This is a genomic window from uncultured Alistipes sp. (genome assembly GCF_910580175.1).
Taxonomy (GTDB): Bacteria; Bacteroidota; Bacteroidia; order Bacteroidales; family Rikenellaceae; genus Alistipes.
Genome location: NZ_CAJTXD010000003.1, coordinates 288,358 through 337,564, shown reverse-complemented (window position 1 = coordinate 337,564; position 49,207 = coordinate 288,358). Strand labels below are relative to the sequence as shown.

Below are 49,207 nucleotides of genomic sequence, written 5' to 3'. Positions count from 1 at the left end.
TTTCAGGGGTCAAATCAACCTTGGCCGCAGGGGTCATCCGCGCCTGGGTTTTCCAGTCGGCGCGGACGACAATGCTGCCATCCTGGCGCAAAGCTCCTATTTCAACCCAGGCAAAAACGAATGATTCATCATACAAAACAACATGCAAAAAAAATAAGGAGCTGAAAATCAACTCCTTATTGTGCCCAGGACAAGACTCGAACTTGCACGAACTAAACGTTCACTACCCCCTCAAAGTAGCGTGTCTACCAATTTCACCACCTGGGCGACACATACCGAAACTTACGATTCGGGAGCACAAATATAGCGCATAAATTTCAAACCGCCAAATTTTTCGCTCGGGAAGACAGAAATTTATCCGCATCCGCCACCGGCCCGATCGATGATCCTACACAGAGCACCCGACACCCCGCAATCGACCCGCCACCCAGAAATGAGGAAACAAAGGAAACGTCAACAAAGAAGCAAAAAAGTAACGATAAGATAAAAAACAAGAAAAGGCGGCAACCAAAAGAACAAAAACAAATATAAGCACGGCAACAGAGACAAAAAAAAGCAACAAAAAACGGGGTGGGCAACGGAGCAAACAGAGTAAACGGAGATAAAAGAACGAAAAGCAGGAAATGCCAACGACAGAACAAAAACCAGAAATAATATAGCAACGAGAGAACTAAAAAAATAGGATAATACAACAACGGGCGGTAGGACAAAAAAACAGAAAAGGCAACAACAAAAAAGACAGAAAACAGAGAAACCAAACAACGAAAACAGAAAGACAACAGGAGTGGGCTGCATCAAAGGAAGCAAGAAGCAAGAAACGGGTGCAGGAAAATGAAGAGACAGAAAACAGAGAAAATAGCAACGACTGGAGCACCAACACCACCGACAGAAAACAAACAGGAAGCGACAAAAACGACGGAAACAGAAAGGGCCGCAAGGAGAAGCGGCGAAAAACAACAAGCAGAAAAACCTCAAAAAAAGACAAGCAGGAGGCAACGAAAAAGTAGCATTAACGAACTGCGGAGTCCTGCTTCTCGCAGGACTCCGCAGTTCGCTCCGTTTCTCTTTATCGGATCGTCATTTCGTCGAGCAGATACCCCGCTCCGCCGATGCGGTCGATGACCATCAGCACGTAGCGGATGTCGACCGCGATGTTGCGGCAGATCGTCGGATCGAATTCAATGTCGCTCATCGTCGAGCGCCACGTGCGGTCGAAGTTGATGCCTATGAGTTCGCCGCGCCCGTTGAGAATCGGAGAGCCGGAGTTGCCGCCCGTAGTATGGTTGGTCGCCAGGAAACACACCGGCACCGTGCGACGGCCGTCGATCTCCACGCCCCAGCGGCCATATTCTTTCGACGCATGGAGGTCGCGCAGCGCCTGGGGGATGTCATAGTCGTAGATCGCAGGATTGTCCTTGGCAATGATGCCGTCGATGGTCGTCAGCGGCTTGTGATACTCGCCGTCAGCATATTCGTAGCCCGCCACCGAGCCGTAGGCCACGCGCAGCGTGAGGTTGGCATCGGGAAACATGGCACCTTCGCGTTTTTCGGCCGCAGCCCAGCGACGCAATCCCTCGACATAGCGGGCATAGAGTTCGTTCATGCGGGCACTATTGAAGTTGCGCAGCGACGAGGTGCCCAATTCGTCGACGATTCGGGCGTAAAGCGCCGCGATTCCCTTTTTCAGTGCCGTCAGTTCTTCTGCTTTCGGATCGTCGACCGTCAGTGCGAAGATATGATCGGCATAGGCCGCAGGAGTTTCGTATTTTTCGACTCCGGCCTCGAATTCGGCAAACGGCTTCAGCATTGTGGCACGAGCCGCATACTCCTCGAATGCCTGGCGATAAAGAGCTTGTTCAACAGGCCGGCTTTTGGCAAAAATCGGGTCGGCTTTTTCTTCGTCGGCAAACCCATAGCGGAGCGTGAGCAGCGTCTCGGCCAGCAGTTCACGCGTATAATAATAAGGCAGTGCCCGCGCGAACTCGTTCTTCAGCTCTTGCAACACTTCGCCGTCCCCCGTCGCTTCGACGAAACGTTTTTCTGTCTCCTGTTTCTTTTCGCAGGTTCCCAGTCGTTCGATTCCCAGCACTTCGCCCTGCCATTTCTTCCAGGCGTTGGCGATCGAGGCGTGTTTGGCCGCATAATGGATGCGCAGTGCCGGATCGGACGCCTGCCCCTCCGAAATGATATGGAGCCGGCCTGTACGGATGGCGATCTTCATCGGGTCGGAGACTTCGGCAATGTACTTTACCACATCGGAAAGAATATACTGCTGCGTGTTGCCCGGGAAACCGTAGATCATCGTGAAGTCGCCCTCGCCGACTCCGCGCGTCGAAATCGTGAAATGACGGCGCGGCCGGTAGGGCACATTGTCGGGCGAATAGGCCGCCGGCTTGTTGTCGGCACCTGCATAAATGCGGAACACCGAGAAATCGCCCGTATGGCGGGGCCATATCCAATTATCGGTGTCGCCGCCGAACTTGCCGATCGACGAGGGCGGGGCCGCCACCAGGCGTACGTCGTCGAACTGCTCGTAGAGGAACAGAAACTGCTGGTTGCCATAGTACATCTGTTCGACCGCGGCCTTGTAGCCGGCGCCCTCGGCTTCGGCCTTGCGCACGATCTCTTCGGCCGTTTCGCCGGCCGCCATGCGGTCGGTAACATCCTCCATGCGGACGAGGAACTTCACATTGAGGTTCTTGTTGGGCAGTTCTTCAGCCCGCGAACGCGCCCAGAATCCGTGAGTCAGGTAATCGTTTTCGACCGACGAGTGGCTTTGAATGGCGTCATAGCCGCAGTGGTGGTTGGTCAGCAGCAAGCCTTCGGGCGAAACCAGCTCGCCCGTACAACCGCCGTCGAAAAGCACCACAGCGTCTTTCATCGACGCTTTGTTGATCGAATAGATGTCTTCGGCCGTGAGCCGGAAGCCTTTGGCGCGCATGTCGCCGATGCGGTGCGAAATGAGGCTCGGAAGCCACATGCCTCCGTCGGCCAGAGCCGGGAGGACAAGCAATAGCGAAAAAAGGGTCAGTAAGATGCGTTTCATAGATCGATGAATTTTTCGAGTTCGACATATACGCGCTGAACGGGCAGTCCCATCACATTGTAGAACGAGCCGTCGATGCGCTCGATGGCCGCATAGCCGATCCACTCCTGGATGCCGTACGACCCGGCCTTGTCGTAGGGACAGTGAGTGTCGAGGTAGTAGGCGATCTCCTCGTCGGAGAGCGCGCGGAACCACACCTCCGAACGGGCCGCAAACGCATGCTGCCGGGCAGGCGTGCGGAACGCGACGCCCGACACCACGGTATGCTGGCGTCCGGAGAGGCTGCGCAGCATGGCGAAAGCGTCGTCGCGGTCGCGAGGTTTGCCCAGGACGCGTCCGTCGAGCACGACGACCGTATCGGCCGTCATCAGGATGTCGTTGGATTCGAGCGGCCAGGGGCAGGCGTCGCTTTTGAGCCGCGAAAGGTAGAGCGGCACCTCCTCGGCCGGAAGGTCGTCGGGATAGGTCTCCTCGCAATCGTATTTGGGCGCCAACTCGTAAGGCAGGCCACAGCCGGTCATCAACTCCCGGCGCCGCGGCGACTGCGAAGCCAATAAAAGGCGGTAAGAACGAAGTTTCTGATGAAGCAACATATAATGGTAGAGTTTCAGGTTATTCTGCGGTATTCACTCGCCCGGGCCGGCTGCGGGGGTCGCATCTTCGATGCGAGCCGGCCTCGGACGGCAAGGCCGAAAGCCTTGCAAAATCCTTGTCTTTCAGTGTGAATTATGTTCCTTCTATTTGATATCGAAATTCAGCAATTCGCGGCCTTCGAGCGTCGCCACAAGACGATCGCCCGGCACCACAGGGCCTACGCCCGCCGGCGTGCCGGTGTAGATCATGTCGCCCATGCGCAGGGTCGTATACTGCGACACCGCCGCGATGATGCGGTCGACCGTGAAAAGCATGTCGCCCGTGCAACCGCGCTGGCGTATTTCGCCGTTGACGGCCAATTCGAACCGCAGATTCTGCACGTCGCCGCCCAGGTCGGCCAGCGGCAGAAACTCAGGCGAGAGCGCCGCCGAACGGTCGAAGGCCTTGGCCGGCTCCCACGGCAGTCCTTGAGCGATCGCCTCGCGCTGGAGGTCGCGGGCCGTGAAGTCGACACCGAGACCCACCTCATTGTAGTAGCGATAGGCGAACCGCTCGGCGATCGAACGCCCTACCCGGTCGATGCGCACCACCAGTTCGCATTCGTAGTGCACCTCCTGCGAAAACGCCGGGATGTAGAACGGGTCGTTGTTGCGCAATAGTGCCGTGTCGGGTTTCAGAAACCAGACCGGCTCGGCAGCAGCGCCGGCAGGACTTTCCGCAACGCCGGCACCCATCGTCAGCCCGGCATCCCGATGCAGTTCCTCGGCATGCGCCGCGTAATTTCTTCCTATGCAGATGATTTTCATGGTCACATATTATGGTTGAACGTCTCCACACGTGCGACGATGGCAATGACTCCGGCAAACAGAATAACCATCCGCAACACGACGATCGTCGTTTCCGCTACGCTGGCCTCGGCGAGCGCCCAGCTCCCGAGGCCTATCGACAAGGCAAGCGCCAACAATCCGCCGCCGGCCGTACGCCGCACCCGCTTCATTTCGATGTTGCGGCGTTCTTCGTCCGAATAATGGCGAAAAGTCGAAATCCATTGCGGCCGGACATAAACGACGAGCGCACAAACCAACAAAATGGCAGACATGATAACGGATTCGGTCATCGCGCTTCGGACTTTTCGCTTTTTCTACTGTTTATCGTTCAGTTCCTCCACCATCCGGCGGGCAAAACGCTCGCTGGCACCCGGACCTCCGATGACGGCGCGCAACTCCTCGAAGTCGGCCAGCATCCGGTCGCGCTTCGCACCCCCGGCAACGATGGCGCGCAGTTCGCGCTCGGCCCGGTCGACCGAAAGATCCGATTGGATGATCTCCGTTACCGCTTCTCGTCCCAAGTTGAGGTTGACGAGCGACACCCAGGGCACTTTCAACACATAGGGCTGGAGCTTGACCTGAAACCACAGCGTACGGTAGACCACCACTTCGGGCACTCCCAGCAGGGCGGTTTCGAGCGTCGCCGTGCCGGAGGTTACCACCGCCGCTTCGGCCGCATGGAGCGCCTCGTAGGTCTCGTTGCACACATAGCGCAGGCTGCTGCCGGCCATGTAGCGATCGTAGAGCGACTTTTCGAGCCACGGCACACCCGTGACGACGAACTGCCGATCAGGAAAACGCTCCGCCAGCCGTGCCATGAGCGGCAGGTTGTCGCGGATTTCGGCCCGGCGGCTGCCGGCGACCAGTGCCACGATGGGGCGTTCGTCCAACCCATGCTTGCGGCGGAACTCCTCGGGCGTGGGGAGCGTGCTGCGTCTCTCTTCGAGCGCATCGACCAGCGGATTGCCCTCGAACAGCGGCTCGATGCCCTTGCGGGGAAAATAGTCGCGTTCGAACGGAAAGATGATGAAAAGCCGGTCGACATACTTGCGGATCGCCTTGACACGCCATTCGCGCCAGGCCCACACCTTGGGGGCTATGTAGTAGAACGTGCGGATGCCGTGCTCCTTGGCCCAGCGGGCCATCTTCATGTTGAAGCCGGGATAGTCGACCAGAATCAGCACATCGGGAGCGAACGCCGCGACATCGGCCTGGCATTGGCGCATCTGGCGCTTGATCGTGCGGAGGTTGCGCAGCACCTGCACGATACCGAAGAACGAGGTTTCGCGGTAGTGCTTCCGCAGGTTTTCACGCCCGCCCGCCGCGGCCATCCGGTCGCCGCCCCAAAAGCGGAAGCGGGCCTCGGGATCGGCTTTTTTCAGCCCCTCGATCAGGTTGGCGCCGTGCAGATCGCCCGACGGCTCGCCGGCAAGAAGAAAATAGTTCATTATGCTTTACTTTTCGTTCTCCAAAAGATCCGGACGCAATGTTTTCGTCCGCTCGTAGGCCTGTTCGTCCTGCCAGCGGGCGATTTCGGCGAAGTTGCCCGACAACAGCACGTCGGGCACGCGCCACCCGCGGAATTCGGCCGGACGCGTATAAACCGGCGGGGCCAACAAGTTGTCTTGAAACGAATCGGTAAGGGCCGAAGCTTCGTCGCCGATGGCCCCGGGGATGATCCGCACCACCGAATCGGCGATGATGCAGGCCGCCAGTTCGCCGCCCGTGAGCACGTAGTCGCCGATCGAAATCTCGCGCGTGACGAGGTGTTCACGAATGCGATGGTCGATGCCTTTGTAATGGCCGCAAAGGATGATGATGTTTTCGAGAGTCGAGAGCCGGTTGGCCTCGTGCTGGTCGTAACGCCTGCCGTCGGGCGAGGTGTAGATGATTTCATCGTAGCGGCGTTCGCCTTGCAGTTTCTCCACCAGCTCGAACACCGGTTCGCACTTCATGACCATGCCCGCCTCGCCGCCGAACGGGTAGTCGTCGGTGGTCTTGCGCTTGTCGTGGGCATAATCGTGGAGGTTGTGGACAACGATTTCGACCAGCCCCTTCTCCTGTGCACGCTTGAGAATCGACTCATGGAGCGGCGAGGTCAGCAATTCGGGAACTACGGTAAGAATGTCGATGCGCATGAAAAGCGAATTAAAAATTGAAAAATTTCAAGTCGGGGATTTTATAGGATCAACCTTTTTGCGGTCTGAAAATAATATCTTTGCCGTTGTCGTGCACAGGATCGAGGAGCACTTCGCGGCCCTGGTCGAGCGTGAAGCCGACATAGCCCATACCGCGGAACAACGCGATGATCGCAGGGCGGTTCTCCCCGCCCGTCTCGATCAGCACCACGGGGCGGAAGCGTTGCAGCAACGGCTGCATTTCGGTCATAACGATCCGTTCGTAGCCCTCGATGTCGCACTTCACGAAATCCAGCCGAGACAAGGTGCCGAACAGCTCGCTGCCCCGCCGCATGTCGGCCAGAAATTCCACATCGGATTCCATCCTCGCGTCGTTCACGAAGTTTTGGCCCGTTCCTAAATAACCGTTCGTATGCACCGAATCGTTACCCATGCAGATGGGTTTGTTCTCCGTGCCGAGCGCAAAAGGATAGATCTCCACGTTGCCGCACCGCCGCAGGTTGCGGCTCAGCACCTTCCGAATCGGAGCCACCGGCTCCACAGCATGCACGCACCCCGCAGCACCGGCCAGCCGCGAAATCGTCCGGGCGTAGTACCCCAGATTAGCGCCGATGTCGATGCACACGTCGCCCTCGTGCACCAGCTCGGACAGGTGGTAGACATACTCCATCGCCGGGGCGCGGCGGCCGATCCCCAGACGCTGGCAAACGAAAAACATGCGGCTCACAACCCGAAGATACCCTTCGAGCGGAAGCAGCCGCCAGAGAATTTTATGTATCAGCGCTTTCATCGTTCCAAGCATTCGCCCGGCCGGACGAATATCCGCACCAGGTCGATCATCACGGCATTGCACGCCGTCAAGAAATCCATGCACAGCCACCCGTCGACATCCGGCAAAGCAGCGAATCGTTTCATGAGACGGAGGATCACTCTTTGCAGTTCACTTCGTTGTTGAGCACCTCGACGACGAAAGGATTGTAGAGCGTCTCGTGGCCGAGGGTCGTCTCCGGCCCGTGACCAGGGAAGACCTGCACGTCGTCGCCCAGCGGCAGGAGCTTGTCGAGTATCGACCGCATGATCCACGAATAGTCGCCGCCCGGCAGGTCGGTGCGGCCGATGCTCTCGCGGAAAAGGGTGTCGCCCGTGAACAAGGTTTTGCGCTGCGGCTCGAAGAACGCCATGTGGCCCGGCGTATGGCCCGGCGTGGCGATGGCTTGCAGCATCGTGGTGCCGAAACGGACTTCGGGCGTCTCTTCCAGGTCGATGTCGATCGAGGGCATGGCGCCGATGCGCACCCCGAAGATCGAACCGCTCGTCTGCGCATTTTCCAACAAGAACCCGTCTTTCGACGAAAGCGCGAACGGCACGCCGTAGCGCTCCTTGAGGTGGCAGACGCCCAACGCATGGTCGAAATGGCCGTGGGTATTGAGCGCCAACACAGGCCGCAAACCGTGCTCGGCGATGAACCGGTCGAGGACGGCGTTTTCGCGCTCGTTGCTGTTGCCGGCATCGATTACCACGGCTTCGAGCGTGTCGTCCCACAAGATGTAGGTGTTCTCCTCGATGGGATTGAATGTAAGGGATGCTATTTTCATCGTAAAACCGAACTATTATACAACTTTTACGCGGCATCCGGCCCTTCCGGTATTCCCGAACCGTCCCGGACGGAGACGATACTGCTCCTCCAGCCGGAAACGATGTCGATCGTCCCAGACGAACTGCTGCCGAACCGCCGCATGGCGGTGCCGCAAAATTACCCTACGCAAAGATACAACAAGTTATCGACAATCCGCACCGGGAACCGCCCATATTATGCAACGGAGCCTGCATCCATACGGAATGCAGGCTTCGCTTCGGATAACCGGAAATCGTCAATCTTCGATTTCGATCAGGTTCATCTGGCGGTCGAACTTCAAGTCGAGACCGTTGCTCAACTCGACGTCGTAACCGCGGCGGTCGCGGTCGATGCCCTCGATCACGGCCTTGGGAAACTGCTTGACCACCTGCTCGCGGATCGCCTGGGGCACGATCGAAGCCGGCACAGCGCAATGCTTGCACTTCACCTCTTTCCACTCGCCGTTGCTGGCGAACTCCGCCGACGCACCGTCGGCAAAGACGACCTTGTAATCGTTGTCGAAAAGACCGTCATCGACCTTGGCATAGAGCACCTCGGACGACGCGAAATGCGTGCGGATGAACTTCTGAGCCGTGGCGGGCAATTCGTCGACCGCGATCGGCCGATCGGTCAAAACAGCAGCAGCGGCGATGCCTGCGGAAAACAAGGCCGCAACCAAGAGAAACAAATACTTTTTCATACGCTATCGTTTTAAGATTCGGAATCGCTTCTGCAAAATTGCGGCCTAAAAAAATGCGGGAGCCGTCTTCCGGCTCCCGCATCCGCACCGGAGGGACCGGCATCTATTTCTTGGCAGGCTCGACCTGGCAGGCTTTCGAACCGTCGTAAGCCCACTTCACGTAGATCGCACCCCACGTATAACCGCCGCCGAAAGCCGACAGAATGAGGTTGTCGCCCGGACGCAACTCCTTCTCGTAGTCGTAGAGACACGTCGGGATCGTAGCGGCCGTGGTGTTGCCGTTGCGGTCGATGTTGATCATGCACTTGTCGGCCGTGATGCCCATGCGGCGCGCCGTGGCGTCGATGATGCGCAAGTTGGCCTGATGAGGCACCAGGTAACGGATGTCGTCGCCCGTGAGGTTGTGGCGCTCCATCATCTCGACCGACACGTCGGCCATCTTCGACACGGCGGCCTTGAACACGGCCTGGCCGTCCCACGTGATGGTGTGCCAGTTGTTGGCCACGGTCTCGGCCGAAGCGGGGAAACGCGAACCGCCCGCCTTCATGTAGAGCTGCAACTCGCCCGAGCCGTCGGAACGCAGCATCGAATCGATGACGCCCAGCCCCTCGGTATTAGGCTCCAAAAGCACGGCAGCCGCGCCGTCGCCGAACAGGGGGCACGTCGAACGGTCGGTGTAGTCGATGATCGACGACATCTTGTCGGCACCCACGACGATCACTTTCTTGCCGCGGCCCGACTCGACGAAAGCCGCACCCGTCGTCAAAGCGAAGAGGAAGCCCGAGCAGGCGGCCGACACGTCGTAGGCGAACGCATTCTTGCATCCGGCCTGATCGGCGATCAGGTTGCCCGTCGAGGGGAAGAACATGTCAGGCGTGATCGTGGCGCAGATTACCGCGTCGATCTCCATCGGATCGACACCCGTCTTGTCCAGAAGGTTCATCACGGCGCGCGCACCCATATACGAAGTGCCGATGCCTTCGCCCTTGAGGATGTGGCGCGTCTTGATGCCCGTATGCGAAGTGATCCACTCGTCATTGGTATCGACCATGCGGCTCAACTCGTCGTTGGTCAGCAGGTAATCCGGCAGATATTGGCCGACACCCGTTATCGCTGCTGTTATCTTTCCCATTTTTTCGATTGCTTGATTTGAAGTTAATTGTTGAATGCACGCTGCAACTTGGCAGTTACCTGCGTGAGGATGCACCGCTCGGTCGTCAGAATCATGTTCTTGATGGCCAACGGCGAAGAACAGCCGTGCCCGATGACCACGGGAGCGTTGACTCCCAACACGGGCGTGCCGCCCACGTTTTCGTAGTTCATGGCGTCCCAGAAAGCGTTGCTGCCGCCGAGCGCCTTGTTGATGCGGTAGAGACCCTCGGCCATCTTCAGCACCGTGTTGCCCACGAAACCGTCGCAGACGATCACGTCGGCCACCTTGCCCGAAAAGATATGCGATCCCTCGACGTTGCCCACGAAGTTGATGCGGCTCTCGGCACGCAGCATCTCGTGCGCGGCCTTGACCTGGGCATTGCCCTTGGTCTCCTCCTCGCCGATATTGAGGATGGCGACGCGCGGCGCGGCGATGCCCAGCACCGACTCGGCGAAGATCGACCCGATCAACCCGTACTGCGCGAGCACCTCGGGCTTGCAGTCGACATTCAAACCGACGTCCAACAACATCGCCGGACGCCCCGAAGCCGTAGGAACGAGCGACGAAATGGTCGGCCGGATCACACCCTCGATGGGCTTGACGGCATACATCGACCCCACCATCATGGCGCCGGTCGAACCTGCCGACGCGAAACCGTCGACAGCCCCCTTGGCCAGATGGCCGAAGCCGACCGTGATGCTCGAATCGGCCTTGGCCTGGAACGCCTTGGCCGGATGGTCGCCCATCTCGATGACCTCGGTGGTGGCGACGATGTCGAACTTGTCGGCCGGGCAACCCTCGGCCTCAAGCACGGCACGGATGCGCACCTCGTCGCCGAAAAGGACGATACGGCTCTCGGCGCCGACGGCATCGAGCGCCATGACGGCGCCCTTGACGGCCGCTTCGGGAGCGAAATCGCCGCCCATAGCGTCTAACCCTATCTTCAGCATACTTTTTACGATATTAATTCCACTTCCGTGCTTCCGCAGCCGCAACAACGAACATACGCGGCCGCCCGAAGCATGCGCCCGAACGCCGCGCGCAACGAAGCACGCCAAAATCCGTAACTAAAAAAGAGCCTCTCCTTGCGGATATGCTCTTCCTGCCGTCCGATCGTTATTCGGCAGCCTTCTTCTCGATCGCCAACTTGCCGCGATAGAAACCGCACTCGGGGCAAACCCGGTGGTAGAGCGTGGCAGCGCCGCAATTCGAGCAGGTAACGACCGTCGGAACCGCAGCCTTGTAATGGGTTCTTCTCTTGTCGCGTCGCGTCGACGAGACTTTGTGTTTAGGATGTGCCATGTTACAATATAAATTATTAGTTCAACAAATTCATTTTATCCATTCGCCGCACCGGTGTTCTGCGAATCGGCCCAGCCTCGGCCGGAACACTCCGAACGCACGCCGCACCCCTTCTGCGGACCGGACAGCTACTTCTCTTCCGCTCCGGCTTCGCCGCTTTCCAGACGCTCCTTGAGCGCCGCGAGCTTTTCCCAGCCGGCTCCTTTCGGCTCCGCACTCCGCGATTCGATCTCGGCGAACTCCTCGCCCGAGACGATCCGGAAGCGGCGAAGCATTTCGGGATCGCACTCGCCCTCGGGATGTACCCGCTGGTAAGGCAACGACAAAACAATGCTTTCGTAAATATATTGCGCCAAATCGAGTTCGTCCTCGCCGGGCAACAACCACAGCACTTCGCCGTCGTACTCATGCACCTCGTCGGAGAACTTGACCAACAAACGCCCCTCGAACTCGATGGGTACGCAGCAATCCTCCAGACACCGGTCGCAAGCCACGACTACCCCGCCCCGAATGGCGACATCGGCAGTAAGCTGCGTCTCGGCCCGCGTCAGAACGACATGCGCGCGGCAATCTCCGTCCTTGATCTCCGTACTGCCGAAAGCCTCGAACAAAGCGCCGCCGACCTCGAAATCGAATTCGTGGGCGCCGTTTTTCAACCCTTTGTAAGCAATGGAATATCCTTTCGTTATATCCATCTGAACACAAATAGTGCGCAAAGTTACGAAAAAATAAGACATTTGCAAAGAAATCGCACGGATGTTTCGATTTACTTTTCCAGGAGTGCAAACCGCAAATTTGCGGTTGCGAATTATTTTGTACCTTTGCAAACATGACTTCCGAAGGATTCCGCATAGAGGTATCGAGCCGATTCGAGGGCTGGTGGCGCTACAACGCAGCGCTCATGTGCGGCTGTTTCGATGCCGCCGAAGAACGCATCGGCTTCGCCTCCGCCTCGTCGGACATCGCCGACGCAGGCGCGAATCTCAAGGAACCGCCGACCGGCACCGTGCCCGACCGCGCCGTCGTGCTGACCACCGAGCCGTGCGACCATCTGGTGCTCTACATCTACATCATCCCCCACACGCTGCCCACCGGGAACGACATCGACACGCCCCGTCCGTTCGACATCGACGTGGCCATCTCGTTCGGCGGCAAACGGATCAGCAAGACCGTATACAAGATCAACCAATGGTCGGGCGCCTCGATCGAAATGAGGGTGGAAAAGGGAAAATAGCCCCGAAAAAAGAAACACACCTCGCCGCCCCTCTGACCCAAGCCGCCGGCATGCCCCGCTCGAACCGCCGGTCCAAGCTACCAGCATTCTCCGCCCGATCCTTCCAGCATCGAGCATCCTTATATTACCCCGAGCTACCCGCGAACTGCAGGCTCAAATCACTTAACCGCTTATTCCAAGCCGCCAAACCGTCCGCCCAAACTGCCTAACCGTCTGCCCCCCCCAACTTTTAAATAAAAAGTCCGGAATCTTTCGAAGATTCCGGACTTTCCGTATAGGATCGAGGGGTCGACTACTTGTTGTTGTAAGCGGCCATCTTCTCGATGAGCATGAGCACCTTGTTCGAGTAGCCCCACTCGTTGTCGTACCACGAAACGACCTTCACGAAGGTGTCGGTCAGCGCGATACCGGCAGCCTTGTCGAAGATCGAGGTGCGGGCGTCGCCCAGGAAGTCGGACGAAACGACAGCCTCCTCGGTGTAACCCAGGATACCCTTCAGCTCGCCTTCCGACGCAGCCTTCATGGCGGCGCAGATCTCGTCGTACTTGGCCGGCTTGGCGAGGTTGACCGTCAGGTCGACAACCGATACGTCGAGGGTCGGAACACGCATCGACATACCCGTCAGCTTACCGTTCAGCTCGGGGATTACCTTGCCTACGGCCTTGGCGGCACCGGTCGACGAGGGGATGATGTTGCCCGAAGCGGCACGTCCGCCGCGCCAGTCCTTCATCGAGGGGCCGTCGACGGTCTTCTGCGTTGCGGTGGTCGAGTGTACGGTGGTCATCAGACCGTCGGTAATGCCGAACTTGTCGTGGAGCACCTTGGCAATGGGAGCCAGACAGTTCGTGGTGCACGAAGCGTTCGACACGATCTTCTGGCCAGCGTAGGTGTCGGTGTTGACGCCGCATACGAACATCGGCGTGTCGTCCTTCGAGGGAGCCGACATAACGACGTACTTGGCACCGGCAGCGATGTGGGCCTCGGCCTTCTCCTTGGTAAGGAACAGACCCGTCGACTCAACGACATACTCGGCGCCCACCTCGTTCCACTTCAGGTTGGCAGGATCTTTCTCGGCCGTCACGCGGATGGCCTTGCCGTTGACGATCAGCTGGCTCTTCTCGGCGTCGAAGTCCACCGTGCCCTGGAAACGGCCGTGCATCGTGTCGTACTTGAGCATGTAAGCCATGTAGTCCACGGGCACGAGGTCGTTGATACCCACAACCTCGATGTTGCTGTTCGTGCAAGCGGCACGGAACACCAGACGGCCGATGCGGCCGAAGCCGTTGATACCGATTTTGATAGTTGCCATAGTTTTCTTATTTTATAGGTTGAAAATCTTCATTTCACGCAGCTTTTCCCGCTTCGGCAAAGCCCGGCAAGTTCGGCCCGGACTTCGGCTTATTCGGGAAAAACTCCCTTCCGTTATTTTTTTCACAGCGCAAAAGTATATACTTTATATATTTTACGCAAATAAAAAATTAAGTTTTTTTAATAAGTCTCTTGCGGGGTGCTTCCGCAAGGGTAAAAACACCCGGCCGCGTAGCACGACAAGAGTGCCGCTGCTGGGCAGGAACCCGCCGGCCCCGGTTCATTACCAGCCCCTTATCTGGCCGCCTTGGCGCGCTTGGCCATGGCCGACGCGAAGACGAACGCATTCAGCTCGGGGTTGTCCGCATGGAGGATGTCGTCCTTGGTGCCCTCCCACCACTTGCGGCCTTCGTGGATGTATACAATTTTTTCGCCGATCTCCATTACCGAATTCATATCATGGGTGTTGACGATCGTCGTCATATTGTATTCGCAGGTAATTTCGTGGATCAGATTGTCGATAACGATCGAGGTCTGCGGATCGAGGCCCGAGTTAGGCTCGTCGCAGAAAAGATATTTCGGGTTGAGCACGATGGCCCGAGCAATGGCTACACGCTTGATCATGCCGCCCGACAACTCGGCCGGGTAAAGGTGATTGGCATTTTCGAGCCGCACGCGCTGGAGACAGAAGTTGACGCGCTCCAGCTTCTCGCTTTCGGACTGCTCGGTAAAGAGGTCGAGCGGCAGCTTGACGTTCTCCTCCACGGACGACGAATCGAGCAGCGCACCGCCCTGGAAGATCATGCCGATATCCTTGCGGATGGCCTTGCGCTCGCGGAACCCCAGGCCGGTAAAATTGACGTCATCGTACCACACCGCCCCCGAGTCGACCTCGTGAAGCCCCACCAGGCTTTTGAGCAGCACGGTCTTGCCCGATCCGCTCTTACCGATGATGAGGTTGGTCTTGCCGGTCTCGAACTCCACGGAAATGTCGTTGAGCACCGTGCGGCCGTCGAACGACTTGACAATATGTTCGGCACGTATCATATAAGCAATATCTGGGTAAGCATCAGGTTGAAGATCATGATGACCACCGACCCGATTACCACGGCGCGCGTCGATGCGGCACCCACCTCCAGCGAATTGCCCTTGGCGTAGTAGCCGAAGAACGACGAAATCGACGCGATGAGGAACGCGAAGACGGCCGTCTTGATGAGCGAATAAGTGATCGAATAGGGTTTGAAATCCATCAGCAGGCCGTCCACATAATCGGCCGGGATCATGATCCCCGTGAGGTAGGAAATAGCCCAGCCGCCGGCGATGCCGATCAGGATCGAAAGGATCGTCAGAAACGGAAAGAAGAACACGGCGGCGACGATCTTGGGCAGAATGAGATACGACGCCGAATTGACGCCCATGATCTCCAGCGCATCGATCTGCTCGGTAATGCGCATCGTACCGATCTCCGAAGCGATGCTCGACCCCACCTTGCCGGAGAGGATCAGCGCCACGACCGTGGAGGAGAACTCCAGGATCATGGTTTCGCGCGTGGCATAGCCCACCAGCGACCGCGGAATGAACGGCGATTCGAGGTTGATGCACATCTGCAACGTGATGACGGCGCCGATGAAGACCGAAATGATGGCCGTCAGGCCGATCGAGTCGACGCCCAGCGCCTCCATTTCATAGATGATGCGCCGGCGGTAGATCGCGCCTTTCTCGGGCCGGGAAAAGACCTTGCCCATCAAGATGAAATAGCGCCCTATCGGTGCAAAAAAACGAAACATAGGCACTCCGAATTCTCAATAGTCAGATTTTCATATTCTCGACCGGATTCATCGTTTCCCGGTCTCCTCGAACTCCACATAGTCGCCCACGTCGGACGCCACCCGCTTGCCAGGTGCGTCGGGCGTGCGATGCACCTTGACATCGCCCTCCCGGGAGGCGCGGCGCCCCCCGGAAAAGGGATCGGACGACATCCCGGAAAAAGGATCGTCCCCCGAACGGAACCCGCGGAACTGCTCCTCCATCTCCCGGCGCACCCGACGGATCCGCCAGCGGAGCAGAACGGCCAGAAGAACGGCCGCCAGCACAATGCCCATAAGCGCATACAAAATAAAGACCGCAATGCCTTTGACCAGCGCCGGCGCGAACAACGCCAGAACGAACAGCAGCAACACCATCAAGGGGTTGCGCTGCACGAACGCAGCCAGGGCATCAATGATCGCCGATAAGAATCGCATGGTCGAAAAAGTATCGTTCGGTCGGAATTTCCGATTGGCAAAGGTAAGAAAATTATGCGTAATTCAATTTATTGTCTTAAATTTGACGCCAGAATGAACAAAACCAAGCCCATCATGTTGAATGCTCTGACCGCCATTTCGCCCGTCGACGGGCGCTACCGGAACAAAACGGAAAAACTGGCCGATTATTTTTCCGAGCAGGCGCTCATCCGCTACCGCATCCGCGTCGAAATCGAATATTTCATCGCCCTGTGCGAACTGCCGCTGCCCCAGCTGGCCGGCGTCGATCGTTCGAAGTTCGCGGCCCTGCGTGCGCTCTACCTCGATTTTTCGCCCGCCGATGCCCAGCGCGTCAAGGAGATCGAGGGGGTCACGAACCACGACGTGAAGGCTGTCGAATACATCATCAAGGAGAAGATGGAGACGCTCGGGCTGAACGACTGCAAAGAGTTCGTACACTTCGGTCTTACGTCCCAGGACATCAACAACACGTCGATTCCGCTGTCGCTCAAGGATGCCCTCAACAGCGTCTACTACCCGGAGATCGAGGAGGTGCGCGACAAGCTGGCCGCCCTGGCCGAGGAGTGGCGCGCTGTGCCGATGCTGGCCCGCACCCACGGGCAGCCCGCCTCCCCCACGACGCTGGGCAAGGAGATGATGGTCTTCGTGGAGCGGATCGAAAAACAGCTCGCTATGCTGCACGGCATCGCCGTGCCGGCCAAGTTCGGCGGGGCGACGGGCAATTTCAATGCCCACCGCGCTGCCTACCCCGACATCGACTGGGCAGCATTCGCCAACCGGTTCGTGACCGAAAAACTGGGGCTGACCCGCTCGCAGTACACCACCCAGATCGAACACTACGACAACCTGGCGGCCATCTTCGACAACCTCAAGCGCATCGACACCATCCTCATCGACCTGGCGCGCGACATGTGGATGTATATTTCCCAAGAATACTTCAAGCAGCGGATCAAGGCCGGCGAAGTAGGATCGAGCGCCATGCCCCACAAGGTCAACCCCATCGACTTCGAGAACGCCGAGGGCAACCTGGGCATCGCCAACGCCGTCTACGAACATTTGGCAGCCAAGCTGCCCGTCTCGCGGCTCCAGCGCGACCTGACCGACTCGACCGTGCTGCGCAACATCGGCGTGCCGATCGCCCACTCGGTCATCGCGCTGCAATCGCTGCTCAAAGGCCTCGGCAAGCTGATCCTCAACCGCGAGGCGCTCGACCGCGACCTGGAGCAGAACTGGGCCGTGGTGGCGGAAGGCATCCAAACCATCCTGCGCCGCGAGGGCTACCCCAAGCCCTACGAAGCGCTCAAGGCCCTGACCCGCACCAATGCCCGCATCACGGCCGAGACGATCGCCGAGTTCATCGAAACGCTCGACGTCGCCGAAACGGTCAAGGACGAGCTGCGCGCCCTCACGCCGGCGACGTATACGGGAATATACGAATGAATGCGACGGTGAAAAAAGCATTTATACTTGCCGTCGTTGCGGTTTTAGCTCGGATCGACGTTCAGGCTCAAGCTCCGTTTGCGCACTTGGTGGCCGACATGCCGACGACCGGCGTGCCGTTCAAAGCTGCTAAAGACATAACCAAACGATCGTACGGCATTCCTAATTACAAAGGACACATCTCGGCGAAACTCTACGAGGACATACAATGCACCTCTTATTTTATGGCCGATACGGAGGAGTTGGCCCCGGACAGCTATGCCAAATTCCGTATTCCTAATACTCCTTATTATTTGTTCGTCGCCAGCTTCGGTGGCCCGACCGACTATTTGACCGACATGCTGGTCATCGTCGATTCCAAAGGCAATGTGCTGGATACGTTGGAGGCAAGTGTCTGGTGTTTTCCCGGAATTGCCGTCAAACAATATGAGATTACAGGGAGTTATGAAGTAATCATTCATATGTTGAAACCCCTTGCGTCCAATTCCATATCGTTTGCCGATTTCAGCAGTTTTCCGGCATCGAGGATGAGTAGGACTTATAAAATTACTAACGGTAAATTTGTTCTTCAATCAGAAAAAAACTACCGACAACAAACTTATACTCGTGCTCAGCTGGAGCAAGAATCGTATAATATATGGAACGGGCAGGAACAAATTTTATGATTTACAGGCTCGCTTCCACCACGTCGACCAACGACGAGGCACGCGATGCACGATACCGCCACGGCGACGTGGTGTGGGCCGAGCGGCAGACCGCCGGCCGCGGCCAGCGCGGCCATGCGTGGCACAGCCCCGAGGGCGAGAACCTCACGTTCTCCATCGTGCTCGAACCGTGTTTCCTGCCCGTCGGCGAGCAATTCATGCTCTCCGAAGCCATCTCCCTGGCGCTCGTCGACACGTTCGCCGACTACGGCATCGACACGCGCATCAAATGGACGAACGACATCTACGCAGGCGACCGCAAAATAGTGGGCATGCTCATCGAAAACAATTGTTCTGGCCCCCTGCTGGTTCGGTCGATCGCAGGCATCGGCATCAACGTCAACCAAACGGTTTTCGACCCGGCGCTGCCCAACCCCGTGTCGATGGCGCAGCTCGCCGGCCGCACGTTCGACCGGGCCGAAGTGCTCGACACCTTCCTCCGCAAATGCCGCGACCGCTACGAATCGCTCGAACGGGGCGAAAAAAGCGCTCTGCAAGAGGCATATTGCAGCCGCATGTACCGCCTGGGCGAACGCCGCCCCTACCTCCTGCCCGACGGCACCCGCATCGAGGCCGCGATCGAAGGCGTGCGCCCTTCGGGCGAGCTGCTTCTGCGCCATGCCGACGGCTCCTGCGGCGCCTATCTTTTCCGCGAAATCGAATTCGTGAGGGAGTAAAAACGCCCCGTCCAGCCGATCGGAACAAAAAAGTTCCGATCCTACCTGAATAAATAATCGGGAAAGCCCTTGCTGTTATCAAAATAACAATTATATTTGCAACTGGAAAATCACAAAATTCAGTCATTATGAACGTACCTGCCGATCTGAAATACTCCAGCGACCACGAGTGGTGCCGGCTTGAGGGCGACACGGCCGTGATAGGCATCACGGACTTCGCACAGAGCCAATTGGGCGACATCGTATTCGTCGACGTGCCTACCGTAGGCGAGACGCTCGCCGCAGGCGAAGTCTTCGGCTTGATCGAAGCCGTCAAAACCGTGAGCGACGCATTCTTGCCCGTGGGCGGCGAAATCGTAGAATTCAACCCGGCCGTGGATGCCGACCCGTCGATCGTCAACAAGGACGCCTACGGCGAAGGCTGGCTGGTCAAAGTCAAGGTGGCGGAGCCGGCCGACTACGACGCGCTGCTGACGCCGGAGAAGTACCAGGAGCTGATCGGTTAGGCTGCGGTGCCGCCGACCGGCCGGAGCCGGAGCCCCCCTTTCCACAAAGGAAGTGCGAGGAGATTATGCGTCGCGCAGAATCCGGACGCAGCAGTCCGAACGGAGGGGCGAAACAGCCGCAGAACGGCGGCGCACCATGCAAACGAAGCCAAACAAACTTAACTGAAGAAACAATATGTCTAAAGTTACCGTTGTAGGAGCCGGCGCCGTAGGCGCCACCTGCGCAAACGTGATGGCTTGCCGCGAAGTGGCAAGCGAAGTAGTTCTTGTCGACATCAAGGAGGGCTTGTCGGAGGGTAAAATGCTGGACATGTACCAGACTTCGACGTTGATGGATTTCGACACCAAGCTCACCGGCGCGACCAACGACTACAAGAAAACGGCCAACTCGGACGTGGTGGTCATTACCTCGGGTATTCCCCGCAAGCCGGGCATGACGCGCGAGGAACTCATCGGCACGAACGCCAACATCATGAAGGGCGTCATCGAGCAGATCGTGAAATACTCGCCGCGGGCGATCATCATCGTGGTAGCCAACCCGATGGATACGCTTACCTACCTGGCGCTCAAGACTTCGGGGCTGCCGAAGAACCGCATCATCGGCATGGGCGGCGCACTCGACTCATCGCGCTTCAAATGCTACCTGGCCAAAGCCACACGTGCCAACATCAACAACATCGACGGCATGGTCATCGGCGGTCACGGCGATACGACGATGATCCCGCTGCTCTCGAAAGCCACGGTCAACGGCGTACCCGTGACGCAGTTCGCATCGAAGAAGAAGTTGCAGGAGGCCGTCGCCGCCACGATGGTAGGCGGCGCCACGCTGACCAAGCTCATCGGCACCTCGGCCTGGTATGCTCCGGGAGCCGCCGCATCGATGATGGTCGAAGCGATCCTCAACGATCAGAAGAAGCTGATCCCCTGCTCGTGCTACCTGGAGGGCGAGTACGGCCAGAACGACATCTGCATCGGCGTGCCTGCGATCATCGGCCGCAAGGGCATCGAGAAGATCGTGGAAATCGAGCTGACCAAGAAAGAGGAGAGCAAGTTCGCCGAGTCGGCCGCTGCCGTGCGGAAGACAAATAACATCCTGCACGAAATCAAAGCATTGTAGCCGTTCGGCGCCGGGCGGCAAGAGAGTTGCGAAGCCTTTTGCCGCAAAAGACGCGAGAACCGCGCCGCCGAAGAAAAGGCCGGCCGAACGCTTCTGAAAACCATCGCCCCTGCCGTATGTTGCGGCAGGGGCGATTCTTTCATAGTCACAGCGTCCGCATTCGCAATCACTGCATTCGCGGCGGCCTATTCGTAATTTCCATACCCGCCGAATCGGGTTGCACCGGTCGCCCGACAGAGCATCCGTCAAAAACTCAATTTGACCCCGACAAACCAGCTGCGCGGAAGCGAGGGGCCGTAAACATAGCCCGAATCGCGGTCGGCACCGCGGTCGAAATCCTTTTGATAAGCATTGAAAAGGTTCTGCACGCCGGCATAGAATTGCATCGTAAACTCCTTGTAGATACGCAGATCGTAGCTCAGGCGGACACCCATGTCGAAAAAACGGGGCGTCGTCACGGCCACGTCGCGGTCGGTGCCCGAGCCGGCCATATGCTGGACCAGCATTTCGCCCGTGCAGCTGCCCGTCACATCGACGGCGAGCGTCCGCCAGGGCTTGATCGCGGCCGTAAAATAGCCATACATGTCGGGCGTGCGGAACATGCGCCGCACGGGAGCCGCCGTCTCGTCTTCGCTCCAATATTCGGGTTCTTGATAACGGCTCTGCTGCCATGTCATGCCGGCCTGCAACTCGAACCAGCGGCTGAAGATGGCGCGGCCCTCGATATTGACTCCGGCGACCGTGGCGCCCGAACCGTTGTATCGTTCGCGGATCGTAGAGCCGTCGTCCGCAGGTTCGGAAAGATCGCGCAAGGCGAACACATCATCGAGCTTCGTGTAAAACCCTTCGACCAGCAAGTTGGTCTGCACACTGCCGAACTTGCGGTAGAGATCGGCCGAAAGGCTCACGCTGTGGGAGCGCTCCTCCCTGAGTCCGTCGGCCAGCCGGATGCGCACCCGCTCGCCGCCCACCACGGCTATGTGCATGTCCTCGTCGAAAGCCTGCGGCGCACGATAGCCCCCGGCGTAGCTTGCGCGCAGATTGACCGACTCGGTGGGATTGTAGCGCACGTTGATGCGCGGGCTGAAGATGGCGTGCCCGACCATGCTATGCTTGTCGAGCCGCCCGCCGACGAGCAGCGACCACTTTTTCGTTTTCCATTCGTTCTGGAAATAAGCGCCCGCGATGTGCACCGTCTGATCGGTCGCCATGCCGTAGCCGATCGACCGGTCGGAAAGGTCATCGCAGCTGTACTCCGCCCCCACGGTAAGTTCCGAGGGCATGAACCATAGTTTTTCGAACGCATGGATATATTGTGCACCCGTCGCCGCCGTGAAATCGTGCGTACGCCCGTAAGCGTCGGGGTCTTGCTGCGAACCGTAGTAGCTCCTGCGGGAGGTGTTCTGGAACGAAGCATAGAGGTTGACCCGATCGCGGCGGTCGGACGTCGAAAAATCGAACGACAGGCTGCCCCCGTCGATCGAATGGTCGGTCTGCTCGGCGACCATCGCTTCGTGGGGCGGCAGGTCGAGCCGATCGCCTCCGCGCCGGTATTCGGCCACATGATGATATTGCGCCGTAATGCGCGAACGGGCGCCCGTCCGCAAGAACGAACGCAATCCGACCGACTGCGACCGGATGGCGGGCAGCTCAGTGAATCCGTCGCCGTCGTGATCGTAGCCGGAGCGATGGCGGTTCTGCCCGAAAACGCAAAGCCCCGCGCGGCGATTGTCGGCAACATACGAAGCGTTGAGCATCGTATTGTTGTCGTAGGCGCCCCGGCAACCGATCGAAGTGAGGGTGTGCGAAAGCGACGCCGAGCTGCGCGAAGGTTCGCGCGTGATGATGTTGATCGTGCCGCCTATGGCCGACGAGCCGTAAAGCGCCGACCCGCCGCCGCGCAGCACCTCCACGCGCTCGATCATGTTGGCCGGAATCTGTTCCAGTCCGTAGACACCCGTCAGGGCCGAAAATATGGGGTGCGAGTCGACCAGAATCTGCGAATAATGGCCGTCGAGACCATTGATGCGCACCTGAGCGAAGCCGCAGTTCTGGCAATCGTCCTCCACACGCACGCCGGGCTGGAACGACAGCGCTCCGGCGAGCGACGCCGAATTGGTCTTCTCGAAAAGATCGGCGTTCAACACGCTTACCAGCGCAGGCGCCTCGCGCCGCAGGGTGGCGGTGCGGCTGGCCGAAACGACCACTTCGTCCATCGATATGCCGGTAGGCGTCGCCTCGAAGTTGACCTCCCGGGTCTCGTGCGCCCGCAGCACGACCTGCTGCTGCACCGTGGCATAGCCCAGCGCACGCACCTCGACCGTGCAGAGGCCTTCGGGCAGATTCTTGAGGAAATAATGGCCCGACGCATCGGTTACCGTGCCGTAGACCGTCCCCACGATGGCCACGGCTGCAAACGGAAGATGCTCGCGCGTGTCGCGGTCGACGACATGCCCTACAAGATTGGCGTCGGTATGTGCGGGAGGTGCTTCGGCCGCAACCGCACGGCACAGCGACGCTCCAAGCAGCAGTAAGGAAAGGAAGATATTCTTCATATTCGGGTTTCAATGGTTTCGCGGGCAAAAGTATGAAAAAACAGGACTGCCCCCAAGGCAGCCCTGTCAAAATACCGACAAATAGGTATGCAGGCATGCACCCCGACGGCTCCGCCGTCCGGACGCATCCGCGCGTTGTCATATGTTGATGTCCAGAATCTCGAAATGCACCGTCCCGGCCGGCACCTCGACCTCCACGCAGTCGCCCTTCTTGTGGCCCAGCAGCGCCTTGGCGATGGGCGTGCCGATCGCCAGCTTGCCCTCGCGCAGGTTGGCCTCGTGCTCGGCGACGATCGTATAGACCATCTGCTTGCCCGTATTGCGGTTGAGAAGCGTCACTTTGCTCAATATCTGCACCTTGCTCTTGTCGATCTTCGACTCGTCGATGATCCGCGCATTGGCGATCGTATCTTCCATCTTGGCGATGCGCATCTCCAGCAGCCCCTGGGCCTCGCGGGCCGCATCGTATTCTGCGTTCTCCGACAGATCGCCCTTGTCGCGTGCTTCGGCAATGGCTGCCGAAATGGCCGGACGCTCGACGGAACGCATGTGATCGAGTTCTTCTTTGAGCTTCCGGTAGCCCTCCGCCGTCAGATAAATAATCTCTTTTGCCATAACGTAAAAAATTTCTTTCCACGGGTCGTCCCAACGGACGCTCCGATTGCAAAAAACGCAAAAAACAAGAATCCTGGCCTGATGGCCAGAACCCTCCGTACTCTATGTACAGACAAAGGTAACAAGTAAAATCCGAATTTCCAAATCTTTTTCGCGCTCCATGGCACGGAGTGTGCCCGACGGCGGAATATGCTTGCTTTGTTGGCTTTCCATCTGCTGTGGAGCGCATGCGCGCTGATTTTCCTCACGCGCCGCCACCGCACGCCTGCTTCGGCCGCGGTCTGGGGCGCGATCGTCCTGCTGCTGCCCGCGGCGGGCACGCTGCTCTACATTCTGGCAGGTTATCGCCGTCCCGCTCCGCCGCGCTGCGAACCGCCGTTCCGCGGCGACGCCCTGGGGCGGATCATCGCCCAAGGCTGCAACACCCGTCCCACGCCCCGCAACCGCATCGACCTGCTGCACAACGGAAGCAACGCCTTTTCGGCCCTGATCGCCACCTTGCAGCGGGCTACGCGCTCTATCCACATGGAATACTACATCTTCCGCGACGACCGCGTCGGACGCACCATTGCCGACATCCTGATCCGCAAATCGCGCGCCGGAGTCGAAGTACGCGTCATCTACGATGCCGTAGGATCGTGGAGGCTGCCCCGGCCGATGCTGCGGCGCATGCACCGGGCCGGCATCCGCACGGCAGCCTACGCGCCGATCCGGTTTCCCTGGTTCACGCCCCGGGCCGCACGGCGCAACCACCGCAAAATAGTCGTCGCAGACGGCAAAGTAGCCTACCTGGGCGGCATCAACATCGCCGCATACTACCTCGACGGCGACGACATGGGCAAGTGGCGCGACGAACATCTGCGCATGGAGGGCGACGCCGTAGCCGACCTGCAACGGCTCTTTCTCGACGATTGGGCCGCAGCCTGCGGCGAGCGGCTCGACCCGGCGCTCCACACGTGTGCGCACGCCATCCGCCAACCGCTTTCCGTGCAGATCGCCTGGGCCGAAGAAGGCACCTCGCGCACCACGCTGGCCGAAGCGTTCGCCGCAGCGATCGTACGCGCACACCGACATGTCCGCCTGTGCTCGCCCTATTTCATGCCGCCCACACTGATCCTCGACGCCCTGCGGCTGGCGGTAAGCTGCGGCGTGCGGGTCGAAGCGATGATCCCCTCGTGCAGCGACTCGCTCCTGACCGATCTGGCGGCCGATTCCTATGTCGAAGACCTGCTCGCCGCCGGAGTCGAACTCTACCGCTACGACAACGGCTTCCTACATGCCAAAGTGCTGATCGTCGACGACTTTCTGGTCTCGATCGGCACGGCCAACATGGATTACCGCAGCCTGATGGACAACCTCGAAGTGACGGCTTTCATCCGCGACCGCGAAACGGCCCGCCGCATGGCCGCCACGTTCGACGCCGACCGGGCCTCCTGCACGCGCGTCGAACCGCAGACCTGGCGGCCGGCCCCCTGGCGACGCACGACGGGCGACCTGCTGCGGCTGCTCGCACCGTTGCTGTAACCCGTCCAAAACGAACCGAACCATGAAAAAACTATCTGCATTGCTCGTTTTCCTGCTGATGCTGAGTATCCCGGAAGCCTCGGCCAAGCGGTTCCGGATCGGAATCCGGGGCGGAATCAACCTGAGCCACTACCGATTCGACCGGCTGCAAATCGGCGACACTTGGTTCGCACCGGGAAATGCCCGCGCGGGCTACGAAGCGGGCGCCGTCGTGCGGATCGACCTGTCGCGCCGCTTCCACCTTCAAGGCGAACTCGGCTATGCACTGGTCAACTACGATGTTTTGGCCATAAACACCGACCGGCGCATCGTCCGCCTGCGCACCGGACGTCTGGAAATGCCGGTGCAGGCCGGTTTGCAGTTCGGGCCGCTGCGGTTCTTCGGCGGACCGCTCTTCCGGCTGAGCCACAGCAACCGCAGCAGCGCCGCCGAAATCCTGCGGATCGGATTCAACGACCGCAGCGTCGGCCTCATGGGCGGCATGGGACTGAACATCCGCCGCTTCTTCATCGACTTCCGCGTCTCGGGCTACCCTCGGAGCCATGTGTGGCAAACGTTCTTCTGCGGGGCCTCCGTCCACCGGGTCAAGGTACCGCACGACATCGTATACGGCGGTTCGATCGGCTTCTTCTTCTGAAAGATCGTAACACCCGTCTCAACATATCGCTCGCAAACCCACCGGCCCCGCACCGAATCGCCCCAGCCCGGCTCCAAGCGGTCCCGAACAACTGCGCCTACCTCTCCTCTGCACCCATTTGCCCGCCCTCTACGCACAATAAATCGGCATCTTCGCCGTTGGTGTCGGGACGTGCCGCGTCTCTGCGCACAACGGTGCGGAATCCATGCCGTCGCATTTATTTTTGCAATTCCCCGATTTATTGAGTAACTTTGCGCGATAAAGCGCCGTAACAGATTCTTCGATGAAGCAAACATTCACACACGCCCTTTGCGTCCTGGCCATCGCGGTCATTTTCAGCGGGTGCAGCGGCATGAACGCCCTGCTCAAAAGCGGACAGCCCGACCGCATCTACTCCAAGGCGCTGGAGTACTACGACAAGGAGAAGTGGCAGCGTGCCTCGACGCTTTTCGAAGGGGCGCAGCACTACTATATCGGCACGCAGCGCGAAGATTCGATCTCCTATTTCAACGCCCGCTGCAAATTCAAGAGCCGCGATTACGATGCCGCATCGATGCTCCTGGACGAGTTCCGCCGCAAGTTCGGCCGCAGCGTCTTCATCGAGGAAGCCGAGGGGATGTACGTCATGTGTTTCTACTATCTTGCGCCCGGCCCCTCGCGCGACCAGACGATGACCCAGCAGGCGCTGATCGCCATCAACGAGTTCATCTCGCACTATCCCGACAGCCAATATACGGACAACTTTCTGAAAATCAACGACGAGCTGACCGAACGACTGCAAGAAAAGGCCTACCTCAACGCCTACACCTATTACAAGATCGGGCGTTACAACGCAGCCATCACAGCACTGAAGAACGCCTTGAAGGAGCACCCCGAAAGCAAACGGCGCGAGGAGATCATGTTTTTGATCGTCGACGCCGGCTACCGTTTCGCCAGCAACTCGATCGCTTCGAAACAGACCGACCGTTATCTGGCGATGCTGGACTCCTACCTCTCGTTCAAGGAGGCCTATCCCGAGTCGCCCCGCATGAAAGAAGCGGAGCGCATGGCCCAGCACGCACGGGATTTTCTGGATCGCAACAACAAAGAAAACAACATATAACGATGGAAATCAAGAAGAACATTCCCAACAACACCGTTACCCGCAAATTGGTCGACCTGGACAAGGAGACGGGCAACATCTACGAAACCGTCAACATCATCGCCCGCCGCGCCAACCAGATTTCGACCGAGTTGAAGACCGAACTCAACCGCAAGCTGGCCGACTTCTCCTCGCCCACCGACACGATGGAGGAGACCTTCGAGAACCGCGAGCAGATCGAGATTTCGCGCTATTACGAGCGGCTGCCCAAACCCGTGATCATCGCCACGGAGGAGTTCCTCGACGACGAACTTTTCTACAAGGAGAACAAGCCCGAGGCGGAAGCATAGTTCCGCCCCCATCCGCATGCAGACCGAGCGAACCGCATATCCTGCACTCCGGGGACGCCGCATTCTGTTGGGCATCACAGGGAGCATCGCCGCCTACAAGGCGGCCGCACTCTGCCGTCTGCTGAAGACAGCCGGCGCCGAGGTGCGCGTGGTCATGACGCCTCTGGCCAAACAGTTCATCACTCCGCTGACGATGGCCACGCTATCGAAAAACCCGATTCTGGTCGAGTTCTTCGACCCCGAAAACGGCGCCTGGCACTCCCATGTCTCGCTCGGCGAATGGGCCGATTGTTTTCTGATCGCCCCGGCTACTGCCAATACGCTGGCCAAGATGTGCGCCGGCATCGCCGACAACCTGCTTCTGACCACCTATCTTTCGGCCCGGTGTCCCGTCGTCGTGGCCCCCGCCATGGATTTGGACATGTATGCCCATGCCGCGACGCAGGAGAACCTGCAAGCGCTCGCCCGACGGGGCGTGGCGATCGTCGAACCCGCCGAAGGCGAATTGGCGAGCGGTCTGGTGGGCAAAGGACGCATGGCCGAGCCGGAAGAGATAGCTGCCTTTCTGCACACGCTGTTTTCACAGGCTCCCGGGAACGACGCCCCCGAAAGAAACCCCTCCGAGGGATCGCTCGGGAATTCGGGTTCTGCACCGCATGCTTCTTCGGCCGGGCCGCTGCTCGGCAAGCGCTTCGTAGTCACGGCCGGCGCTACGGTCGAGGCCATCGATCCGGTGCGGTTCATCTCCAACCGTTCGACCGGCAAGATGGGATACGCCATCGCCGGCGAGCTGGCCCGGCGAGGCGCCGCAGTGGTGCTTGTGAGCGGCCCCACTGCGCTGCCCACCCCCGCGGGCGTCGAACGGCGCGACGTCGTGTCGGCCGACGAGATGTTTGATGCTGCGGTCGACGCATTCGCCGAGGCCGACGGAGCCGTCATGTGCGCCGCCGTGGCCGACTATACACCCGCCGAAGTTTCGGACGTGAAAATCAAGAAAGACAACGGCGAACTGACTCTCACGCTGCGCCGCACGCGCGACATCGCCGCCCATCTGGGCGCCCGCAAAGGCAGCCGCCTGCTGGTCGGCTTCGCGCTGGAAACCGACCACGAGCAAAGCAACGCCGAGGCGAAACTCGCCCGGAAGAATTTCGATTTCATCGTGCTCAACTCCCTGCGCGATGCCGGGGCCGGCTTCGGCGTCGACACCAACAAAGTGACGTTCATCGACCGCGGCGGCCGCCAAGAGTTGCCGTTGATGGCCAAAACCGAGGTCGCCGCGCACATCGCACAGAAAATCGAATCCCTGCTAAAATAATCCCGCCATGTTACGCCGCCTTTCGGTCGAAAACTACGCCTTGATCGACTCGCTCGTTCTGGAACCCGACCCGCACCTGAACATCATCACGGGCGAGACAGGCGCAGGCAAATCGATCCTGCTGGGCGCGCTGGGGCTGCTGCTGGGCGCCCGCAGCGATCTTTCGGCCGTCAAGGACACCGCGCGCAACTGCGTGGTAGAGGGAACGTTCGACCTCACGGGCCGCGGCCTGGAGCCGTTTTTCGAGGAAAACGACCTCGACTACGCCCCGCAGACCACTCTCACGCGCATCCTCACGCCGGCAGGCAAAAGCCGCTCGTTCATCAACGACCTGCCCGTGCAGCTGACCCTGCTGCGCGAGTTGGGCACCCGGCTGATCGACATCCATTCGCAACATCAGAATCTGATCCTCTCGTCGGAGGAGTTCCGCATATCGGCCCTCGACACGATAGCAGGAAATAGTGAAATACGGACGCAATATGCCGCGCAATATAAACAGCTCAACGAGTTGAAACAACACCTCGCCGCGCTGCGCGAAGCTGCCGAGGAGGGACGCCGCAACGAAGAGTGGCTGCGCTTCCAGACCGAAGAACTGACGGCCGCCAACCTGCGTGCCGGCGAGCAGGCCGAGATCGAAGAAGAATTGGCCGTACTGGAGAACGCCGACCGCATCGGCGAGGCCCTTACCGGCCTGCGCAACGCGCTGGACACCGACGAAACAGGCGTACTGCCGCAACTGAAAACGGCCGAGACGGCGTTGAGCCACATCCGAACCCACTATCCTGCGGCCGAAGAATATGCCGCACGCATCCGCTCGGCGATCGAGGAGCTGAAAGACATCGCCCGCTCGGCGGCCGGCGAGAGCGAACGCATCGACGCCGATCCGGCGCGTCTGGCCAAACTCTCGACCCGGCTCGACACGCTCATCGCCCTGCAACAGAAGCACCGCGTGGCCAACGAAGCCGCGCTCATCGCCCTGCGCGACCGGAGTACGGCGCAGCTTGCCGCCATCGTCCATGGCAGCGACGAAATCGCAGCGGCCGAAGAAGCCTTGCAGCAGGCCCGCACCCAAACCGAGACGCTGGCCGAGCGGCTCCGCAAGGCCCGCACCAAGGCGGCCCCGGCATTCGCCAAGAGCATCTGCGCCACGCTGGCCCGCCTGGGCATGCCCGAAACCGTGTTCGAAACGACGATCGTCCCGACCGACCTCGGCCGCACAGGCGCCGACGAAGTGGAATTCCTTTTCTCGTCCAACCGCGGCGCCAAGCCCCAGCCGATAGAAAAAATCGCCTCAGGCGGCGAGTTATCGCGCGTGATGCTGGCACTCAAGTCCCTGTTGGCCAGCCGTATGCAGCTGCCTACGATCATCTTCGACGAGATCGACACCGGCGTTTCTGGCCGCATAGCCGACGCCATGGGCGAGATCATCGCCCAGCTCTCCGCCACAATGCAGGTGGTCGACATCACCCACCTGCCGCAGGTGGCCTCGAAAGGCTCGGCCCACTTCGTCGTCTCGAAGCAGGCAGGACGCACCTCGGTGGCTCGGCTGACGGACGAGGAACGCGTTACCGAAATCGCCAAGATGCTCTCGGGCAACACCATAACCGATGCCGCACTGGCCCAGGCCCGCATTCTATTAGGTTAGACAAACCGCTCCCCCGCATGAAACCGATCCTCGAACTCGCGGCTGCGAACCGGCAGCGCGCGCACGCAATCATCCGCGAACTCCGGCTGGAGGAAATCTGGCGTTCCGCAGGCGCCGAACCGCGGCTCGTCGGCTCGCTCCGCATGGGCCTGCTGGTCAAACACCGCGACATCGACTACCACATCTACTCGCCCCAACTGCGTCTGTCGGAGAGTTTCGCCGCCATCGCCCGTCTGGCGGAAAACGCCCGCATCCGCCGCATCGAATTCGCCAACCTGCTCGACGCACCCGACCATTGTCTCGAATGGCACGCCTGGTACGAAGACGAAGAGGAACGGACGTGGCAGATCGACATGATCCACATGCAGGCCGGGTCGCCATGGGACGGCTGGTTCGAAAGCATGGCCGACCGCATAACGGCCGCCCTGACCGAGGAAGCCCGCACGACCATCCTGCGGCTCAAATACGAAACGCCCGACGAGCGGAAGATTCCCGGCATAGCCTACTACATGGCCGTGCTGCGCGACAGCGTGAGCACCTGGCCGCAGTTCGAAGAATGGCTGGCGGGGCATCCGTTGGACGGAATCATCGAATGGATGCCGGAAGAATCCCGGGAATCGCAGGCCGAATGACCCGATGCGGCCACACCGTCGTAAGAACCCGCCGCAGCCGATTCCGATCGAAAACGCAGGAAAAAATCCTGCGTTTTTTCGTCTTTTTCCCTTTTCCCGCGTCTTATTTACAAACGCGCGTAAAAAAACGAAAACCATGAAAAACCACACCCCCGAATGCCTCAAGGAACTGGAGGAACTGGTCGACAGCTGCCGCGAGCCGCTCTTCCGCTTCGCCTTTTTCCGGTTGGGATCGCGCATGGATGCCGAAGATGTCGTACAGGATGCCTTTCTGAAATGGGCATCCAGGCCCGAACGTACCGTCGGCCACCCGCGTGCCTACCTCTTTCGGATGGTAAGCAACGGTTGCTGCGACCGGCGACGGCGACGAACGCCCCTGGTGCCGCTCGACCAGCTGACGGCCCCCTCCGACGAAAGCGCCGAAGAACGCGAAGCTCACGAAGAAGCCCGACGAATCGAAGCACTCCTCGACAAGCTCCCGCCCGAACAGGCCGAGACGATCCGCCTGCACACCTACGCGTCGCTCCGCTTCACGGAGATCGCCGAGGTGCTCCGATGTCCGGTCTCGACCGTCAAATCCCGCTTCGGCAGCGGCATCGAAAAACTAAAAAAAATGGCGAACCTTTTCTAAGCCGAACACAGATCCGGGCAGGCCCGGGTCATCTCGAAGCAAGAAAAGCCGCATGAAAACGAATCTGTAAAAACCGAAACCATGAATTGCACTGAATTCCGAAATTGTATCATCGATCTGCTCGACGGCCGCAACCTTACCGACGAAGAACGGCACCATCTGGAACAATGCCCCCAGTGCGCCGCCGAATTCCGGGCCGCGGACGAAGCCCTCGACGCCGTTACGCCACGCAGCGATCCCCGTCCCTCCGACGAGCTGCGCAACCGCATCCTGACGGCCTCCGCATCGGCTGCACGACCCCGTCGAAATCGCTTCCACCGCCTCTTCGGCACCGTAGCGGCCGCTGCGACGATCCTTGCCGGCGTTCTCCTACTCACTGTCCGCACGCCGGCCTATGCCGCCCGCAAACACTTCGGATGTGCCGTAGCTGCGATGAACGACGTGAAAACGCTCCGCATCGCCCTCCGCATCCGGACAGCACCCCACGAGAATTTTACCTACACCGACCCCGCGCTGCCGCCGATACCCTGCACCGTAACGGTCGAATACGGCGACACGCTGCGCTGGCGCATAGAGAAATCGGGCCGCACGGCCCTCTGCGACGGCGAATTGACACGCATGTGGCTCCGGAATGCCGGGGAAGGGTGGTGCAGCCGGGCCGACAACTACCATCCCGAAGGCGAACTCGGACTGCTGCTCGATCTGCAACGGCTGCTGCTTGCCGAACAGGCGCTGGCCTCCCGGACGAAAGGAGCGAAGTACGAAATCGCCGAGGAAGACGGAAGCGTCCGGCTTACCGTTACGATGCCGGCCCAGGGCGACTTCAGCCGAAGCGACTACATGCTCAACAGCTCCATCGCCGAATCGAACACCCTGCGCGAATATCGTTTCGACAAGGAGAGCGGCCGCCTGCTCGACCTGCGCATCACAGCCATTCTGCCGGACGGCAGCCGCCCGGTACTGCTGGAAAGCACCGCCATCGCCTACGATGAACTCGTCGACCGGGCAGCGCTGACGGCCATTCCTGAAAATATCGGATGGATCGACCTTGCCGCACCCATTCCCGGAGTGCAGCTGGTCGATATATCGGCCGAAGAGGCGGCGAACCGCATTCTGCGGGCAATGGGATCGTGGGACAAAACGCTGCTCGACGAAGCGCTCCACTACTATGGTCCCGACATCTGCAAGCAACTCGAAACGCACTACAGAGGACTTGCGGTCATCGCCATCGGCAAAGCGGTACGCTCGGGCCAGTATGCAGGCGTCTTCGTACCCTGCAAAGTCCTTCTGGCCAACGGCAAAACCGAAAAACTGATGCTGGCCCTGCGCAACGACAATTCCGAAAAGTGCTGGCTTGTCGACGGCGGTCTCTGATCCGAACCTGCCGAAAAAACAAAACCCCGGTTTGCCAAAGGCAAACCGGGGTTTTACCGTAAAACGGGAATCCGTTACATCATGCCGCCCATACCGCCTGCAGGCATCGGGGGCATAGCAGGCTGCTCGGACTTCTTCTCGGCCAGCACGCACTCGGTCGTCAGGAACATCGAAGCGATCGACGCGGCGTTCTCCAAAGCTACGCGCGACACCTTCGTCGGGTCGATGATACCGGCCTTGAGCATATCCTCGTACTTGTCATCACGGGCGTTGTAACCGAAGGCATCCTTGCCCTCGCGCACCTTGTTGACCACGACCGAACCCTCGCCGCCGGCATTGGCAACGATCTGACGCAGCGGCTCCTCGATGGCACGCTTGACGATCTGGATACCCGTCGTCTGGTCGTCGTTGGCACCCTTCATACCCTCCAGCGCAGCCGTAGCGCGGATGTAGGCCACGCCGCCGCCCGGCACGATACCCTCTTCGACGGCAGCACGCGTAGCAGCCAGCGCATCGTCGACGCGATCTTTCTTCTCTTTCATCTCGACCTCCGTAGCGGCACCGACGTAGAGCACGGCCACGCCGCCCGCCAGCTTGGCCAGACGCTCGTGGAGCTTCTCCTTGTCGTAATCCGACGTAGCCTTGTCGATCGAAGCGCGGATCTGCGCCACACGGGCGGCGATCTCCTCCTTCTTGCCGGCACCGTCGACGATGGTGGTGTTCTCCTTGTTGAGCGTTACCTTGTCAGCCGTACCGAGCATTTCGAGCGTTGCATCCTCGATCTTCATGCCCTTGTCGGTCGAGATGACCGTAGCGCCGGTCAGCACGGCGATGTCCTCCAGCATCTCCTTACGACGGTCGCCGAAGCCCGGAGCCTTGCAGGCAGCGATCTTCAACGTGCCGCGCAGCTTGTTGACTACCAGAGCCGACAGCGCCTCGCCATCGACATCCTCGGCGATGATCAGAAGCGAACGACCGCTCTGGGCCACCGGCTCCAGAACGCCCATAAGCTCCTTCATGGTCGAAATCTTCTTGTCCGTAATCAAGATGTAGGGCTTCTCCAGCTGGGCCTCCATCTTCTCGGGATCGGTAATGAAGTAGGCCGAGATGTAGCCACGGTCGAACTGCATGCCCTCAACGACCTCGACGTGGGTCTCGGTGCCCTTGGCCTCCTCGACAGTGATGACACCCTCCTTGTTGACCTTCGACATCGCCTCGGCGATGAGCTTGCCGATGTTCTCGTCGTTATTGGCCGAGATGGTGGCCACCTGCTCAATCTTGGCGAAGTCGGAACCTACCTCCTGGCTCTGCTTGCGCAGCGACTCGACCACGGCGGCCACCGCCTTGTCGATGCCGCGCTTCAGATCCATCGGATTGGCGCCGGCCGTCACGTTCTTCAACCCCACGCCGATGATCGACTGGGCCAGCACGGTGGCCGTCGTCGTGCCGTCGCCGGCGTCGTCGTTGGTTTTGGAGGCAACCTCCTTGACCATCTGGGCGCCCATGTTGGCGAACGGGTCTTCCAACTCGACCTCCTTGGCCACGGACACCCCATCCTTGGTTACCTGCGGAGCACCGAACTTCTTGTCGATGATGACGTTGCGCCCCTTGGGGCCGAGCGTTACCTTTACTGCGTTCGACAGCGCGTCGACACCCTCCTTGAGGAGTTCGCGCGCCTCAACGTTATATTTGATTTCCTTTGCCATAGTCGTTTGCGTGTTAGATGATTGCCAAAATATCGTTCTGCTTCATGATAAGGTAGTCCACCCCGTCGATCTGAATCTCCTGACCGGCATACTTGCCGTAGAGCACCTGGTCGCCCGCCTTGACCTCCATGGCCACCTCCTTGGTGCCGGGGCCAACGGCGATCACTTTGCCTGCGAGGGGTTTTTCCTTGGCCGTGTCGGGGATAATGAGGCCGCCGGCCGTCTTCTCTTCCGCGGGATTCGGCAGAATCAGCACGCGATCCGATAAGGGTTTTACGTTCATAGTTTTTCCAATTGTTAAGTTATGTATGTTCCTTTGATATTCGAAACTCTATTTCCGGCTTTTTGCGATCCGGCTCTCAAATCCGGACTCCGCATCTTCCGCAATCCGGACTCCGTTTGCAACTCGCTATCCATCAAGAGGTGTGCCAACCCATTTTTGGCAGATTCCGCCGGCCTTGCGCTGACAAAGATACAGACCAGCCTGTCATTTTGACATGCAGCGGACGGCGATTTCGATTTTTCGCCCGTTTTATTTGGCAAAAGCGAAAAAGTGTATTACATTTGCACTCCGATACGGCACGCATGCCGTATAGACGGTGGATGTAGCTCAGTTGGTTAGAGCGTCGGATTGTGGTTCCGAAGGTCGAGGGTTCGAACCCCTTCTTCCACCCGAAAACGAAGAGATTCCTTTGCTGGAATCTCTTTTTTTATTTCGCAGCAGCCAGTCGTGCCCGCGCTTACCGCCCGCCCGAGCCGCCCGCGCATCTTTCCCGCCGGCAGGCCCTCGCGCACATCACGCCCCTTGCGCCCGGGAAGCCAGAAAGACCCAGGATAGACTTAGGGAAAGCCGGGGAAAGTCCGGAAAACTCGGGAAGACCCGGGAAAACCCGGGGAGACTCGGAGAAACCCGGGGAGCCAGAAAGACCCAGGAGAGACTTGGGGAAAGCCGGGGAAAGTCCGGAAAACTCGGGAAAACCCGGGGAGACTCGGGAGACTCGGGAGACTCGGGGAAACCCGGGAAGACTCGGGAAGACTCGGAGAAACCCGGGAAGACTCGGGAGACTCGGAGAAATTCGGATAGTCTCGGCGAGTCTTTATTCCAGCCCCATTCTCGCCCGGGCGAAAGGCATTACCCACGCCGGGGATTCATTTGCGGCCAACAATTCGCGCATGCGATCCATATAAGGTTCGGCATGGCGGAAATAGCGCATCAAGCCCTCGCAGAGCGAATTTTTGCGGCATCCGTCCGCGCCCGTTTCGAACCGGTGTTTCGGGCATTCGCCACGGCAGGCGAAATAATATTTGCAGCGCAGACACTCCGCAGGCAGCGCATTGCGCTTCGCCAGTCCGAAGTCGCGGCGTTTCTGCGACCGATAGATTTCGGCGAGAGGCGTTTCGCGGATATTGCCCAACAAATATGCGGGATATACGAAGTGATCGCAGGAATAAACATCGCCGTTATGCTCCACGACCAGCGCGTCGCCGCACGTTTCGCCCATCGAACAGACGCCCGGAGGCACGCCGCACCATTGCGCCAGCGTGGCTTCGAACAGCTGTACATAGCATCGGCCCACGTCGCTTACCACCCATCGGTCGAAAATGTCGCACAGAAAATCGCCGTAACCTTGTGCCGTGATCGACCAGTCGGCCAGCCGCGCCCCCTCGTGATCCGGCGAAACGATTACCGGGCGGCGCATCCCGGGACGGTCGATGACATGCTCCACGGCAGGCAGGAACTGCATGTAGCGGCTGCCCACCGTATCGCGGAAGAACCGATAGATTTCGTCGCCGCGCCCCTCGCAAAGGCGGCTCGCCACGCTCAACGTATTATATTCCACGCCGAAGTCGCGCAACAGCCCGATCGTTCCCATTACCCGCCCGAACGTCGGCGCCCCGCCCCGGGTCATGCGGAACGCATCGTGAATATCCTCGGGGCCGTCGAGCGAAACGCCCACCAGAAAATCGTTCGCAGCGAAAAATTCGCACCACGCCTCGTCGACCAGCATACCGTTGGTCTGCAATGTGTTTTCGATCCGTTTGCCATCGGCATATTTCTGTTGCAGCGCGGTCGCCCGACGATAAAAGTCGAGGCCCAGCAACAACGGCTCCCCGCCATGCCAGCAAAACTGCACGGTCGGCACTTCGTTGGCTTCGATGTATTGACGGACATAGAGTTCCAGCAGCTCGTCGTTCATCACGGCTTGCCGGCCGCCATACTGTGCCGCTTTATCGAGGTAATAACAATAGCAGCAATCGAGGTTACAGGCCGAGCCGGCCGGCTTCAGCATGGTCGTAAAAGCCACGGGGCCGACCTGTTTTTCTGCATCGCGGAAAGTGAAAATATCTTTCATTCCCTTGCAACTTTTTTTCATCGCCGGTAAAAATACGATATCGGTTCGGGATTTCAAAACGCCGTCCCATCAAAACCGACTGCGGCCAAGGTTGCGACAAAAAAACACTGGGCAAACATGGTTTTCGGACGCAGCCTGCGGGACACGCATTTGCGGGCCTCCGCCGAGGGAGGCTGCGGCCCGCATGGCGCCAAGAGCCGCAGTAGGCGCAAGAGCCGATACCGGGGCCATTTTACAGACAAAAAATTCCGGCAGCCTGTTGCAGGCTGCCGGAACCGATTATTGAAGTGCGGAACTTACTTGCGGTATACCTTGGTATAGCCGTAGATCGCTTCGTCGCCCAACTCTTCCTCGATACGAAGCAGCTGGTTGTACTTGGCCATGCGGTCGGAACGCGACATGGAACCGGTCTTGATCTGGCCCGAGTTGGTAGCCACGGCGATGTCGGCGATCGTCGAATCCTCGGTCTCGCCCGAACGGTGCGACGTAACCGACGTATACCCTGCGCGGTGCGCCATTTCGATGGCGTCGAGCGTCTCGGTCAGCGAACCGATCTGGTTGACCTTGATGAGGATGGAGTTGCCGCAGCCCATCTCGATGCCCTTCTTCAGGAAGTCGACGTTCGTCACGAACAAGTCGTCGCCGACGAGCTGGCAACGGTCGCCGATGGCAGCAGTCAGCATCTGCCAGCCCTCCCAGTCGTTCTCCGACATGCCGTCCTCGATCGAATCGATGGGGTACTTCTCGACCAGGCCCTTGAGGTACTCGACCTGCTCTTTCGACGAACGCTTGGCGCCCTTTTCGCCCTCGAAGATGGTGTAGTCGTAGACGCCGTCCTTGTAGAACTCCGACGAAGCGCAGTCCATGCCGATCATCACATCCTTGCCCGGTACATAGCCGGCCTTCTCGATGGCCTTGATGATCGAATCGAGAGCGTCCTCCGTGCCGTTCAGCGCGGGAGCGAAACCGCCCTCGTCGCCGACAGCCGTCGACAGACCGCGCTCGTGCAGCACCTTCTTGAGGTTGTGGAACACCTCGGCGCCCATGCGAAGACCCTCGCGGAGCGAAGGAGCGCCCACGGGACGGATCATGAACTCCTGGAAAGCGATGGGAGCGTCGGAGTGCGAACCGCCGTTGATGATGTTCATCATCGGCACGGGCAGCGTCTTGGCGTTGGTACCGCCGATGTAACGGTAGAGCGGCATGCCGAAATAATCGGCAGCGGCGCGCGCAACGGCCAGCGACACGCCCAGAATGGCGTTGGCACCCAGCTTCGACTTGGTCTTCGTGCCGTCCAGCGCGATCATCGTCTTATCGATGCCCACCTGATCGGATACGTTCATGCCGATGATGGCCGGAGCGATCACTTCGTTGACATTCTTCACAGCGTTGAGCACCCCCTTGCCCAGGTAACGGCTCTTGTCGCCGTCACGCAGCTCCAGCGCCTCGTTCTCGCCCGTCGATGCACCGCTCGGCACGGCGGCACGACCGAAAGCACCCGATACGGTGCGCACTTCGACCTCGACGGTCGGATTTCCTCGCGAATCGAGGATTTCTCTTGCATGAATCTCTACAATCTGCATAGTCGTAATGAATTTATTTGGTTTGAATCTTCACGGATTTCCGTTCTCATGGGACCGCAGCATGCTCCGCAAGCCCCGGCATCCGCCCGACAAAGATTGCGGCCCGCACAACTCCGAATGCACCGTCGCCAGGCTTCGTCCCTTTGCGGCGCGAAGTTACAAAATAATTGCGAATTGCGGATGTCCGCTGTTATTTTTTTCACGCATCGGCTGCAAACGAAGACCGCAACCGGAAGCCGGACAAGCATTCGGCAAAGTCTGCCGGACAACGACGCGGCCGTGTCGGCTGCAAACTTCCCTACCGTCCGATCGTCGCCCCCGCTTCACAAAGCCGCCCGGCACAGCTTTTTCAACCGACAACACACATGATTGAAAATCAGCAATATAAAAACCAATGTTGCATTTTGTCCGCAAAAAATGGGGGGGGGATTTTTATCTATATTTGCCACACGAACAACCCAAAAATCCCTTAAATCATGAGAAAAGCATTACTTATCATGACCGCCATCCTGTTGGCGAACGCCGTTTCGGCACAAAGTTTCAAAAAGAACATCCTGGGGGTCCGCGCCGGTCTCAACCTGTCGAACTATTCGATTTCGGCCGAGGGCGTATCCATCGGCTCCAAATCCCGGGCTGCGTTCCACATCGCCGTTTCCGACCAGATCCTGCTCTCCGGCAAACTGCCTTTCTACCTTGAAACCGGTCTCGCCTTTTCGAGCCGCGGCGGCAAAATCGAGGGCGTGAGTTTCCGTCCTTCCTATCTGCAAATTCCCGTGTTGGTAAACTACCACTTCAACATCAAAGACGTGGTTACAATCCAACCCTTCGCAGGCCTTTACTACGGTATCGGCATCGGCGGCAAGGCGAAATTCGAAGATGCAAAGTTCGACATCTTCGGCAGCGACGGCGAACTGAAACGCTCTGACCTGGGCGTGCGTCTGGGTGCGGGCGTCGTCTGGAAGCGCATCTACTTCGGACTGGGCTACGACATCGGCTGCCTGAATCTTTTAAAGGAGAGCGACGGCGAGGGCACGCTGCGCAACAGCTGCTTCTCCATCAGCGTAGGCTACAACTTCTAAATCCCGCCCGACAACAAAAGAGGGACGTTCCATTGTAAGGAACGTCCCTCTCGTTTTGCCCGGATTCCCGGTCAATCCCGCATCAGCACCGACGAGTCGCCGTAGCTCAGAAAACGGAAATCGTGCGAAAGGGCGTAGTCGTAGATGCGCCGCCAGTCGTCGCCCACGTAGGCCGCTACAAGCAGCAGCAGCGTAGAGGAAGGCTGGTGGAAATTGGTAACTATGTTATTCACGATGCGGAATTCGTAGCCCAGCGGCGTAATCATGATCTGCGTCGCGGCCTTCAGCCGGTCGAGTCCGTGCGCATCCATGTAGCCCAGCAGCTCGGTCAGCGCATCGCGGCCCGAAAATTCGTGGGGAATGTCGTACAGCTCCCACTGCCCGATCACGCGCTCCGCATCGGGTGTTCCCGACGTGCGGATCCGCCACGCCAGGGCCGCCAGCGATTCGAGCGTACGCACCGAAGTTGTTCCCACTGCCGTGATATGGCCCCATTTTTCGAGCAGCCGCGCCACCGTCGAACGCCTTACCTCGAAATGTTCGGTGTGCATCGGGTGCCGCGCGGCGTCCTGCTCCTTGACAGGCAAGAACGTACCGGCGCCGACATGCAGCGTGACCTCCTCGAACCCGAAGCCGCGCGTCTTCATCGCTTCGATGAGTTCCGATGTGAAGTGCAGTCCGGCCGTAGGCGCCGCCACCGAACCCTCGAACTTGGAATAAACGGTCTGGTAGCGCGTGTTGTCGATCTCTTGGCTCTCGCGGTTGAGGTAGGGCGGAATCGGTATGCGGCCCAGGCATTCGAGCAGCCGACCGAACGTCAGCGGCGCCGACCACTCGAAACGCACGATGCGCTCGCGGCCGTTCTCGCCGACCAAAAAAGCCCGCAGACACTCGGGCCGCCCGTCATACTCGAAATCGATCTGCACGGGGCCGTCTTTCCATTTCTTCACATTGCCTACGACGCACGACCACTCGCAGCTGCCCGTCACGGCGAACGCCCGTTCGTAGTCGGCCGGAGCATGAGGTTCGAGGCAGAACACCTCGATGCGGGCGCCCGTGGGTTTGTGCATGATGATGCGGGCACGAATCACTTTGGTGTCGTTGAACACCAGCAGCTCCCCGGCCGGAAGCACGTCGCCTATCTGCGCGAAACGCCGCTCCCCGATCGCCCCGGCGCGCCACACCAGCAGTTTCGACGCGCTCCGTTCCGCGAGGGGAAATTTGGCGATCCGCTCCTCGGGCAGCTCGTAACAATAATTTTCGATCGCTATATGCCGTTCCATAATTTCGTTCTTGATCGTGCCGCAAAGTTACATTTTAAATACTTTATTCGTATCTTTGCAACGCTTTAAAAAAGGTTCGAATCCATGAAAACCGACTTTTTGGTCATCGGTTCCGGCGCCGCAGGTCTTTCGTTCGCGCTGAAAGCCGCCGCCCACGGACACGTTACCGTCGTGACCAAGGGCGAAATCAAGGAATGCAACACCAACTACGCCCAAGGCGGCATCTGCTCGGTAACCTACGCCCCCGACACGTTCGAGAAGCACATCGGCGACACGCTGGTCTGCGGAGCCGGAAAGTGCCGTCAGGAAGCCGTCGAACTGGTCGTACGGAGCGCTCCCGAGCTGATCGGCGACCTGATCGCCTGGGGCACGCGCTTCGACAAGACACCCGACGGACGGTTCGAACTCAACCGCGAAGGCGGCCACTCCGAACACCGCATCCTCCACCACGAAGACCTCACGGGCGCCGAAATCGAACGGGCGCTCATCGAATCGGTACGCAGCCACCCGAACATCACGGTGCTCGAACATCGCTTCGCCATCGACCTTTTGACGCAGCACCACCTGGGCGAATTCGTCACGCGCCACACCCGCGGTCTGGCCTGCTTCGGAGCCTACGTGCTCAACGAACGCACCAACGAGATCGAAACCATGCTGGCGAAATTTACCATCGTGGCGACGGGCGGCTGCGGCAACATCTACTCCACGACCTCGAACCCCGTCGTAGCGACGGGCGACGGCATCGCCATGTGCCACCGGGCCAAGGCGCTGACCGAAAACATGGAGTTCATCCAGTTCCACCCCACCACGCTCTACAACCCGGGCGAGAAGCCCAACTTCCTCATAACCGAAGCTATGCGCGGCTTCGGTGCCATCCTGCGCCTGCAATCGGGCGAGGAATTCATGGACAAGTACCACCCCATGAAGTCGCTGGCCCCCCGCGACGTGGTGGCCCGGGCCATATATAGCGAAATGACACGCCGGGGCGAAGATTTCGTCTACCTGGACGTCACGCACAAAGACCCCGCTGCCGTGCGGAGCCACTTCCCCAACATCTACGAGAAGTGCAAGTCCATCGGCATCGACATTACCTCCGACCTGATTCCCGTGACCCCGGCGGCGCACTACTGCTGCGGCGGCGTGAAGGTCGACACCGACGGACAGACCTCCGTCCGACGTCTCTATGCCCTGGGCGAGACCTCCTGCACGGGGCTGCACGGCGCCAACCGCCTGGCTTCGAATTCGCTCATCGAAGCGGTGGTCTACGCCGACCGGGCCGCCCGCCATGCCGCGGCGCAGCTTAGCAAGGCAGAGTTCCAGGAGGGCATCCCCGACTGGGATTTCGAGGGCACGCAGCACACCGAGGAGATGCTGATGATCATCCAGTCGAAGCGCGAGATGCAGACCATCATGTCCAACTACGTCGGCATCGTGCGGTCGAACCTCTCGCTCAAACGCGCCATGCGGCGCCTGTCGACCCTCTACGAAGAGACCGAGGAACTCTACAGCAAGACCAAACCCAACCGCGACCTGTGCGAACTGCGCAACATGATCGCCGTGGCCTATCTGGTCATCAAGCAGGGCCGCGAAATCAAGGAGTCGGTGGGCTGCCACTACAACATGGACTATATTTAATAATATGGCTTTACACGACGAAATACTCCGCCGCCGCACTTTTGCGGTAATCGCCCACCCCGACGCGGGTAAAACGACCCTGACCGAAAAACTGCTCCTCTTCGGCGGCGCCATCCACGTGGCCGGCGCCGTCAAGAGCAACAAGATCAAGAAAGGCGCCACCTCCGACTTCATGGAGATCGAGCGGCAGCGCGGCATCTCGGTCGCCACGGCCGTCATGGGTTTCGAATACGCCGGCTGCAAGATCAACATCCTCGACACGCCCGGCCACGAAGACTTCGCCGAGGACACCTACCGCACGCTCACGGCCGTCGACTCGGTCATCATCGTCATCGACGGCGCCAAGGGCGTCGAGGCACAGACGCGCAAGCTCATGGAGGTGTGCCGCATGCGCCGAACGCCCGTCATCGTCTTCATCAACAAGCTCGACCGCCCCTCCAAGGAACCTTTCGACCTGCTGGACGAGGTGGAGCGCGAACTGCGCATCCGCGTGCGGCCCCTGGCGTTCCCCATATCCAACGGCCCGACCTTCAAGGGGGTCTACAACCTCTACGAGAAGAAACTCTCGCTCTTTACTTCCGACGAGAAGCAGACGGCAGACGCCTCGACCGTGGAGATTTCCGACCTCGGAGCGCCCGAACTATCCGGGCATATCGGCGAGAAATTCGCCGAGCAGCTGCGGCAGGACGTCGAGTTGGTCGAGGGCGTCTACGACCCGTTCGACCGCGACGCCTACCTGCGGGGCGAGCTGGCGCCCGTATTCTTCGGCTCGGCGGTCAACAACTTCGGCGTGCGCGAGCTGCTCGAATGCTTCGTGCGCATCGCCCCCTCGCCGCGCCCGGCGCCGACCGAGACCCGCACCGTCGAACCGCAGGAGGGGAAAATGACGGGGTTCGTCTTTAAGATCCACGCCAACATGGACCCCAACCACCGCGACCGCATCGCCTTTCTGAAGATATGCTCCGGCACGTTCGAGCGCAACAAGAACTACCTCCACGTGCGCAGCGGCAAGCAAATGAAATTCTCGTCGCCGACAGCTTTCATGGCCGAAAAAAAATCGGTCATCGACACCGCTTTCCCGGGCGACATCGTGGGTCTGCACGACACGGGCAACTTCAAGATCGGCGACACCTTTACCGAAGGCGAAGCGCTCAAGTTCACGGGCATCCCGTCGTTCGCGCCCGAGCAGTTCCGCTATATCGAGAATGCCGACCCGATGAAGTTCAAGCAGCTGGCCAAGGGCATCGACCAACTCATGGACGAGGGTGTGGCGCAGCTCTTCACCAGCTCCCTCAACGGCCGCAAGATCATCGGCACGGTGGGTGCGCTCCAGTTCGAAGTGATCCAATACCGACTGGAGCACGAATACAATGCTTCGTGCCGCTGGGAACCGATTTCGATCTACAAAGCCTGCTGGATCGAGAGCGACAACGCCGCGCAGCTGGCCGACTTCAAGAAACGCAAGCACACCAACATGGCCGTCGACAAGCACGGCCGCGACGTCTTCCTGGCCGATACGAGCTATGCACTGACCCTGGCGCAGGAGAACTTCAAGGATATCCGGTTCTCGTTCGCCAGCGAGTTCTGATCAGGTGAAACGCATCATGAAAGAAAAAATCGTTTCCTTTTGCTGGCAGCATCTGCTGTTGCTTTTGTCGCTGTTCGTCATGACCGTAGGCGTAGCCGTCTGCGTGCGTTCGATGCTGGGTTCGAGCGTCATCTGGGTGCAGTTGTTCCAGCTGGTCATCGGCTTCCTCTTCGGCATGCTCATCGACGTGAACATGCGGCTTACCTCGTGGCTCATGCCCGTCGGTCTCTGGCAGCAGGCGCTGGCCCAGGCAACCGGCTGCACCCTGCTCGGCATCGGCATCGCGCTCGAAGTGCGCTGCGGCAGCGTGACCATGCCCGGCGAGGGATTTCCCGTCGCTGTCAGCCGAACGACGGGCATCGACTTCCCCAAGGTAAAAATCGCAGTCGACATCCTGCTCGTGGCCCTCGGCATAGCGGCTTGCTATCTCTTTTTCGGAGCGTGGCAGTGGCACATCGTAGGCATCGGCACGCTCTTCGCCATGTTCTACGTAGGTATCGTGGTGCGCCTGACCGGCCGACACCTCGGATGGTTCGACCGTCTGCTGGCTTATCGTCCGGGCTTCCGGCGCTACATCTACGGCCTGGCCCGGTTCATCTACAACGGCAAACCGGCAGAATAAAACAAGACCCGGAGCATCTCCTCCGGGTCTTGCGTCAACAGATGCTGCTTTCCCTGCCTGGCGGCTACCACAGCTTCTCGGGGTATTCGCCGGCCGCAACCAACTCGCGAATCTTGTCGACCACGCCCTGCCGGTCTTCGGCATAGGTCACGCCGAACCACTTGGCCGTGGTGTCGAGCACTTCGACCGTCGCCTTGCCGCCGACGATCAATTCGTTGACCACGTAGGGAATGTAGAACTCGCACTTGGGCTTGTCGATGTTTTCGGCCAGAAACGCCTTGAAAGCCTCCTCCGAATAGCGGAAATAATCGGGCGTGAAGCCCCACATGTTCATCGACACGGGCGTCGTGTCGTCGGTGGTCGCAGGGCGGCCGTCGTCGCCCGTGAAAGTGATCTTGCCGTCGATGCGCGCGATGTCGGTACGCTCCACGACGCCGGTCAGATAGCCCTGGGAGTCGGTGCAGCAGATGCCGCGCGACACGGTGCCGCTCTCCGAAAGCGTGTTGCCCACGCGGTAGCCCACCATGCAATAGCGATTTTCGCCCGAGGCCTTCGAGAGCCACTCGGCCAGCACACGGAAGCCGTCGCGGCCGTAGAAGTCATCGGCATTGATGACAGCGAACGGCTCGCGGATCGCCTCCTTGCCCATCAGCACGGCGTGGTTCGTGCCCCACGGCTTGGTACGGCCCTCCGGACACACGAAACCTTCGGGCAACGCATCGACCGATTGGAAAACGATCTCCACCGCAACGTGGTTCTCGTATTTCGAGAGCACCTTTTCGCGGAAATCCTGCTCGAAATCCTTGCGGATGACGAAGACCACTTTGCCGAAGCCGCTGCGGACGGCATCGAAAATCGAATAATCCATGATGGTCTCCCCATGGGGGCCGAGACCGTCCAATTGTTTGAGACCGCCATAACGCGACCCCATGCCGGCCGCCAATACAAAAAGCGTAGGTTTCATAATTATAATTTTATTTTATCCCTCTGATCCGTTTTTCCCAGGCCCAGGCCGTGCGCAGCGTCTCTTCGAGCGGCCGGACAGCCTGCCAGCCCAGCGCCCGGGCAGCCAATCGGGTGTCGGCCCACACGGCGGGCACGTCGCCGGCACGCCGCGGTGCGAACTTGCGGGGCACCTCCACTCCATTGGCCCTCTCGAACCCCTCGACCAGCTCCAGCACCGAAACGGGCCGGCCGGTGCCGATGTTGAAAACCTCGTAGGAGGCCTCCATGCGGCCCTGCGTCATGCGATCCACGGCCGCGACATGCGCGCGGGCCAAGTCGACCACATCAATATAGTCGCGCAGACAAGTGCCGTCGGGCGTCGGATAATCGTTGCCGAAGATCGAAAGGCAGGGACGGATGCCCGCCGCCGTCTGCGTGATGTAGGGCACCAGATTCTGCGGCACCCCGCGCGGCAGTTCGCCGATCAGGGTCGACGGATGGGCGCCGATGGGGTTGAAATAGCGCAGCGCAATACCCCGCATGCACGCGTAGGCCGCGCAGCAGTCGCGCAGGATGTCCTCGGCCATCTGCTTGGTATTGCCGTAGGGCGAGGTCGCAGGCAAGCGCGGCGACCGCTCCGTCACGGGCAGCACCCCGGCCTGGCCGTAGACCGTGGCCGACGAGGAAAACACCACGTCGGAGCGTCCGAATTCGTGCATCAGGGCGCACAGATTCATGAACGACGTCAGGTTGTTGCGATAGTACTTGAGCGGATCGGCCACCGATTCGCCCACGGCCTTGAACGCCGCGAAATGGATCGCCGAGACGAACCCGTATTTTTCGAAGACGCCCCGCAGGGCCTGCCCGTCGCAGGCATCGACCTGCTCGAACGGCACCTCGATGCCCGTGATGCGCCGCACGCCCTCGACGGCGCAGGCTTCCGAATTGGCAAGGTTGTCGACGATCACTACGCCGTAACCGGCGGCGACTAACTCGACCGCCGTATGGGTGCCGATATACCCGGCACCGCCCGAAACGAGAACGGTTCCTTTCTTCATATGTTTCCGAAATACTCCATGCGTCCGACTTGCCGGCAGCCCTACAATCTTCGCGCGCCGTCGGAAATCACGACATCGTAAACCCACGGTTCATGGCCATATTTTTCGTCGAACCGCTTTTGGGCTTCGGCAAGGAAAGCATCGCAGAGTTCGTCCCGCACCAAATTGATCGTGCAGCCGCCGAAGCCGCCGCCCATGATGCGGGAACCCGTCACGCCGCACTCCCGGGCCACCGCGACCAGAAAATCCAGTTCCTCGCACGACACTTCGTAGTCTTCCGACATGCCGCGATGGGTTTCGAACATGCAGGCGCCCACGGTCTCGTAATCGCCCCGCTGCAAAGCGTCGCACACCTCCAACACGCGGCGCTCCTCGCCGATCACATAACGGGCGCGCTTGTAATCCTCCGGCGAAATCCGCTCCCGAATCGCATCGAGCCGCTCCATCGTGGCACCGCGCAGCAACTCCTGCCCCAATGCCGCGGCGACCCGCTCGCACGACACCCGGCGATCGTTGTAGGGAGATCCGACCAACTCGTGCTTTACCCGCGAATCGAGCAGCACCAACCTGTACCCCTCGGGATCGAACGGGAAATATTCGAACTCCATCGACCGGCAGTCCAGCCGCATCAGATGCCCTTTCTTGCCAAAAATCGAGGCGAACTGATCCATGATGCCGCATTTGACGCCGCAATAGTTGTGTTCGGTGGCCTGGCCGATGCGCGCCAGTTCGAACCCGTCGATGCCGCACCCGAACAACTCGTTCAGGGCAAAAGCATAGACCGACTCCAGAGCGGCCGACGACGACATGCCGGCACCCAGGGGCACATCGCCCGCGAAAACGGTGTCGAAACCGCCGACCTCCCCGCCGCGTTTCTGCATTTCGCGGCACACGCCGAACAGATAGCAAGCCCACGCCTGCACTGGCTTGTCCGCTTCATCCAGCCTGAAAACGGCCTCCTCGCCCAAGTCGAGCGCAAAGGCCCGCACGCGGTCGGTGCCGTTGGGGCGGACGGCCGCCACGATTCCCTTGTCCACAGCGCCCGGGAAGACGAACCCGCCATTATAGTCGATGTGCTCGCCAATAAGGTTGATGCGGCCCGGCGAAACGAACAACGAAGCGCCCGACCCGTAAATCGAAGCGAATTTCTCAGCAACTGCCTTGGTTTCTATCATATCGGACTATCGGTTCAGACCCGTGCGGCGAAAAGCGCCGGCACGAACAATTAAGCAAATATACGATTTTTTTCGATCCGGCATCATCGGCACGGCACAAAACCGCGAAAATCGCCACCTCTTATTTTTGAAATATGCCGTCGTTTGACTACTTTTGCAGGCATAAACCCCCTCTCCATGTCTCGTAAAATCGCGGCGGTCATCGGTTCGGTCATCCTGCTCTCGGGCGGCTGGCTCTCCCTCACAGGGCTTACACTACCCGTGGCGCTCGTGCCGCTCTTGCGGCTCGCATCGACCTACGACGCCTCGCGCCGCTCCTGGTGGCGGGTTTTCGGGTGGGCGGCGCTGACTTTCGCGCTGTGGAACGCGGCCACCGTCTGGTGGATCTGGCATGCCACGCCCGTGGGGCCGGTGGCGGCCACGCTCGCCTCGACGACGCTGAACATGATCGCGTTCATGCTCTACCACACCTTTTCGAAGAAAGCACCCAAGCCCTTGGCCTACACCGTGCTGGCCGCAGCATGGATCGCCACCGAATACTGGTATACCGTGGGCGAATTCTCCTGGCCGTGGCTGATTCTCGGCAACGGCTTCTCGCACGACGTGTGGGCCGTGCAATGGTACGAATACACGGGTGTCTTCGGCGGTTCGCTGTGGGTGCTGCTGTGCAATATTCTCTTCTTCGAAGCGTGGCAGCATCGCCGCAACGTCCGCCGCTGGATTGCGGCCGGCTGCATGTTGCTTGCGCCCGTAACCTTGTCGCTCGTCATGTGGCTGACTTGGGAAACCCCCGACCAAGGCACGGCACGCGTAACGATCATCCAGCCCAACGTCGACTGCTACGACAAATTCCACTCCGACGCCGCACGGCAAGAGCGCAACATCGTCGACCTGCTGGCGCAGGTGCCGGCCGACGCACAATTCATCCTGCTGCCCGAAACGGCGCTGCCCGGCTACTATCGGGAACCCGAGGTCGCAGGCGCCTTCCCCGACGAACTGCTCGACACCCTGCGCCGCCGCGCCCCGGGCGCCCTGCTCGTCACAGGCGCCAACACCCTGCGCCGCTATCCGGCCGGCATGCAGACCCGCACGGCACGCTTCGACCCCTACACGAACGGCTACTACGACATCTTCAATAGTGCACTGGGCCTCGACACCGCAGGCCGCCGCCAGCTCCACCACAAGGGGCGTCTGG

General features: G+C 59.6%; 48 protein-coding genes and 2 tRNA genes (1 of these 50 cut by a window edge). 21 read left to right on the top strand and 29 right to left on the bottom strand.

The genetic code is table 11. The features are described from left to right. Positions 1-182: 182 nt before the first annotated feature. From QZ298_RS05880 to QZ298_RS05810, 15 genes are all read right to left on the bottom strand, one after another. Positions 183-267 (bottom strand) — tRNA-Leu (locus tag QZ298_RS05880). 799 nt (positions 268-1,066) lie between these two features. Continuing rightward, the gene (locus tag QZ298_RS05875; RefSeq protein ID WP_296006571.1) at positions 1,067-3,046 is read right to left on the bottom strand and encodes a S46 family peptidase; all 1,980 of its coding nucleotides are present in this window, start codon (positions 3,044-3,046) and stop codon (positions 1,067-1,069) included. Next, positions 3,043-3,639, bottom strand: a complete 597-nt coding sequence (locus QZ298_RS05870) for a Maf family nucleotide pyrophosphatase (protein ID WP_296006568.1) — start codon at positions 3,637-3,639, stop codon at positions 3,043-3,045. Before QZ298_RS05870 ends, QZ298_RS05875 begins: the two co-directional genes overlap by 4 nt. Before the next feature lie 144 nt (positions 3,640-3,783). Then, complete coding sequence (locus tag QZ298_RS05865) at positions 3,784-4,446, bottom strand: fumarylacetoacetate hydrolase family protein (protein ID WP_296006565.1); 663 nt, start codon at positions 4,444-4,446, stop codon at positions 3,784-3,786. 2 nt (positions 4,447-4,448) lie between these two features. Further along, positions 4,449-4,757, bottom strand: coding sequence for a DUF3784 domain-containing protein (locus QZ298_RS05860; protein WP_296006562.1), 309 nt, complete (start codon positions 4,755-4,757; stop codon positions 4,449-4,451). A gap of 24 nt (positions 4,758-4,781) precedes the next feature. Next, positions 4,782-5,915, bottom strand: coding sequence for a lipid-A-disaccharide synthase (gene lpxB / locus QZ298_RS05855; RefSeq protein WP_296006559.1), 1,134 nt, complete (start codon positions 5,913-5,915; stop codon positions 4,782-4,784). Between the two features lie 6 nt (positions 5,916-5,921). Then, a complete protein-coding gene (gene trmD / locus QZ298_RS05850; RefSeq protein WP_296006556.1) occupies positions 5,922-6,605 on the bottom strand; it encodes a tRNA (guanosine(37)-N1)-methyltransferase TrmD in 684 nt (227 codons plus the stop codon). 49 nt (positions 6,606-6,654) lie between these two features. Continuing rightward, complete coding sequence (locus tag QZ298_RS05845; protein ID WP_296006554.1) at positions 6,655-7,395, bottom strand: FkbM family methyltransferase; 741 nt, start codon at positions 7,393-7,395, stop codon at positions 6,655-6,657. Further along, positions 7,392-7,520: a hypothetical protein gene (locus QZ298_RS05840; RefSeq protein ID WP_296006552.1), complete on the bottom strand. Its 129-nt coding sequence runs from the start codon at positions 7,518-7,520 to the stop codon at positions 7,392-7,394. The genes QZ298_RS05845 and QZ298_RS05840 overlap by 4 nt, the downstream gene beginning before the upstream one ends. Before the next feature lie 11 nt (positions 7,521-7,531). After that, on the bottom strand, positions 7,532-8,200 hold the full coding sequence (locus tag QZ298_RS05835) for an MBL fold metallo-hydrolase (RefSeq protein ID WP_296006550.1): 669 nt from the start codon (positions 8,198-8,200) through the stop codon (positions 7,532-7,534). Between the two features lie 276 nt (positions 8,201-8,476). Further along, positions 8,477-8,920 carry a PepSY-like domain-containing protein gene (locus QZ298_RS05830; RefSeq protein ID WP_296006547.1) on the bottom strand — a complete coding sequence of 148 codons (444 nt, stop codon included), beginning with the start codon at positions 8,918-8,920 and terminating at the stop codon, positions 8,477-8,479. A gap of 103 nt (positions 8,921-9,023) precedes the next feature. After that, the gene (locus tag QZ298_RS05825) at positions 9,024-10,052 is read right to left on the bottom strand and encodes a beta-ketoacyl-ACP synthase III (protein ID WP_296006544.1); all 1,029 of its coding nucleotides are present in this window, start codon (positions 10,050-10,052) and stop codon (positions 9,024-9,026) included. A 23-nt stretch (positions 10,053-10,075) separates the two neighbouring features. Beyond that, the gene (gene plsX, locus QZ298_RS05820; RefSeq protein WP_296006541.1) at positions 10,076-11,023 is read right to left on the bottom strand and encodes a phosphate acyltransferase PlsX; all 948 of its coding nucleotides are present in this window, start codon (positions 11,021-11,023) and stop codon (positions 10,076-10,078) included. A 166-nt stretch (positions 11,024-11,189) separates the two neighbouring features. Beyond that, positions 11,190-11,375 (bottom strand): 50S ribosomal protein L32, encoded by a 186-nt coding sequence (gene rpmF / locus QZ298_RS05815; protein ID WP_296006539.1) that lies wholly within the window; start codon positions 11,373-11,375, stop codon positions 11,190-11,192. A gap of 128 nt (positions 11,376-11,503) precedes the next feature. Further along, entirely contained in the window at positions 11,504-12,070 is a 567-nt protein-coding gene (locus tag QZ298_RS05810) for a DUF177 domain-containing protein (RefSeq protein WP_296006536.1), read from the bottom strand. 134 nt (positions 12,071-12,204) lie between these two features. Between QZ298_RS05810 and QZ298_RS05805 the strand changes: the two genes are divergently transcribed. After that, positions 12,205-12,609: a hypothetical protein gene (locus tag QZ298_RS05805; protein WP_296006533.1), complete on the top strand. Its 405-nt coding sequence runs from the start codon at positions 12,205-12,207 to the stop codon at positions 12,607-12,609. Between the two features lie 292 nt (positions 12,610-12,901). Here the strand turns inward: QZ298_RS05805 and gap are convergent, their stop codons facing one another. The 4 genes from gap to QZ298_RS05785 all read right to left on the bottom strand — a co-directional run bounded on the left by gap (position 12,902) and on the right by QZ298_RS05785 (position 16,160). Then, a complete protein-coding gene (gene gap, locus QZ298_RS05800) occupies positions 12,902-13,918 on the bottom strand; it encodes a type I glyceraldehyde-3-phosphate dehydrogenase (RefSeq protein ID WP_296006530.1) in 1,017 nt (338 codons plus the stop codon). A 293-nt stretch (positions 13,919-14,211) separates the two neighbouring features. Beyond that, positions 14,212-14,964: an ABC transporter ATP-binding protein gene (locus QZ298_RS05795; protein WP_296006525.1), complete on the bottom strand. Its 753-nt coding sequence runs from the start codon at positions 14,962-14,964 to the stop codon at positions 14,212-14,214. Further along, positions 14,961-15,704 carry an ABC transporter permease gene (locus QZ298_RS05790; protein ID WP_296006523.1) on the bottom strand — a complete coding sequence of 248 codons (744 nt, stop codon included), beginning with the start codon at positions 15,702-15,704 and terminating at the stop codon, positions 14,961-14,963. The genes QZ298_RS05795 and QZ298_RS05790 overlap by 4 nt, the downstream gene beginning before the upstream one ends. Before the next feature lie 48 nt (positions 15,705-15,752). Further along, a complete protein-coding gene (locus QZ298_RS05785; protein ID WP_296006518.1) occupies positions 15,753-16,160 on the bottom strand; it encodes a DUF4834 domain-containing protein in 408 nt (135 codons plus the stop codon). Between the two features lie 114 nt (positions 16,161-16,274). Here QZ298_RS05785 and purB point away from each other — a divergent pair, with 114 nt between their 5' ends. The 5 genes from purB (at position 16,275) to mdh (ending at position 20,625) form a co-directional block, all read left to right on the top strand. Next, positions 16,275-17,621: an adenylosuccinate lyase gene (gene purB / locus QZ298_RS05780; protein ID WP_296006598.1), complete on the top strand. Its 1,347-nt coding sequence runs from the start codon at positions 16,275-16,277 to the stop codon at positions 17,619-17,621. A gap of 8 nt (positions 17,622-17,629) precedes the next feature. Further along, entirely contained in the window at positions 17,630-18,286 is a 657-nt protein-coding gene (locus tag QZ298_RS05775) for a hypothetical protein (RefSeq protein WP_296006515.1), read from the top strand. Next, entirely contained in the window at positions 18,283-19,002 is a 720-nt protein-coding gene (locus tag QZ298_RS05770; RefSeq protein WP_296006513.1) for a biotin--[acetyl-CoA-carboxylase] ligase, read from the top strand. Before QZ298_RS05775 ends, QZ298_RS05770 begins: the two co-directional genes overlap by 4 nt. A 128-nt stretch (positions 19,003-19,130) precedes the next feature. Continuing rightward, on the top strand, positions 19,131-19,508 hold the full coding sequence (gcvH, locus tag QZ298_RS05765; protein WP_296006510.1) for a glycine cleavage system protein GcvH: 378 nt from the start codon (positions 19,131-19,133) through the stop codon (positions 19,506-19,508). Between the two features lie 175 nt (positions 19,509-19,683). Then, positions 19,684-20,625 (top strand): malate dehydrogenase, encoded by a 942-nt coding sequence (gene mdh / locus QZ298_RS05760; RefSeq protein WP_296006507.1) that lies wholly within the window; start codon positions 19,684-19,686, stop codon positions 20,623-20,625. Between the two features lie 245 nt (positions 20,626-20,870). Here the strand turns inward: mdh and QZ298_RS05755 are convergent, their stop codons facing one another. After that, a complete protein-coding gene (locus QZ298_RS05755) occupies positions 20,871-23,180 on the bottom strand; it encodes a TonB-dependent receptor (RefSeq protein WP_296006504.1) in 2,310 nt (769 codons plus the stop codon). A 138-nt stretch (positions 23,181-23,318) separates the two neighbouring features. Next, the gene (gene greA / locus QZ298_RS05750) at positions 23,319-23,795 is read right to left on the bottom strand and encodes a transcription elongation factor GreA (protein ID WP_296006501.1); all 477 of its coding nucleotides are present in this window, start codon (positions 23,793-23,795) and stop codon (positions 23,319-23,321) included. 189 nt (positions 23,796-23,984) lie between these two features. Between greA and cls the strand changes: the two genes are divergently transcribed. From cls to QZ298_RS05705, 9 genes are all read left to right on the top strand, one after another. Next, positions 23,985-25,319 carry a cardiolipin synthase gene (cls, locus tag QZ298_RS05745; RefSeq protein WP_296006497.1) on the top strand — a complete coding sequence of 445 codons (1,335 nt, stop codon included), beginning with the start codon at positions 23,985-23,987 and terminating at the stop codon, positions 25,317-25,319. Positions 25,320-25,341: 22 nt separating this feature from the next. Next, positions 25,342-25,956 carry a porin family protein gene (locus QZ298_RS05740; RefSeq protein ID WP_296006495.1) on the top strand — a complete coding sequence of 205 codons (615 nt, stop codon included), beginning with the start codon at positions 25,342-25,344 and terminating at the stop codon, positions 25,954-25,956. 283 nt (positions 25,957-26,239) lie between these two features. Further along, on the top strand, positions 26,240-27,058 hold the full coding sequence (locus QZ298_RS05735; protein WP_296006492.1) for an outer membrane protein assembly factor BamD: 819 nt from the start codon (positions 26,240-26,242) through the stop codon (positions 27,056-27,058). A 2-nt stretch (positions 27,059-27,060) separates the two neighbouring features. Continuing rightward, the gene (locus QZ298_RS05730) at positions 27,061-27,387 is read left to right on the top strand and encodes a DNA-directed RNA polymerase subunit omega (protein ID WP_287922542.1); all 327 of its coding nucleotides are present in this window, start codon (positions 27,061-27,063) and stop codon (positions 27,385-27,387) included. A gap of 16 nt (positions 27,388-27,403) precedes the next feature. Then, the gene (locus tag QZ298_RS05725; RefSeq protein WP_296006485.1) at positions 27,404-28,702 is read left to right on the top strand and encodes a bifunctional phosphopantothenoylcysteine decarboxylase/phosphopantothenate synthase; all 1,299 of its coding nucleotides are present in this window, start codon (positions 27,404-27,406) and stop codon (positions 28,700-28,702) included. A gap of 7 nt (positions 28,703-28,709) precedes the next feature. Beyond that, the gene (gene recN / locus QZ298_RS05720) at positions 28,710-30,347 is read left to right on the top strand and encodes a DNA repair protein RecN (RefSeq protein WP_296006482.1); all 1,638 of its coding nucleotides are present in this window, start codon (positions 28,710-28,712) and stop codon (positions 30,345-30,347) included. Positions 30,348-30,364: 17 nt separating this feature from the next. Continuing rightward, entirely contained in the window at positions 30,365-30,979 is a 615-nt protein-coding gene (locus QZ298_RS05715; RefSeq protein WP_296006479.1) for a phosphoglycerate mutase family protein, read from the top strand. A gap of 136 nt (positions 30,980-31,115) precedes the next feature. Next, entirely contained in the window at positions 31,116-31,610 is a 495-nt protein-coding gene (locus tag QZ298_RS05710; protein WP_296006476.1) for an RNA polymerase sigma factor, read from the top strand. An 81-nt stretch (positions 31,611-31,691) separates the two neighbouring features. Beyond that, the gene (locus QZ298_RS05705) at positions 31,692-32,984 is read left to right on the top strand and encodes a hypothetical protein (RefSeq protein ID WP_296006473.1); all 1,293 of its coding nucleotides are present in this window, start codon (positions 31,692-31,694) and stop codon (positions 32,982-32,984) included. Between the two features lie 74 nt (positions 32,985-33,058). Here the strand turns inward: QZ298_RS05705 and groL are convergent, their stop codons facing one another. Both groL and groES read right to left on the bottom strand, forming a co-directional pair. Then, positions 33,059-34,690 (bottom strand): chaperonin GroEL, encoded by a 1,632-nt coding sequence (groL, locus tag QZ298_RS05700; RefSeq protein ID WP_296006471.1) that lies wholly within the window; start codon positions 34,688-34,690, stop codon positions 33,059-33,061. Between the two features lie 13 nt (positions 34,691-34,703). After that, positions 34,704-34,973, bottom strand: coding sequence for a co-chaperone GroES (gene groES / locus QZ298_RS05695; protein ID WP_296006469.1), 270 nt, complete (start codon positions 34,971-34,973; stop codon positions 34,704-34,706). 315 nt (positions 34,974-35,288) lie between these two features. On the opposite strand from groES, the gene QZ298_RS05690 reads away from it, so the two are divergent. Then, positions 35,289-35,364: transfer RNA gene (locus QZ298_RS05690), tRNA-His, on the top strand. A 423-nt stretch (positions 35,365-35,787) separates the two neighbouring features. Here QZ298_RS05690 and QZ298_RS05685 read toward each other — a convergent pair. Further along, a complete protein-coding gene (locus QZ298_RS05685) occupies positions 35,788-37,044 on the bottom strand; it encodes an anaerobic sulfatase maturase (protein ID WP_296006466.1) in 1,257 nt (418 codons plus the stop codon). 296 nt (positions 37,045-37,340) lie between these two features. Further along, positions 37,341-38,627: a phosphopyruvate hydratase gene (eno, locus tag QZ298_RS05680; protein WP_296006462.1), complete on the bottom strand. Its 1,287-nt coding sequence runs from the start codon at positions 38,625-38,627 to the stop codon at positions 37,341-37,343. Between the two features lie 476 nt (positions 38,628-39,103). On the opposite strand from eno, the gene QZ298_RS05675 reads away from it, so the two are divergent. Beyond that, on the top strand, positions 39,104-39,706 hold the full coding sequence (locus QZ298_RS05675; RefSeq protein ID WP_296006459.1) for a porin family protein: 603 nt from the start codon (positions 39,104-39,106) through the stop codon (positions 39,704-39,706). A 71-nt stretch (positions 39,707-39,777) separates the two neighbouring features. Here QZ298_RS05675 and QZ298_RS05670 read toward each other — a convergent pair whose 3' ends face one another. Next, positions 39,778-40,989, bottom strand: a complete 1,212-nt coding sequence (locus QZ298_RS05670) for an S-adenosylmethionine:tRNA ribosyltransferase-isomerase (protein WP_296006456.1) — start codon at positions 40,987-40,989, stop codon at positions 39,778-39,780. 84 nt (positions 40,990-41,073) lie between these two features. Here QZ298_RS05670 and nadB point away from each other — a divergent pair, with 84 nt between their 5' ends. The 3 genes from nadB to QZ298_RS05655 are packed head-to-tail and all read left to right on the top strand — an operon-like array spanning position 41,074 to position 44,834. Then, the gene (gene nadB / locus QZ298_RS05665; protein ID WP_296006453.1) at positions 41,074-42,624 is read left to right on the top strand and encodes an L-aspartate oxidase; all 1,551 of its coding nucleotides are present in this window, start codon (positions 41,074-41,076) and stop codon (positions 42,622-42,624) included. A gap of 4 nt (positions 42,625-42,628) precedes the next feature. After that, the gene (locus QZ298_RS05660) at positions 42,629-44,212 is read left to right on the top strand and encodes a peptide chain release factor 3 (protein ID WP_296006450.1); all 1,584 of its coding nucleotides are present in this window, start codon (positions 42,629-42,631) and stop codon (positions 44,210-44,212) included. Between the two features lie 16 nt (positions 44,213-44,228). After that, the gene (locus QZ298_RS05655; protein WP_296006445.1) at positions 44,229-44,834 is read left to right on the top strand and encodes a DUF6198 family protein; all 606 of its coding nucleotides are present in this window, start codon (positions 44,229-44,231) and stop codon (positions 44,832-44,834) included. A 64-nt stretch (positions 44,835-44,898) separates the two neighbouring features. Here the strand turns inward: QZ298_RS05655 and QZ298_RS05650 are convergent, their stop codons facing one another. From QZ298_RS05650 to galK, 3 genes are read right to left on the bottom strand one after another with little or no spacing between them, the layout of a single operon-like run. Continuing rightward, a complete protein-coding gene (locus tag QZ298_RS05650) occupies positions 44,899-45,798 on the bottom strand; it encodes a nucleotidyltransferase (protein WP_296006443.1) in 900 nt (299 codons plus the stop codon). Between the two features lie 10 nt (positions 45,799-45,808). Beyond that, entirely contained in the window at positions 45,809-46,837 is a 1,029-nt protein-coding gene (galE, locus tag QZ298_RS05645) for a UDP-glucose 4-epimerase GalE (RefSeq protein WP_296006440.1), read from the bottom strand. 41 nt (positions 46,838-46,878) lie between these two features. Further along, on the bottom strand, positions 46,879-48,012 hold the full coding sequence (gene galK, locus QZ298_RS05640) for a galactokinase (RefSeq protein WP_296006437.1): 1,134 nt from the start codon (positions 48,010-48,012) through the stop codon (positions 46,879-46,881). Positions 48,013-48,189: 177 nt separating this feature from the next. Here galK and lnt point away from each other — a divergent pair, with 177 nt between their 5' ends. Next, on the top strand, positions 48,190-49,207 hold the 5' portion of the coding sequence (gene lnt / locus QZ298_RS05635) for an apolipoprotein N-acyltransferase (protein WP_296006432.1). 548 nt of this gene lie beyond the right edge of the window; the window shows 1,018 of its 1,566 coding nt (coding positions 1-1,018); its start codon is at positions 48,190-48,192; the stop codon falls past the right edge of the window.

Coding starts and splice junctions, on each gene's coding strand:
- QZ298_RS05825 (WP_296006544.1), bottom strand. CDS start 10,052: ATGGGAAAGATAACAGCAGCGATAACGGGTGTCGGCCAATATCTGCCG.
- QZ298_RS05835 (WP_296006550.1), bottom strand. CDS start 8,200: ATGAAAATAGCATCCCTTACATTCAATCCCATCGAGGAGAACACCTAC.
- groES (WP_296006469.1), bottom strand. CDS start 34,973: ATGAACGTAAAACCCTTATCGGATCGCGTGCTGATTCTGCCGAATCCC.
- mdh (WP_296006507.1), top strand. CDS start 19,684: ATGTCTAAAGTTACCGTTGTAGGAGCCGGCGCCGTAGGCGCCACCTGC.
- trmD (WP_296006556.1), bottom strand. CDS start 6,605: ATGCGCATCGACATTCTTACCGTAGTTCCCGAATTGCTGACCTCGCCG.
- galE (WP_296006440.1), bottom strand. CDS start 46,837: ATGAAGAAAGGAACCGTTCTCGTTTCGGGCGGTGCCGGGTATATCGGC.
- QZ298_RS05785 (WP_296006518.1), bottom strand. CDS start 16,160: ATGCGATTCTTATCGGCGATCATTGATGCCCTGGCTGCGTTCGTGCAG.
- QZ298_RS05840 (WP_296006552.1), bottom strand. CDS start 7,520: ATGAAACGATTCGCTGCTTTGCCGGATGTCGACGGGTGGCTGTGCATG.
- plsX (WP_296006541.1), bottom strand. CDS start 11,023: ATGCTGAAGATAGGGTTAGACGCTATGGGCGGCGATTTCGCTCCCGAA.
- lpxB (WP_296006559.1), bottom strand. CDS start 5,915: ATGAACTATTTTCTTCTTGCCGGCGAGCCGTCGGGCGATCTGCACGGC.
- QZ298_RS05810 (WP_296006536.1), bottom strand. CDS start 12,070: ATGGATATAACGAAAGGATATTCCATTGCTTACAAAGGGTTGAAAAAC.
- QZ298_RS05715 (WP_296006479.1), top strand. CDS start 30,365: ATGAAACCGATCCTCGAACTCGCGGCTGCGAACCGGCAGCGCGCGCAC.
- QZ298_RS05755 (WP_296006504.1), bottom strand. CDS start 23,180: ATGAAGAATATCTTCCTTTCCTTACTGCTGCTTGGAGCGTCGCTGTGC.
- QZ298_RS05805 (WP_296006533.1), top strand. CDS start 12,205: ATGACTTCCGAAGGATTCCGCATAGAGGTATCGAGCCGATTCGAGGGC.
- QZ298_RS05795 (WP_296006525.1), bottom strand. CDS start 14,964: ATGATACGTGCCGAACATATTGTCAAGTCGTTCGACGGCCGCACGGTG.
- nadB (WP_296006453.1), top strand. CDS start 41,074: ATGAAAACCGACTTTTTGGTCATCGGTTCCGGCGCCGCAGGTCTTTCG.
- QZ298_RS05830 (WP_296006547.1), bottom strand. CDS start 8,920: ATGAAAAAGTATTTGTTTCTCTTGGTTGCGGCCTTGTTTTCCGCAGGC.
- QZ298_RS05875 (WP_296006571.1), bottom strand. CDS start 3,046: ATGAAACGCATCTTACTGACCCTTTTTTCGCTATTGCTTGTCCTCCCG.
- QZ298_RS05740 (WP_296006495.1), top strand. CDS start 25,342: ATGAAAAAACTATCTGCATTGCTCGTTTTCCTGCTGATGCTGAGTATC.
- QZ298_RS05675 (WP_296006459.1), top strand. CDS start 39,104: ATGAGAAAAGCATTACTTATCATGACCGCCATCCTGTTGGCGAACGCC.
- gap (WP_296006530.1), bottom strand. CDS start 13,918: ATGGCAACTATCAAAATCGGTATCAACGGCTTCGGCCGCATCGGCCGT.
- QZ298_RS05725 (WP_296006485.1), top strand. CDS start 27,404: ATGCAGACCGAGCGAACCGCATATCCTGCACTCCGGGGACGCCGCATT.
- QZ298_RS05685 (WP_296006466.1), bottom strand. CDS start 37,044: ATGAAAGATATTTTCACTTTCCGCGATGCAGAAAAACAGGTCGGCCCC.
- QZ298_RS05870 (WP_296006568.1), bottom strand. CDS start 3,639: ATGTTGCTTCATCAGAAACTTCGTTCTTACCGCCTTTTATTGGCTTCG.
- QZ298_RS05735 (WP_296006492.1), top strand. CDS start 26,240: ATGAAGCAAACATTCACACACGCCCTTTGCGTCCTGGCCATCGCGGTC.
- QZ298_RS05770 (WP_296006513.1), top strand. CDS start 18,283: ATGATTTACAGGCTCGCTTCCACCACGTCGACCAACGACGAGGCACGC.
- purB (WP_296006598.1), top strand. CDS start 16,275: ATGTTGAATGCTCTGACCGCCATTTCGCCCGTCGACGGGCGCTACCGG.
- groL (WP_296006471.1), bottom strand. CDS start 34,690: ATGGCAAAGGAAATCAAATATAACGTTGAGGCGCGCGAACTCCTCAAG.
- recN (WP_296006482.1), top strand. CDS start 28,710: ATGTTACGCCGCCTTTCGGTCGAAAACTACGCCTTGATCGACTCGCTC.
- QZ298_RS05705 (WP_296006473.1), top strand. CDS start 31,692: ATGAATTGCACTGAATTCCGAAATTGTATCATCGATCTGCTCGACGGC.
- QZ298_RS05660 (WP_296006450.1), top strand. CDS start 42,629: ATGGCTTTACACGACGAAATACTCCGCCGCCGCACTTTTGCGGTAATC.
- cls (WP_296006497.1), top strand. CDS start 23,985: ATGCTTGCTTTGTTGGCTTTCCATCTGCTGTGGAGCGCATGCGCGCTG.
- QZ298_RS05730 (WP_287922542.1), top strand. CDS start 27,061: ATGGAAATCAAGAAGAACATTCCCAACAACACCGTTACCCGCAAATTG.
- eno (WP_296006462.1), bottom strand. CDS start 38,627: ATGCAGATTGTAGAGATTCATGCAAGAGAAATCCTCGATTCGCGAGGA.
- QZ298_RS05860 (WP_296006562.1), bottom strand. CDS start 4,757: ATGACCGAATCCGTTATCATGTCTGCCATTTTGTTGGTTTGTGCGCTC.
- QZ298_RS05790 (WP_296006523.1), bottom strand. CDS start 15,704: ATGTTTCGTTTTTTTGCACCGATAGGGCGCTATTTCATCTTGATGGGC.
- gcvH (WP_296006510.1), top strand. CDS start 19,131: ATGAACGTACCTGCCGATCTGAAATACTCCAGCGACCACGAGTGGTGC.
- QZ298_RS05710 (WP_296006476.1), top strand. CDS start 31,116: ATGAAAAACCACACCCCCGAATGCCTCAAGGAACTGGAGGAACTGGTC.
- QZ298_RS05655 (WP_296006445.1), top strand. CDS start 44,229: ATGAAAGAAAAAATCGTTTCCTTTTGCTGGCAGCATCTGCTGTTGCTT.
- QZ298_RS05650 (WP_296006443.1), bottom strand. CDS start 45,798: ATGAAACCTACGCTTTTTGTATTGGCGGCCGGCATGGGGTCGCGTTAT.
- rpmF (WP_296006539.1), bottom strand. CDS start 11,375: ATGGCACATCCTAAACACAAAGTCTCGTCGACGCGACGCGACAAGAGA.
- QZ298_RS05670 (WP_296006456.1), bottom strand. CDS start 40,989: ATGGAACGGCATATAGCGATCGAAAATTATTGTTACGAGCTGCCCGAG.
- QZ298_RS05865 (WP_296006565.1), bottom strand. CDS start 4,446: ATGAAAATCATCTGCATAGGAAGAAATTACGCGGCGCATGCCGAGGAA.
- galK (WP_296006437.1), bottom strand. CDS start 48,012: ATGATAGAAACCAAGGCAGTTGCTGAGAAATTCGCTTCGATTTACGGG.
- greA (WP_296006501.1), bottom strand. CDS start 23,795: ATGGCAAAAGAGATTATTTATCTGACGGCGGAGGGCTACCGGAAGCTC.
- QZ298_RS05845 (WP_296006554.1), bottom strand. CDS start 7,395: ATGAAAGCGCTGATACATAAAATTCTCTGGCGGCTGCTTCCGCTCGAA.